Source organism: Microbacterium sp. CIAB417, assembly GCF_022788845.1.
This window is the reverse complement of record NZ_JAHZUT010000012.1, coordinates 1-54,349: the sequence shown is the minus strand read 5'-3', so window position 1 is coordinate 54,349 and position 54,349 is coordinate 1. Positions and strand designations below refer to the sequence as shown.

The 54,349-nt window shown below is 69.5% G+C and carries 59 protein-coding genes (1 of these 59 cut by a window edge); 31 read left to right on the top strand and 28 right to left on the bottom strand.

Annotated elements, in window-relative coordinates:
• The 3 genes in view from KYX17_RS29100 to KYX17_RS29090 are tightly spaced (at most 46 nt apart) and all read left to right on the top strand, a layout consistent with a single transcriptional unit that may run on beyond the window.
• Window positions 1–486, top strand: the 3' portion of a protein-coding gene (locus KYX17_RS29100; protein WP_243232800.1) for a TetR family transcriptional regulator. The gene continues 111 nt to the left of window position 1, outside the view; the window shows 486 of its 597 coding nt (coding positions 112–597); its start codon lies off the left edge, out of view; its stop codon occupies window positions 484–486.
• Window positions 487–532: 46 nt separating this feature from the next.
• The gene (locus KYX17_RS29095; RefSeq protein WP_243232799.1) at window positions 533–1,306 is read left to right on the top strand and encodes an ABC transporter ATP-binding protein; all 774 of its coding nucleotides are present in this window, start codon (window positions 533–535) and stop codon (window positions 1,304–1,306) included.
• The gene (locus KYX17_RS29090; RefSeq protein WP_243232798.1) at window positions 1,303–2,037 is read left to right on the top strand and encodes an ABC transporter permease; all 735 of its coding nucleotides are present in this window, start codon (window positions 1,303–1,305) and stop codon (window positions 2,035–2,037) included. Before KYX17_RS29095 ends, KYX17_RS29090 begins: the two co-directional genes overlap by 4 nt.
• A 63-nt stretch (window positions 2,038–2,100) precedes the next feature.
• Here KYX17_RS29090 and KYX17_RS29085 read toward each other — a convergent pair whose 3' ends face one another.
• From KYX17_RS29085 to KYX17_RS29070, 4 genes are all read right to left on the bottom strand, one after another.
• On the bottom strand, window positions 2,101–3,705 hold the full coding sequence (locus KYX17_RS29085) for an SPFH domain-containing protein (RefSeq protein ID WP_243232796.1): 1,605 nt from the start codon (window positions 3,703–3,705) through the stop codon (window positions 2,101–2,103).
• Window positions 3,706–3,797: 92 nt separating this feature from the next.
• The gene (locus KYX17_RS29080) at window positions 3,798–5,147 is read right to left on the bottom strand and encodes an HNH endonuclease signature motif containing protein (protein WP_243232794.1); all 1,350 of its coding nucleotides are present in this window, start codon (window positions 5,145–5,147) and stop codon (window positions 3,798–3,800) included.
• Between the two features lie 63 nt (window positions 5,148–5,210).
• Window positions 5,211–5,639: a MarR family winged helix-turn-helix transcriptional regulator gene (locus KYX17_RS29075; protein ID WP_243232792.1), complete on the bottom strand. Its 429-nt coding sequence runs from the start codon at window positions 5,637–5,639 to the stop codon at window positions 5,211–5,213.
• A 268-nt stretch (window positions 5,640–5,907) separates the two neighbouring features.
• A complete protein-coding gene (locus KYX17_RS29070; RefSeq protein ID WP_243232791.1) occupies window positions 5,908–6,654 on the bottom strand; it encodes an SDR family oxidoreductase in 747 nt (248 codons plus the stop codon).
• Window positions 6,655–6,835: 181 nt separating this feature from the next.
• Between KYX17_RS29070 and KYX17_RS29065 the strand changes: the two genes are divergently transcribed.
• Window positions 6,836–7,414 carry a TetR/AcrR family transcriptional regulator gene (locus KYX17_RS29065; RefSeq protein WP_243232790.1) on the top strand — a complete coding sequence of 193 codons (579 nt, stop codon included), beginning with the start codon at window positions 6,836–6,838 and terminating at the stop codon, window positions 7,412–7,414.
• A gap of 379 nt (window positions 7,415–7,793) precedes the next feature.
• On the opposite strand, the gene KYX17_RS29060 is transcribed toward KYX17_RS29065, so the two are convergent.
• On the bottom strand, window positions 7,794–8,570 hold the full coding sequence (locus tag KYX17_RS29060) for a TetR/AcrR family transcriptional regulator (protein ID WP_243232789.1): 777 nt from the start codon (window positions 8,568–8,570) through the stop codon (window positions 7,794–7,796).
• Between the two features lie 86 nt (window positions 8,571–8,656).
• Between KYX17_RS29060 and KYX17_RS29055 the strand changes: the two genes are divergently transcribed.
• From KYX17_RS29055 to KYX17_RS29040, 4 genes are all read left to right on the top strand, one after another.
• Window positions 8,657–9,043, top strand: coding sequence for a VOC family protein (locus KYX17_RS29055; protein ID WP_243232788.1), 387 nt, complete (start codon window positions 8,657–8,659; stop codon window positions 9,041–9,043).
• A gap of 95 nt (window positions 9,044–9,138) precedes the next feature.
• The gene (locus tag KYX17_RS29050; protein WP_243232787.1) at window positions 9,139–9,606 is read left to right on the top strand and encodes a DoxX family membrane protein; all 468 of its coding nucleotides are present in this window, start codon (window positions 9,139–9,141) and stop codon (window positions 9,604–9,606) included.
• Window positions 9,606–10,247 (top strand): CatB-related O-acetyltransferase, encoded by a 642-nt coding sequence (locus KYX17_RS32155; RefSeq protein ID WP_283818255.1) that lies wholly within the window; start codon window positions 9,606–9,608, stop codon window positions 10,245–10,247. The genes KYX17_RS29050 and KYX17_RS32155 overlap by 1 nt, the downstream gene beginning before the upstream one ends.
• Before the next feature lie 491 nt (window positions 10,248–10,738).
• Window positions 10,739–11,347, top strand: a complete 609-nt coding sequence (locus KYX17_RS29040; RefSeq protein WP_243232786.1) for a nucleotidyltransferase domain-containing protein — start codon at window positions 10,739–10,741, stop codon at window positions 11,345–11,347.
• 236 nt (window positions 11,348–11,583) lie between these two features.
• Here KYX17_RS29040 and KYX17_RS29035 read toward each other — a convergent pair whose 3' ends face one another.
• Window positions 11,584–12,528, bottom strand: a complete 945-nt coding sequence (locus KYX17_RS29035; RefSeq protein WP_243232785.1) for an SDR family oxidoreductase — start codon at window positions 12,526–12,528, stop codon at window positions 11,584–11,586.
• Between the two features lie 117 nt (window positions 12,529–12,645).
• On the opposite strand from KYX17_RS29035, the gene KYX17_RS29030 reads away from it, so the two are divergent.
• From KYX17_RS29030 to KYX17_RS29015, 4 genes are all read left to right on the top strand, one after another.
• Window positions 12,646–13,488: a helix-turn-helix transcriptional regulator gene (locus KYX17_RS29030; protein ID WP_243232784.1), complete on the top strand. Its 843-nt coding sequence runs from the start codon at window positions 12,646–12,648 to the stop codon at window positions 13,486–13,488.
• 47 nt (window positions 13,489–13,535) lie between these two features.
• A complete protein-coding gene (locus KYX17_RS29025; RefSeq protein ID WP_243232783.1) occupies window positions 13,536–14,036 on the top strand; it encodes a methylated-DNA--[protein]-cysteine S-methyltransferase in 501 nt (166 codons plus the stop codon).
• A gap of 67 nt (window positions 14,037–14,103) precedes the next feature.
• Entirely contained in the window at window positions 14,104–15,507 is a 1,404-nt protein-coding gene (gene thrC / locus KYX17_RS29020; RefSeq protein ID WP_243232781.1) for a threonine synthase, read from the top strand.
• 76 nt (window positions 15,508–15,583) lie between these two features.
• Complete coding sequence (locus tag KYX17_RS29015; RefSeq protein WP_243232779.1) at window positions 15,584–15,967, top strand: VOC family protein; 384 nt, start codon at window positions 15,584–15,586, stop codon at window positions 15,965–15,967.
• A 16-nt stretch (window positions 15,968–15,983) separates the two neighbouring features.
• On the opposite strand, the gene KYX17_RS29010 is transcribed toward KYX17_RS29015, so the two are convergent.
• A complete protein-coding gene (locus tag KYX17_RS29010) occupies window positions 15,984–16,208 on the bottom strand; it encodes a hypothetical protein (RefSeq protein ID WP_243232777.1) in 225 nt (74 codons plus the stop codon).
• A gap of 33 nt (window positions 16,209–16,241) precedes the next feature.
• The gene (locus KYX17_RS29005; protein ID WP_243232774.1) at window positions 16,242–17,972 is read right to left on the bottom strand and encodes an L-aspartate oxidase; all 1,731 of its coding nucleotides are present in this window, start codon (window positions 17,970–17,972) and stop codon (window positions 16,242–16,244) included.
• A 71-nt stretch (window positions 17,973–18,043) separates the two neighbouring features.
• On the opposite strand from KYX17_RS29005, the gene KYX17_RS29000 reads away from it, so the two are divergent.
• A complete protein-coding gene (locus tag KYX17_RS29000) occupies window positions 18,044–18,973 on the top strand; it encodes a LysR family transcriptional regulator (protein WP_243232772.1) in 930 nt (309 codons plus the stop codon).
• Here KYX17_RS29000 and KYX17_RS28995 read toward each other — a convergent pair whose 3' ends face one another.
• From KYX17_RS28995 to KYX17_RS28975, 5 genes are all read right to left on the bottom strand, one after another.
• Complete coding sequence (locus KYX17_RS28995) at window positions 18,974–19,240, bottom strand: thioredoxin domain-containing protein (protein ID WP_243232770.1); 267 nt, start codon at window positions 19,238–19,240, stop codon at window positions 18,974–18,976.
• Between the two features lie 37 nt (window positions 19,241–19,277).
• Entirely contained in the window at window positions 19,278–20,276 is a 999-nt protein-coding gene (locus KYX17_RS28990; protein ID WP_243232767.1) for an FUSC family protein, read from the bottom strand.
• A gap of 4 nt (window positions 20,277–20,280) precedes the next feature.
• On the bottom strand, window positions 20,281–21,066 hold the full coding sequence (gene erm, locus KYX17_RS28985) for a 23S ribosomal RNA methyltransferase Erm (RefSeq protein WP_243232766.1): 786 nt from the start codon (window positions 21,064–21,066) through the stop codon (window positions 20,281–20,283).
• 206 nt (window positions 21,067–21,272) lie between these two features.
• A complete protein-coding gene (locus KYX17_RS28980; protein ID WP_243232764.1) occupies window positions 21,273–22,091 on the bottom strand; it encodes an alpha/beta fold hydrolase in 819 nt (272 codons plus the stop codon).
• Window positions 22,088–22,600, bottom strand: coding sequence for a MarR family winged helix-turn-helix transcriptional regulator (locus KYX17_RS28975; protein WP_243232761.1), 513 nt, complete (start codon window positions 22,598–22,600; stop codon window positions 22,088–22,090). The genes KYX17_RS28980 and KYX17_RS28975 overlap by 4 nt, the downstream gene beginning before the upstream one ends.
• A 52-nt stretch (window positions 22,601–22,652) precedes the next feature.
• On the opposite strand from KYX17_RS28975, the gene KYX17_RS28970 reads away from it, so the two are divergent.
• Window positions 22,653–23,021 carry a VOC family protein gene (locus tag KYX17_RS28970; RefSeq protein ID WP_243232759.1) on the top strand — a complete coding sequence of 123 codons (369 nt, stop codon included), beginning with the start codon at window positions 22,653–22,655 and terminating at the stop codon, window positions 23,019–23,021.
• A 55-nt stretch (window positions 23,022–23,076) separates the two neighbouring features.
• Here the strand turns inward: KYX17_RS28970 and KYX17_RS28965 are convergent, their stop codons facing one another.
• The 3 genes from KYX17_RS28965 to KYX17_RS28955 are packed head-to-tail and all read right to left on the bottom strand — an operon-like array spanning window position 23,077 to window position 25,056.
• Window positions 23,077–23,820: an SDR family oxidoreductase gene (locus tag KYX17_RS28965; RefSeq protein WP_243232757.1), complete on the bottom strand. Its 744-nt coding sequence runs from the start codon at window positions 23,818–23,820 to the stop codon at window positions 23,077–23,079.
• Between the two features lie 31 nt (window positions 23,821–23,851).
• Complete coding sequence (locus tag KYX17_RS28960) at window positions 23,852–24,256, bottom strand: VOC family protein (RefSeq protein ID WP_243232756.1); 405 nt, start codon at window positions 24,254–24,256, stop codon at window positions 23,852–23,854.
• 35 nt (window positions 24,257–24,291) lie between these two features.
• Window positions 24,292–25,056, bottom strand: a complete 765-nt coding sequence (locus tag KYX17_RS28955) for a siderophore-interacting protein (protein ID WP_243232749.1) — start codon at window positions 25,054–25,056, stop codon at window positions 24,292–24,294.
• An 83-nt stretch (window positions 25,057–25,139) separates the two neighbouring features.
• Between KYX17_RS28955 and KYX17_RS28950 the strand changes: the two genes are divergently transcribed.
• Genes KYX17_RS28950 through KYX17_RS28935 form a run of 4 tightly spaced genes read left to right on the top strand, consistent with a single transcriptional unit; the run spans window position 25,140 to window position 28,929 of the window.
• A complete protein-coding gene (locus KYX17_RS28950; RefSeq protein WP_243232748.1) occupies window positions 25,140–26,156 on the top strand; it encodes a siderophore ABC transporter substrate-binding protein in 1,017 nt (338 codons plus the stop codon).
• A 16-nt stretch (window positions 26,157–26,172) separates the two neighbouring features.
• Window positions 26,173–27,189 (top strand): ABC transporter permease, encoded by a 1,017-nt coding sequence (locus KYX17_RS28945; RefSeq protein ID WP_243232747.1) that lies wholly within the window; start codon window positions 26,173–26,175, stop codon window positions 27,187–27,189.
• Window positions 27,179–28,177 (top strand): iron chelate uptake ABC transporter family permease subunit, encoded by a 999-nt coding sequence (locus KYX17_RS28940; protein ID WP_243232746.1) that lies wholly within the window; start codon window positions 27,179–27,181, stop codon window positions 28,175–28,177. The genes KYX17_RS28945 and KYX17_RS28940 overlap by 11 nt, the downstream gene beginning before the upstream one ends.
• Window positions 28,174–28,929, top strand: a complete 756-nt coding sequence (locus tag KYX17_RS28935) for an ABC transporter ATP-binding protein (protein ID WP_243232745.1) — start codon at window positions 28,174–28,176, stop codon at window positions 28,927–28,929. The genes KYX17_RS28940 and KYX17_RS28935 overlap by 4 nt, the downstream gene beginning before the upstream one ends.
• 13 nt (window positions 28,930–28,942) lie before the next feature.
• Here KYX17_RS28935 and KYX17_RS28930 read toward each other — a convergent pair whose 3' ends face one another.
• The 3 genes from KYX17_RS28930 to KYX17_RS28920 are packed head-to-tail and all read right to left on the bottom strand — an operon-like array spanning window position 28,943 to window position 31,580.
• A complete protein-coding gene (locus tag KYX17_RS28930) occupies window positions 28,943–29,155 on the bottom strand; it encodes a hypothetical protein (RefSeq protein ID WP_243232743.1) in 213 nt (70 codons plus the stop codon).
• A gap of 9 nt (window positions 29,156–29,164) precedes the next feature.
• The gene (locus KYX17_RS28925) at window positions 29,165–30,730 is read right to left on the bottom strand and encodes an MFS transporter (protein WP_243232741.1); all 1,566 of its coding nucleotides are present in this window, start codon (window positions 30,728–30,730) and stop codon (window positions 29,165–29,167) included.
• Window positions 30,723–31,580, bottom strand: coding sequence for a trans-aconitate 2-methyltransferase (locus KYX17_RS28920; protein WP_243232739.1), 858 nt, complete (start codon window positions 31,578–31,580; stop codon window positions 30,723–30,725). Before KYX17_RS28920 ends, KYX17_RS28925 begins: the two co-directional genes overlap by 8 nt.
• A 47-nt stretch (window positions 31,581–31,627) precedes the next feature.
• Here KYX17_RS28920 and KYX17_RS28915 point away from each other — a divergent pair, with 47 nt between their 5' ends.
• Window positions 31,628–32,221 carry a helix-turn-helix domain-containing protein gene (locus tag KYX17_RS28915; protein WP_243232737.1) on the top strand — a complete coding sequence of 198 codons (594 nt, stop codon included), beginning with the start codon at window positions 31,628–31,630 and terminating at the stop codon, window positions 32,219–32,221.
• A gap of 3 nt (window positions 32,222–32,224) precedes the next feature.
• Here KYX17_RS28915 and KYX17_RS28910 read toward each other — a convergent pair whose 3' ends face one another.
• Both KYX17_RS28910 and KYX17_RS28905 read right to left on the bottom strand, forming a co-directional pair.
• Window positions 32,225–33,184 (bottom strand): DNA-3-methyladenine glycosylase, encoded by a 960-nt coding sequence (locus KYX17_RS28910; RefSeq protein ID WP_243232735.1) that lies wholly within the window; start codon window positions 33,182–33,184, stop codon window positions 32,225–32,227.
• 205 nt (window positions 33,185–33,389) lie between these two features.
• A complete protein-coding gene (locus KYX17_RS28905) occupies window positions 33,390–34,076 on the bottom strand; it encodes a winged helix-turn-helix domain-containing protein (RefSeq protein ID WP_243232733.1) in 687 nt (228 codons plus the stop codon).
• A 326-nt stretch (window positions 34,077–34,402) separates the two neighbouring features.
• On the opposite strand from KYX17_RS28905, the gene KYX17_RS28900 reads away from it, so the two are divergent.
• The 4 genes from KYX17_RS28900 (at window position 34,403) to KYX17_RS28885 (ending at window position 39,716) form a co-directional block, all read left to right on the top strand.
• Window positions 34,403–34,711, top strand: a complete 309-nt coding sequence (locus tag KYX17_RS28900; protein ID WP_243232731.1) for a GNAT family N-acetyltransferase — start codon at window positions 34,403–34,405, stop codon at window positions 34,709–34,711.
• Between the two features lie 78 nt (window positions 34,712–34,789).
• Complete coding sequence (locus tag KYX17_RS28895) at window positions 34,790–35,254, top strand: DIP1984 family protein (RefSeq protein WP_243232729.1); 465 nt, start codon at window positions 34,790–34,792, stop codon at window positions 35,252–35,254.
• Between the two features lie 284 nt (window positions 35,255–35,538).
• On the top strand, window positions 35,539–36,693 hold the full coding sequence (locus KYX17_RS28890; protein ID WP_243232727.1) for an exonuclease SbcCD subunit D: 1,155 nt from the start codon (window positions 35,539–35,541) through the stop codon (window positions 36,691–36,693).
• Complete coding sequence (locus KYX17_RS28885; protein ID WP_243232725.1) at window positions 36,693–39,716, top strand: AAA family ATPase; 3,024 nt, start codon at window positions 36,693–36,695, stop codon at window positions 39,714–39,716. The genes KYX17_RS28890 and KYX17_RS28885 overlap by 1 nt, the downstream gene beginning before the upstream one ends.
• A gap of 24 nt (window positions 39,717–39,740) precedes the next feature.
• Here the strand turns inward: KYX17_RS28885 and KYX17_RS28880 are convergent, their stop codons facing one another.
• Entirely contained in the window at window positions 39,741–40,694 is a 954-nt protein-coding gene (locus KYX17_RS28880) for an aldo/keto reductase (protein WP_243232723.1), read from the bottom strand.
• 123 nt (window positions 40,695–40,817) lie between these two features.
• On the opposite strand from KYX17_RS28880, the gene nadE reads away from it, so the two are divergent.
• Both nadE and KYX17_RS28870 read left to right on the top strand, forming a co-directional pair.
• Window positions 40,818–41,636, top strand: coding sequence for an ammonia-dependent NAD(+) synthetase (gene nadE / locus KYX17_RS28875; RefSeq protein WP_243232722.1), 819 nt, complete (start codon window positions 40,818–40,820; stop codon window positions 41,634–41,636).
• A 67-nt stretch (window positions 41,637–41,703) separates the two neighbouring features.
• Window positions 41,704–45,189 carry a bifunctional RecB family nuclease/DEAD/DEAH box helicase gene (locus KYX17_RS28870; RefSeq protein WP_243232717.1) on the top strand — a complete coding sequence of 1,162 codons (3,486 nt, stop codon included), beginning with the start codon at window positions 41,704–41,706 and terminating at the stop codon, window positions 45,187–45,189.
• Between the two features lie 30 nt (window positions 45,190–45,219).
• On the opposite strand, the gene upp is transcribed toward KYX17_RS28870, so the two are convergent.
• Window positions 45,220–45,852 (bottom strand): uracil phosphoribosyltransferase, encoded by a 633-nt coding sequence (upp, locus tag KYX17_RS28865; RefSeq protein ID WP_243232715.1) that lies wholly within the window; start codon window positions 45,850–45,852, stop codon window positions 45,220–45,222.
• A gap of 44 nt (window positions 45,853–45,896) precedes the next feature.
• On the opposite strand from upp, the gene tadA reads away from it, so the two are divergent.
• A complete protein-coding gene (tadA, locus tag KYX17_RS28860) occupies window positions 45,897–46,352 on the top strand; it encodes a tRNA adenosine(34) deaminase TadA (protein WP_283818253.1) in 456 nt (151 codons plus the stop codon).
• Between the two features lie 7 nt (window positions 46,353–46,359).
• Here the strand turns inward: tadA and KYX17_RS28855 are convergent, their stop codons facing one another.
• On the bottom strand, window positions 46,360–47,331 hold the full coding sequence (locus KYX17_RS28855) for a cation diffusion facilitator family transporter (RefSeq protein WP_243232713.1): 972 nt from the start codon (window positions 47,329–47,331) through the stop codon (window positions 46,360–46,362).
• Between the two features lie 70 nt (window positions 47,332–47,401).
• On the opposite strand from KYX17_RS28855, the gene proC reads away from it, so the two are divergent.
• Both proC and KYX17_RS28845 read left to right on the top strand, forming a co-directional pair.
• Window positions 47,402–48,241 (top strand): pyrroline-5-carboxylate reductase, encoded by an 840-nt coding sequence (gene proC, locus KYX17_RS28850; protein ID WP_243232711.1) that lies wholly within the window; start codon window positions 47,402–47,404, stop codon window positions 48,239–48,241.
• A gap of 1 nt (window position 48,242) precedes the next feature.
• Complete coding sequence (locus tag KYX17_RS28845; RefSeq protein WP_243232709.1) at window positions 48,243–48,530, top strand: DUF1905 domain-containing protein; 288 nt, start codon at window positions 48,243–48,245, stop codon at window positions 48,528–48,530.
• A gap of 20 nt (window positions 48,531–48,550) precedes the next feature.
• On the opposite strand, the gene KYX17_RS28840 is transcribed toward KYX17_RS28845, so the two are convergent.
• Together KYX17_RS28840 and KYX17_RS28835 are read right to left on the bottom strand one after the other, a co-directional pair.
• A complete protein-coding gene (locus KYX17_RS28840; RefSeq protein WP_243232707.1) occupies window positions 48,551–49,222 on the bottom strand; it encodes a TrkA family potassium uptake protein in 672 nt (223 codons plus the stop codon).
• Window positions 49,215–50,645, bottom strand: coding sequence for a TrkH family potassium uptake protein (locus tag KYX17_RS28835; protein ID WP_243232705.1), 1,431 nt, complete (start codon window positions 50,643–50,645; stop codon window positions 49,215–49,217). Before KYX17_RS28835 ends, KYX17_RS28840 begins: the two co-directional genes overlap by 8 nt.
• An 88-nt stretch (window positions 50,646–50,733) precedes the next feature.
• Here KYX17_RS28835 and KYX17_RS28830 point away from each other — a divergent pair, with 88 nt between their 5' ends.
• Window positions 50,734–51,141 (top strand): helix-turn-helix transcriptional regulator, encoded by a 408-nt coding sequence (locus KYX17_RS28830; RefSeq protein WP_243232703.1) that lies wholly within the window; start codon window positions 50,734–50,736, stop codon window positions 51,139–51,141.
• Between the two features lie 48 nt (window positions 51,142–51,189).
• On the opposite strand, the gene KYX17_RS28825 is transcribed toward KYX17_RS28830, so the two are convergent.
• Complete coding sequence (locus KYX17_RS28825) at window positions 51,190–52,005, bottom strand: ABC transporter permease (RefSeq protein ID WP_243232696.1); 816 nt, start codon at window positions 52,003–52,005, stop codon at window positions 51,190–51,192.
• On the bottom strand, window positions 52,002–52,919 hold the full coding sequence (locus tag KYX17_RS28820) for an ATP-binding cassette domain-containing protein (RefSeq protein WP_243232694.1): 918 nt from the start codon (window positions 52,917–52,919) through the stop codon (window positions 52,002–52,004). The genes KYX17_RS28825 and KYX17_RS28820 overlap by 4 nt, the downstream gene beginning before the upstream one ends.
• A 104-nt stretch (window positions 52,920–53,023) precedes the next feature.
• On the opposite strand from KYX17_RS28820, the gene KYX17_RS28815 reads away from it, so the two are divergent.
• Both KYX17_RS28815 and KYX17_RS28810 read left to right on the top strand, forming a co-directional pair.
• A complete protein-coding gene (locus KYX17_RS28815) occupies window positions 53,024–53,944 on the top strand; it encodes a TetR/AcrR family transcriptional regulator (RefSeq protein WP_243232684.1) in 921 nt (306 codons plus the stop codon).
• Window positions 53,945–54,041: 97 nt separating this feature from the next.
• Window positions 54,042–54,233, top strand: a complete 192-nt coding sequence (locus KYX17_RS28810; protein WP_243232682.1) for a helix-turn-helix domain-containing protein — start codon at window positions 54,042–54,044, stop codon at window positions 54,231–54,233.
• The last annotated feature ends 116 nt before the right edge of the window (window positions 54,234–54,349 follow it).

Here is a 54,349-nt window from a genome sequence, read left to right as displayed (position 1 = left end):
GGCGCCACGATCCGGTCGATCGCCGGTCGCGCCGGTGTGGATTCCGCGCTGGTACACCACTACTTCGGCACCAAGGCGGATCTGTTCGCCGAGGCCGTCGGGATCCCGCTGCGCCCCGACGTCGACGTCCCCGCGATCATCGCCGGACCCCGGGAGGAGGTCGGCGAGCGCCTGGTGCGCTACGTGCTCGAAGCCTTCGAGAAGCCGGAGGTGCAGCGCCGGGGCGTGATGCTCATGCGGACGGCGATCAGCAGCCGGCTCACGACTCCGGTGCTGTCCGGGTTCCTGTCGCGGGAGCTGATCGGGCGGATCGCGCGGACCCTCGGCGTTCCGGACGCCGACCTGCGCGCGAGCCTGGTCGCCTCGCAGATCGGCGGGATGCTGCTGACGCGGTATCTGCTGAGGATCCCGCCGATCGCCGCGGCATCCGTCGACGAGCTCGTCGCGCGGGTGGGGCCGACCGTGCAGCGCTACCTCTTCGACTGAGCGATCGCCCTTGACGGCGGAGCAGCCCAGGTGAAGAATTCATCACATGATGAATAAAGCGGCTGTCGAGGTCTCGCAGCTTCGCGTTCAGCGCGGACACGTGCGCATGTTCGACGGGCTGGACGTGTCGATCGCGCGGGGCCGGATCACAGGCCTGCTCGGTCCCTCGGGATGCGGCAAGACGACCCTCATGCGGTCGATCGTCGGGGTGCAGCGCGTCGCGTCCGGGACCGTGACCGTGTTGGGGGAGCCGGCCGGCACCCGCGCGCTGCGCACGCGCGTCGCGTACGGCACGCAGGGGGCGGCGGTGTACGGCGACCTCACCGTGCGGCAGAACCTGCGCTACGTCGCGGCGCTCCTGAAAGCGCCGCGCTCGGACGTCGACCGGGTGATCGACCTGGTCGGCCTGAGCGACCAGGCCGGCCAGACCGTGGACTCGCTCAGCGGCGGACAGGAGAGCCGCGTCTCCCTCGGGATGGCTCTGATCGGGTCGCCCGAGCTCATCGTGCTGGACGAGCCGACCGTGGGGCTGGATCCGGTGCTGCGCGCCGAGCTGTGGGAACTGTTCCGCTCCCTCGCGGACGACGGGGTGACGATGCTCATCTCCAGCCACGTCATGGACGAGGCGCTGCGATGCGACCGCCTGCTGCTGATGAGGGCGGGCCGGCTCATCGCCGACACGACCCCCAACGAGCTGCTGACCGAGACCGGCGCGGACGATCCGGATGCCGCGTTCCTCGCGCTCGTCGAACGCGACGTGCAGCAGCATCGGGCGACGCGACGGACGCGCCGGGCGGACCGGGCGGAGGACGAGGCATGAACGGGCTGAGGATGCTGGCGACGGCGGGACGAGTCCTCGGGCAGCTGCGGCACGATCCGCGATCGATCGCGCTGATGCTCGTCGCGCCGAGCCTGCTGGTGGGGCTGTTCGCGTGGCTGTTCAGCGATCAGGAGGGCGTCTTCGACCAGTTCGGCGGGGCGATCTTGGCGCTGTTCCCCTTCATCGTGATGTTCCTGATCACTTCGATCACGACGCTGCGCGAGCGGCGTTCGGGGACGCTGGAGCGGCTGATGACGACACCGCTCGGCAAGGCGGACTTCATCCTGGGATACGCGCTCGCGTTCGGCCTGATGGCACTGCTGCAGGCGGTGATCACGGTGTCGTTCGCGGTGTGGGTGTGCGGACTCGACGTCGACGGTCCGCTCTGGCAGCTGGGCCTCGTCGCGGTCGTGGACGCGCTGCTCGGCACGGCCCTGGGCCTGCTGGCCAGCGCGTTCGCGCAGACCGAGTTCCAAGCCGTGCAGTTCATGCCTCTGCTGGTGTTCCCGCAGATCATCCTGGGCGGCCTGTTCATGCCGCGCGATCAGATGCCGGACGTGCTGTACGCGATCTCGGACTGGCTGCCGCTGAGCTACGCGATCGACACGATCAACGCGGTCGCGGCGGGGGACGAGGGCTGGGACGTGTTCGGTCCGATGCTCATCGTCGTCGCGTTCGCGGTGGCCGCGCTGGGGCTGGCGTCGCTGACGCTGCGGCGCCGAACGCCGTAGAACTGTCTCCGCGGAAGACGCCGAGGGCGCCGATCGAGACCTCGACCGGCGCCCTCACGCGACTCACTCCACCGAGGCGGGCGGCGGCGGGGGAGCGGCGTCCGGCGTGCGCTTCGGCGGCGTCGTGGCGGTCGTGGCCGTCGTTGCGGCCTGGGCGACGCCCTCGCCGATGCCGCGGCCGACGGCCTGGCCCTGGATGATGGCGGCGAGATCCAGGCCGGTGGCCGAGCTCACGCTGTCGAAGACGGACTTCAGTGCCTTGGCGCTGTCGCCGCCGATGACGCCCGAGGCGCCGTCCTCTCCGGAGCCTCCGATGATCGACACGTTGCCGATCGCGGCGTAGCCCTTCGAGAACTCGCCCATGATCGTGGGGAGCACTTCGATGACGCGCTGCGACAGGAAGGCGTCCTGGTTGGAGGCGATGGCCTTCGCCTCGGCTTCGACGGCGGCGGCGCGCGCCTCACCCTCGGCGCGGATCGCGTCGGCCTCGGCGTTCGCACGCAGGCGGCGGGCTTCGGCCTCCGCCTCGGCCTGGGCACGCAGGGCGTCGGCCTCACCGGTCGCCTTGGCGACTGCGGCGGCGGCTTCACCATCGGCGCGGGCCTTGTCGGCCTGGGCCTGCTGCTCGGCGATGCGGGTGCGCGCCTCGGCTTGCTTGACCTGCTCGATCGCGGCCGCCTCGGCCGCCTTCTCGCGCGTGTAGAGCTCGGCCTGCGCGCGCGTCTCGGCCTCGTAGCGCTGGGCGTCGGCGACGCGCTTGACGTCGGCGTCCAGCTGGGCCTGCTTGTTCTCGGCCTGCTGCTGAAGGACGGCCTGCTCGGCCTGGGCGCGGGCGAGCTGCTCGGCCTGCTCGGCTTCGGCGCGGGCGCGGCCGACGCCCGCATCGGCGTTCGCCGTGTTCGTGTCGAGCGCGGTCTGCTCGATGAGGTTCGCTTCCTGGTTCGCGATGTTCTTCTGGTTGATCGCGCGGTCGGCGTTGGTCTGGGCGATCTCGGCGGCCTGTCGCTTCGCCTGGATCTCGGGGGCGCCGAGCGACTGGATGTAGCCGACCTTGTCGGTGATGCCCTTGATCTGGAAGGAGTCCAGGATCAGGCCCTGCTCGGCGAGCTCCTGTGAGACGTCGGCGGCGATCTGGTCGGAGAACTTCTTGCGCTCGCGCATGAGCTCGACGACCGACAGGGTGGCGACGATGCCGCGCAGGGCACCTTCGAGCTGTTCGGTGGTGAACTGCTCGATCGCCTTGTCCTGGGAGGCGAAGCGCTCGGCGGCGCGACGCACGTACAGCGGGTCGGAGCCGATCTTGACGATCGCGACGCCGTCGACGTTGAGGGTGACGTTGTCGAGCGACTGCGCCTCGGCGTTGAGCGAGACCTGGCGCGAGCGCAGCGAGATGATCTCGTGCCGCTGCGTGATCGGGTTCACGAGCGACTTGCCGTTCACGATGACGGTGACGGGCGATTCCGACATCTCCGAGCGGCTCGAGCCGTCCGCCGCGATGACGGCGCGCTGCACCTTCTGCTTGCGTCCCGAGATGACGAGCGCCTCGTCGGCGCGGGCGACCTTGATCCAGCTGCGCGCCAGCAGCAGGGCGATGAGCGCCACCACGATGACGATCACGACGCCGATGCCGACGAGAACGAGGATGCCGACCAGTCCGGCGAACTCCATGTTGTGTTTCCCTCCCCGTCTCCGCCCTGAGCGGAGACCAATGGCTTCGACTATGCCAGATGGGCCGCACGCGCGTGTGTGCGCCTGGGTTGTCAGGCGGCGAGGGTGTAGCGGGCGGTGCCGCCGAGGCGTGGGGTGCGGGTGGGGTCGATGTGGGGTGGGGGGATGAACCAGACGTGGGCGGTGGTGCTGGTGCCGTCGATGTGGATGGTCCAGTCGTTGTCGTGGATGCGGTGGTGGCAGTTGTCGCAGAGGAGGATGCCGTTGTTGAGGTCGGTGGTGCCGTGGTCGCGGTTCCACCAGTTGATGTGGTGGGCGCGGGTCATGGAGGGTGGGAGGGTGCACATGGCGCATCCGCCGTCTCGTTCGGTGAGGGCGAGGCGTTGGGTGCGGGTGAAGAGGCGTTTCTCGCGTCCCCAGTCGAGGATGTCGCTGTCGGTGTTGAGGACGGTGGGGATGATGCCGCCGTTTGCGGCCATGCGGCGGATGGCGCCGATGCTGATGGGTTGGTCGATGCCGTCGATGGTGCCGTATCCGGTGCCGGTGGTGAGGTCGTCCAGGTTGACGCGGACGATGACGGTGGCTCCGGCAAGGGCAGGGGCGTCATCGTCGCAACCGAGGGCGTGGGCACACAGGGAGGAGAGAGCGTCGGCCTGCAGCTGACGGATCGTCCGCCGATCGGCATCCGGCGCGTTCGGGTCGAGGGTCTTCGCGCGTGCGGCGAACACGGCCGTGACGTATCCCTCGAGCGCGGCTTTGATGGGTGCGCCGGATTCGATGTCGAAGTCGCCGTCCAGGCGCAGTCGTCCGTCCCGCTCGTAGAAGGTCAACGAGTTCTGCGCGCGGGCGGACTCCTCGCGCGGCGCGACACCGTCCGGATCCAGGAACGCCTCCGCCCGTGTGACGAGTCTGCGGACCTCGTCCAGCGACAGTCCTGGAGCCTTCTCCACCAGCAGAGCCTCGGCCTGCTGGACCCGGTCGCTGTCGATCTTCAGCCGGACCCGGTCGAGGAGGGCGATGATGAGCGCGGCCGCCGCGACGCTGACGGAGCCATCGGTGAGGGCGCGTTGCACAGCGGGGTACTTCGCCGGCAGGGGAGCACCGAGCAGGTCCGAACGCGGCGCTGTGGCCGCGCCGACCGCGACCAGCCGGGATGCGTCTCCCGCGCTGGCGCCGGTCACGGCGGCGACCAGACGCGCCGCGGTGCGGAACCCGTGCTGCTTCGCCAGGGACTCGGAGCCCAACTCGGCTCGAGATTCGTGCGCGATGCCGGCCGCGACCTCGGCCTGAAGTGCGGTCACCACGCGGTTGAGCGTGCCCAGCGTCTCGTTGGCGGCGATCAGAGCCGCCCGGTCGAGGCCCGCCGCGTCCTCAGCATCCGTCCACACCGCGTCGAGGCGGGAGACCGCCGCGTGCAGAGCTTCCAGATGCGTCGTCGTCATGAATCCAGACTACCGTCGGGGAGGCGAAAAGGGAAGAGATGTTCGAAAGAAATATTCGAATGTTCAGCGGTCGCGCAGGCGCTCCGTGAGGCTGAGGAGGGTTCGCAACTGCTCGTCGTCGAGGGCTGACATTCGTTCGGCGATCGAGCGGCCGTGCACCGTGGCGATGCGGCGGAAGGCGCGGGCTCCGGCATCCGTGGCGCGGATCAGTGCACCGCGCCCGTCCTCGGGGTCGGGCAGCTTCGTGACCAGTTCGCGCGCGACCATGCGATCGATGAGACGCGAGACGCTGGGCTGGCTGATGAGCAGGTTCTGGGTGATGTCCCGCAGTCGCGCCGTCATGTCCGGCGCTCGGGTGACGGTGAGCAGCACGTCGTACTCGCCCTGGGCGAGATCGGTCCCGTCGAAGTCCGCCGACATCGCGGTGAACAGCTCGTGCTGGGCGCGGAACAGGCTCTCCCAGGCGGCGATGGCGAGGTTCCGGTCGGTCACGATCTCAGCGTAGCGGGAACGGTGAAGGGCCGGTCGGAGAGGCTCCCGACCGGCCCTTGTCCCTTGCACCAAGAGTGTCCTGCAATCACATGCGGTGGATGCCACAGCAAACATTCACCGTGCGAACACTCTATAACGGCGTGGTAACGAATGCAACGGTTTGATCACGGAATTCCGTTCGCGAGTCGTCGAACGCGCGATACCGAGCGGCACCGGTGATGGGGATGACTGGCGTCTAAACCGATCATTGATTGCGGTTGCCCGGCAATCAGGCCGCTCCGCCGTTGGCATAGAGCACCTGGCCGTTGACCCAGCGGCCGGGGCCGGCGAGGAATGCGGTGACCTCTGCGATGTCCTCGGGCGTGCCGAGCCGCTCCATCGGGTTCAGCGACGCGATGTGGTCGATGACCTGCTGGGGCTTGCCCTCGAAGAACAGTGGGGTGGCGGTCGGGCCGGGAGCGACCGCGTTGACGGTGATGTCGCGTCCGCGGAGCTCGCGGGCGAGGATCAGAGTGAGGGCCTCGACCGCACCCTTCGACGCTGCGTACGCGCCGTAGTTCGGCATCTGCAGGCGCGTGATGCTGGTCGAGTAGTTGATGATGGCGCCACCGGAGCGAACGTGGCGAGCCGCTAGCTGGTCGATGACGAAGGTGCCGCGGACGTTGACGCGCTGGATGCGGTCGAACGTGTCGAGGTCCATCTCGGCGATCGGTGCGAGAGGCATGATCCCGGCCGTGTTGACCACCACGTCGACGCCACCGAAGCGGGTCATGGCGGTCTCGAACAAGGCGGACATCGCGACCTCGTCGGCGACGTCTCCGCCGACGGCGATAGCCTCGCCGCCGACCTGGGTGATCGCGTTGACGGCCTCGTCCGCCTTGGCTGCGTTACCGCTGTAGTGAGCGACGACCGCGAGGTCATCGGCTGCCAGGCGTGTCGCGACGGCGCGACCGATGCCTCCGGAGGCTCCGGTAACGATCGCGACGCGCGGGGTGGCCTGAGTGGTGTCGGACATCGGGACTCCTCCAATATGTGGACTTTCTGTTCACATAACACTACCCGCATGTGGACGACTTGTCCATTATGATGAGGGAACGAACGTGAAGGGGCTGAGCCGCAGAGTGACGAGCGAACGAGACGAACCAGCGACTCGGACGAGACGCGGCCGGCGTCCCGCCGCTGAGGTGCGCGCTGAAGTGCTCGAGGCAACGTCGGAGCTGCTCGCCACCGAGGGGCTGGGAGCGGTGACCTTCGAACGGGTCGCTGCAAGATCTGGGGCGAGCAAGACCACGATCTACAAGTGGTGGCCGTCGCCCGGCGCTCTTGCTGCGGAGTCGTACTTCGCCCGGAGTGAACCGGAACTCGTCTTCCATGACACCGGTGACCTCCTGGTCGACATCCGTGCACAGCTGCGCTCCTTCGTACGACTCCTGATCGATCAAGGAGCAGGTCGGGTGATTGCCGAGCTCATCGGTGCAGCGCAAGGTGACCCGAATCTCTCCGCAGCGGTGTCCGAGCGGTACACGATGCCTCGCCGGCTGCTGGCGATCGATTACTTCGAACGCGCGCGCGAGCGAGGACAGCTCCGCGCCGACGTCGATGCGAACCTTCTTGTCGACCAGCTCTGGGGAGCTTGTTACAACAGACTTCTCGTGCCCGACGCACCTCTGAACGAGGCGTTCGCCGACGCTCTCGTCGCGAACGCGCTTATGGGGGCCGCCGCCACCGAGTACCGCTCCAACTGGGAAGAGCAGCCCCTCCGGGCAAGCTCCTAGCCGCGCGTTCAGCGGGACCTCGTCCCCGAGGCTCGCCCCCAGTCGTGTTCCGGAGACGATGGTTTCCGCGAGCTTTCTTGAGATGTCGCGTTCTGCCGTGACGGCAGGTGAGCATGCCCCCTGGTGACGGCCAGTGATTGTGCGAGCCTCACTGACGCCGCCGGAAACGATCGGCATCGGTATCGGCAGCGGTCGGTTCGACCCGTCTACTCCGACGGGCTCTTCATGTCGGCAACGTTCTGGGTTGACGACATTGGAATCTCGATTGCCGCTGTCGAAGGCGGCTGGATGGGCGCCGGGACAACCTGCCCCGCGGTCATGGTGTGGTTTCGGTCGTATTGGTCGCGAAGAGCGACAACGCCATGGTCGAGCAAGTCGCTTAGGCGCAATTCACTGGTCCGATGAGCATCGCAAGCCCATCGAGAGTGCATGCGAGTCCGAAGGACCAGGAACGCTCGTCGTCCCACGCCGCGCCCTGCGATTCACCCGCGGCGACACCGATGCGCACGGCTCGCGGATAGGCAGCTGGGTCGAGCGCTTGCTCAAGTATCGGCTGGTTCGCGGCCCACCACTCGGCATCATTGATTGCCGAGTCCGTCGTGGCGCGACGCGCGTCGTGCGCGGTGCGGCAGTGCGACTGGACGAAGCCCAGCAAGAAGGTCAGTGCCGCGTCGACCTCGAGATCCGCGAGGCCCGTGTTGTCGAAGGCCGCGAGTTCGTTCTCATACTTTGCCATGAGGCCCGGACCGAGTGGTGGTCGGCTGATCGCGGCGACCTCCGTCATCCACGGATGCTCTGAGAGCAGTGCCCGGTTCGTCTCGGCAATGGCGATGAGCCGTTCACGCCACGGTTCTCTGTCCCAGTCGTGACGCTTCATCCGCGCGTAGAGCGTGTCGACCATAAGGTCGAGCAGCTCGGGCTTGCCGGGTACGTAGGTGTATACCGACATTGTCGAGATGCCGACCTTCTCTGCCACGGCCCGCATAGTGAGCGCCGCCAGCCCGTCGCCGTCGGCGAGGGCGAGCGCGGCGTCGACGATCTGCGGAACGGTGACTGAGCGCACCGGGCCCTTGCGGCGAACAGTCGTGTCGGGCGTGTTCCACAGCAACGCGAGGGTGGCGCTGGGTTCCCCACCGCCGGTGCGGTCCGCAGTCATGAAGATCTCCTTGCGCTTGTTCTCAATCCACACTACCTTATACGAGGTACGTTGTACGACGTACAGCTATAGTTAGGATTTCGCACATGAACATCACCGGATCCGCGATCTCGCTCAACGTCTCCGACGTGACGGCATCGGCCGCCTGGGTGCAGACGCACCTGGGCTTCCGCATCGAGATGGAAGCCGACGGCTTCTGCTCCCTGTCCCACGCCGAGGTCGGCTTCAACTTGATCTACTTGCGCACCGGCTTGTCGACCTTCAAGCCGGAGACCATGGCTGGCCGCGCCGCAGGCCTGCTCGTCGTATTCACCGTCTCTGATATCGACGCGGACTATGCGCGCCTCCAACAGCAGGGAGTGCAGATCGTGACGCCGCTCGAGACCGAACCGTGGGGAGAGCGCTATTTCCAAATGGCCGACCCGAACGGAGTCATCTATCAGTTGGTGCAGTGGATGACACCAGTCGAGTAGTCGCACGCTTGACCATCGTGGGCGGCGGATCCAGCCCGCCGCCCACACGACACACGGGAAGGGCGTTCATGGCTCCCCTCGTAATACTCACGCTCGTGACCGCAGCCGTCTGGGCTGCACGCCTGCGCTCCTCTAGCCCGCTCTCGTGGCCGGGTGCTGCGCGTCTCGGGCTAGCGGCGATGTTCGCCTTCACCGGCGCCTCGCACTTCATCGGCATGCGAGCGGAAATGGTCTCGATGGTTCCACCTGGTCTGGCGCACCCCGAAGCGCTCGTCTCTCTGACCGGGATTCTCGAACTCGCCGGCGCCGCAGGGCTCCTGTGGAGACGCACGACCAGTGGCGCCGCAGTCGGGCTGGCCGTGCTTCTCTGTGCGATGTACCCCGCGAATCTGCACGCGGCGCTGTCCGGACTGACCGAAACGTGGAGCAGTCAGCTCATCCCGCGAACGATCATCCAATTGATCTTCCTCGCTGTCACTGCAGCGGTCGCTGTTGATCACCGCCCAGCGAGCTTGCGCGCTCGCGAATCCATACTTACCAAAACCGCAGCAGAGGAGAACTGATGCATCGCATCCCCGACCCTAACCAGAAGACCCCGTCGACGCGCGCCGACCTCACGAACGTCGTCTTCCTCAAAAACGAGATCACCACCTCGCTGATCGAGGTGGGCGACTACACCTACTACGACAATGATGGCGCTCGTGCCCCTTTCGAACAGGCGAACGTGAAGTACCTCTACGGCCCGCAACGACTGGTGATCGGCCGCGTCACCGCGATCGCACCCGGAGTCACTTTTCTGATGCCGGGAGGAAATCACCCGATGGTTGGACCCTCGACCTACCCGTTCACGATGTTCGGCGGCGAATGGATGGACAAGACCCTCGATGCCTTCGTCGCGATCGAACAGCTCGGCGATACCGTGGTCGGCAATGACGTGTGGATCGGGCGCGATGCAACCATTCTCCCCGGCGTCCGCATCGGCGATGGTGCGGTCATCGGCGCGGGCAGTGTCGTCACGAAACACGTCCGGCCGTACGAGATCGTCGTCGGGAACCCGGCGCGGCCCGTGCGTATGCGGTTCGACGAGAACGATGTGAGGCGTCTGCTCGACCTGCGCTGGTGGAACTGGCCGGTCGAGAAGATCACCACGCACGCCGCCGTCATTATGTCGGGCACGCCGCGTGAGTTGGAAGAGTTAACCTGACGGAGCTAGCTGTCGATCGCCCGCAGCCGCGTGGGACCATGCATTGACATGCGGCACCTCCGCGGCACCCGCCGAAAGCCCTTGACGGTTCGTGGTTGCGACGAACGTTTGCGGCAGGCGTTCCGAGCCGCGCTCAGCGATCCGCCGCAAACGATCATTTTCGGCGGATGAACAGAGGACACCGGCAGGCGCGCGACACGCCGGTCGCGCGCCTGCCGAAACCCCTGCTGGAATCCAGGGCGCCGATACTGTCGGCCCGGCGTTTCAGGCAGTCGAGAGTGAGGCGCGATTACCGCCATGTTTGCGAGACAACCGTCAGCCTCGGCAACGCATGACGCCCCGGTTCCTGCAAGGGTGTTCTGTGCCACCAACCGAAACTTTCGTGAGATCGCAGGTCGATCTCTCGGAACACGTCGGGGTCTCGCCGGAAACGGCGGCTACAGGGCAGTCGCGCGACCGATACGCGAGCCGAAGATCCGTAGCATGACACTGTGGACCACAGCGACGTCGTGCGACTCTACGGACCGTGGCATTCACGCACGGTCCGCGATGTCGTTGAGCTCTTCGAGGGCTATACAGGTCCATGGTGGATTGCCGGCGGGTGGGCCATCGAGGCGTTCACGGGCGTCTCACGCTCGCACGGTGACATCGACCCGAGTGTCCCTCGCTCCGATGCGCACCTTTTGCGCGCGCATGTCCTCGGGCGCTTGGACGTATGGGCGGCGAACCGAGGCGACCTGCTTCCGCTCACAGATCCGGCCAGACCGGTTCCGGACACCTGCAGCAATCTGTGGCTCAGGGCCGACGGCGCCAGCCCCTGGGAGTACGACGTCATTCTGATGGACAGCACGCAGGAACGTTGGACGTATAAGAGAGACCCGAGGGTCACGCTCGCTTTCGACAAGATTCTCTGGACCAAGGAGGGCGTGAACTACCTGCGCCCAGAGATCCAGCTGCTCCACAAGGCCCCAGGACTTCGAGCGCAGGATCAGCTGGATTTCGATGCCGCTCGCTCGTCTTTGAGCGATGAAGCCTCGGCGTGGCTTCGAAGCGCACTGGAAACTGCTCACCCGCGTCACCCGTGGATCGAGCAACTCTGACGTGCATCCGCCCTCCCGCCGTCATCCGCGATGCTCTGGCGCACCGGACTGCGACCCTGGCCGGCGGCGCCGGTCAGGACGGTTCTTCGCGTGATCTCCATCGATCATCCTCCAGATGATTCTCTGTCGTGGACGGTTCCGCTCAGCGTACAAACCGATGAGTATCCTCGCTAGACCGAATGGATATGCATCAATGGCGCAGATCTTTCTGCCACCTGACCGTCGGGCGCCCGCGCTCAACGAACCGCGAGCGTGACGCCCGCCAGCTCCTGCGAGACGTTCCAGATGCGCGCGGCCTCCTCCTCGCTGCGCAGCCGGGAGTAGAGCCGCTGCTCGGCCGGCGCTCCGCCGAGATGCCCGATCCCCTTCGGGCCGTACAGGCGGCGGCCCGCGGCATGCGGCGACGTCGCGGCGTAGAGCGCGGGAAGGGATGCGGAATCGGGCGTCCCCACGACGAGTCCACGCGCGGACGCCCAGCGGATCAGCCGCACGCCGAGGGTGTCGTCCGCCCGGCCGAGCTCCGGGCGGGCGGCCAGCAGGCTGGTCGGCGCGACGCCGGGGTGCGAGAGGTTGCTCGTGATGCCCCATCCCTCGGCCGCGCTGCGCCGATCCAGCTCGAGGCCGAACAGGCCGAACGCGATCTTCGACTGGCTGTACGCGTGCATCCCGTTGTACGAGCGCTCCCAGTTCAGATCGTCCCAGTTGATCGAGCGCTCGTTCGCGGCGACGCTGATCTGGGATGTCACGCGCGCGCTGCCGGCCTGGAGGAGCGGCAGCAGGTGCGCGACCAGGGCGACGTGGCCGAGGTGGTTCGTGCCGAACTGCAGTTCGAAGCCGTCAGCCGTCGACTGCCGCTCCGGCGGCGTCATGACTCCGGCGTTGTTGATCAGCAGATGGATCGGCCTGCCATCCCGACGCAGGTCCTCTCCCAGCGAGGACACGGATTCGAGCGAGGACAGATCCAGGCTCATCAGCGTCACCGACGCCTCCGGGACCTGCTGCCGGATGCCGTCCGCCGCCGCCTCTCCCTTGCGCAGGTTGCGCACCGGAAGCACGAGCTCGGCGCCCGCGCGAGCGAGACGAGTCGCGATCCTCAGCCCGATGCCGTCGCTGCCGCCGGTGACGAGCGCGCGACGTCCGTGCTGAGAGGGGACGGGGATGTCGATGGTCCGTGGTGCCATGATTGCTCCTTCGATTCCTTCCACCCTGCGACGGGACGCCGTCGCGTAACCAGGACCCGTCGATCAGTGGATAACCGCCGGGACCGATGTCAGGATCGACAGCGGAGAGGGAGGCGCATGACGATCGATCGGGACGGACTGGCGGACTTCCTCCGACGGCGGCGCAGCGTGCTCCAACCGGAGGACGTCGGCCTGCCACGCGGCTCCCGGCGCCGCACCGAGGGGCTGCGACGCGAGGAGGTCGCCGCCCTGTGTCACATGTCGGCGGACTACTACGCGCGTCTCGAGCGCTCCAGCGGACCGCTGCCCTCGGAGCAAATGATCGCGGCGATCGCCCAGGGCCTGCACCTCTCGGTCGACGAGCGCGATCATGTGTTCCGGCTCGCCGGACACCGCCCGCCCGCGCGCGGGGCGAGCGGAGACCACATCACGCCCGGCATGCTGCGGATCTTCGACCGCCTGCAGGACACCCCGGCTGAGATCGTGACGGAGCTCGGCGAGACGCTGCGTCAGACACCGCTCGGCGTCGCGCTCACGGGGGACACGATGAGTCGCTCTGGGCCCGAGCGCAGCATCGGCTTCCGCTGGTTCGTCGACCCGACCGTGCGCGATCTGTACGCCGCCGAGGACCACGAGTTCCTCTCCCGGCTGTGGGTCTCGGGGCTGCGCGAGGTGATGGCGGTGCGCGGACGCGACTCCCGCGCCGGTCACTACGCCGGCCTCCTTCTCGAGCGCAGCGACGAGTTCCGAGCGATCTGGGAGCGGCAGGAGGTCGGACTGCGCCCGCGGGAGACCAAGCACTTCGTGCACCCCGAACTCGGGGACCTCGAGCTGTCCTGCCAGACGCTGATCGACCCCGTGCAGTCCCACTCGCTGCTCGTCTACACCGCGGTGCCCGGCTCCGAGAGCCACGAGAAGCTACAGCTGCTCTCGATGCTGAGTCCGCGCGTGATGCGCTGACGGACCGCCTCGGCGCCGATGTCCGGACGGCACGCTAGCCTCGCCCCATGACCGCGTTCGGAACCCTGTCGACACCGGTGGGCGTGATCGGTGTGAGCAGCGACGGAGCGGCGATCACCCGGGTCGCGTGGTGCCGCCCGTCCACCGGGGACATCTCAGCCGAGGGAACCGCCGACGCGCTCGTCGACGAGGCTCTCGCTCAGCTCGCTGCCTACTTCGGCGGCGGCCTGACGCGGTTCGACCTGCCCATCGACCTCGGCAGGCAGACCGAGACGACGCGAGCGGTGCGGACGGCGCTGCACGAGACCGTCGGCCACGGCACGACGATCACCTACGGCGGACTCGCAGCCCGCAGCGGCACGGATGTCCCGGCGCGCGGGATCGGCGCCATCATGGGAGCGAATCCTCTGCCGATCATCGTCCCCTGCCACCGCGTGGTCGCCGGCGACGGCCTCGGCGGATACTCCGGTGGGGAGCCGGGCCAGGGCCTGCAGACGAAGCGCCGGCTGCTGGAGCACGAGGGCGCCCTCCCGGCAGGTTTGTTCTGAGCCGCGCGTCATCCGCCTCCGCGCACCTGCGAGAATGGAAGCCCGCGCCATGAGAAGAGGAGCCGACGTGCAGTACATCTCCACCCGAGGGGGCATGCAGCCACTGCCGTACTGCGCGACGCTTCTCGAAGGACTCGCCCCGGACGGCGGACTCGCCGTCCCCGAGACGATGCCGACGGTCGACGGCGAGACGCTGGAGCGCTGGCGCGCCCTGACCTACCCGCAGCTCGCGACCGAGGTGCTCGCGCTGTTCGCCACCGACATCCCCCGGGAGGACCTCGCCGCGATGACCGCGGCCGCGTACGCGGACTTCCCCGAGGAGGTCGTGCCGCTGCGTCCGATCGGCGACGGGATCACGCTGGTCGGTCTCTCCGAGGGGCCGACGCTCGCGTTCAAGGACATGGCGATGCAGTTCCTCGGCCAGGTCGTCGAGTACGCCCTGGAGCGCAAGGGCTCGGTGCTGAACATCCTCGGCGCGACCTCGGGCGACACCGGATCGGCCGCGGAGCACGCCCTGCGCGGCAAGGAGCGGATCTCGGTCTTCATGCTGTCTCCGCAGGGGCGCATGAGCGCGTTCCAGCGCGCGCAGATGTTCTCGCTCGACGACGCGAACATCCACAACATCGCGGTGGACGGCGTCTTCGACGACTGCCAGAACCTCGTGAAGGCGCTCGCCGGAGACCTCGACTTCAAACGCGTCCAGCACCTCGGCGCTGTGAACTCGATCAACCTCGCCCGCATCACAGCGCAGGTCGTCTACTACTTCTGGGCCTGGCTGCGCGCGACGGATGCCGGGGGCTGGACCGAGCTCAGCTTCACGGTGCCGACGGGCAACTTCGGCAACATCCTCTCCGGCTTCTTCGCCCAGCAGATGGGCCTGCCGATCCGCCGCCTCGTGCTCGCCACGAACGAGAACAACGTACTGGATGAGTTCTTCCGCACCGGCGTCTACCGCCCCCGCAACGCCGCGCAGACGCTCGCCACGTCGAGTCCCTCGATGGACATCTCGAAGGCGTCCAACCTCGAGCGGTTCATCTTCGAGCTCGTCGGCCGCGACGCCTCGCGGGTGACGGCGGTCTGGAGAGACCTCGACGAGCAGGGCTTCTTCGACTTCAGCGCCGACCAGCCCCGCTTCGAGAGCGAGTTCGGGATCGTCAGCGGGACGTCGACGCATGCTGACCGCCTCGCCACGATCCGCTCGGTGCACGAGGCGTCGGGCGACATCATCGACCCGCACACCGCGGACGGCGTGAAGGTCGCACGCGAGTACGTCGAGTCCGGCGTGCCGATGCTCGTGCTCGAGACCGCCAAGCCGCAGAAGTTCGCCGAGACGATCCGAGAGGCCATCGGCATCGAGCTCGAGTACTCGCCCGAGCTGCAGGCGATGCTGGATGCTCCGCAGCACGTGACCGAGCTCGCCGACGACGAGCAGGCGCTCCGCGCCTTCATCGAACAGCACGCGCTGCGCTGAGCCTTGATCCGCGCCTCGCGCGGTGCAAGGGTGGTTCGTACGCGGGCCGCAGGGGCCGGCGGCCGAGGGAGCAGCGATGTTCGAGAACTCCGACGCGTTCAGCGGCATGTCGTCCGACGACATCGAGGCGTCCCGTGCCTTCTACGAGGGGGTGCTCGGTCTCGTCGTGCAGGACGCCGGCGGCGGACTGCTCTCGGTCCAGCTGCCCAAGGGCGGTGCCGTGCTGATCTACCCGAAGGAAGACCACGCGCCCGCGACCTTCACGATCCTCAACTTCCCGGTGGAGGACATCGACGCCGCCGTGGACGAGCTCATCGCGAAGGGGGTCGCGATGCAGCGCTACGACGGGATGCCGCAGGACGACAAGGGCATCGTGCGGGGCAAGGCCGCGGGTGAGGGGCCGGACATCGCCTGGTTCACGGACCCGGCGGGCAACATCCTCTCCGTGCTGTCGACCTGAACCGCCGCGCGCGCCCTCAGAACCCGGTGTTGATCGCGTCGCCGAACGGCACGCGGCTGACCCGGATCAGACCCCAGCCGAGCAGGCCGATGACCACCGTGACGGCGAGCAGCCACCACGCCGGCTGCGTCCCCTGGAACAGCAGCCAGATCGCCGCCGCGGCGAACAGCAGCGTCAGTGCCGCGCCCGCCCAGAAGACGAGGCCCCCGATGAGGGCGAGGACAGGGCGTTGCTTCGACACGCATCCACGCTACGCGATGTTCGCTCGCCGCAATCACTCCACGAGCTTGCCCGCCGTGTCGACGTCGCGCATGAGCGCGGCGATCTCGGAGGGGACCGTGGCGATCTGCTCGCGGGTGACGCCGGTCGACGGAGACCAGACGAGGTTCACCTGCAGGGTCGGATCCGTGTCCGGGAAGTCGCTGCGGTTGTGGCATCCCCGCGTCTCACGACGCTCGCGCGCGGCCTCCAGCGTCGCGCGCGCCGCGAGCGCCGAGGCCTTCAGATCGAACGCGTGCGCGAGGTCCTGGAAGCCGGCGATGTCGGGGTGGATGCCGATGTCCGCCATGCGTCCCTCGATCAGGTCGAGCTCGGCGAGGCCGGCACGCAGACCGTCCTCCGAGCGGACGACGCCGGCGTGCTCGGTCATCGTGTTGCGGATCGCGCGCTGCAGAGCCCGCACGTTCTCGCGACCGTCGGCGGCGAGCAGCTCGTCGATCTCCTGACGCGCGTGCGCCACGGCATCCGATGACCGGCGCTGAGCAGGAAGAGCGGACGCGTAATCGACCGCGGCCCGACCGGCGATCCGACCGTACACGAGCAGTTCGATCAGCGAGTTGCCGCCGAGCCGGTTCGCACCGTGCAGCCCGCTGGAGGCCTCGCCGATCGCGTACAGTCCGTCGACGTCGGTGCTGTGGTCCTCCGGACGGACCCAGACACCGCCCATCGAGTAGTGCGCGGTCGGGGCGATCTCGATCGGGTCCGTCGTGATGTCGAGCATCTGCAGCTCGAGCATCGTCTGGTACACCCGGGGGAGCCGGGTCATGATCGTCTCGCGAGGCAGATGCGACACGTCCAGCCAGACACCGCCGTTCTCGGTCCCGCGGCCCTCCTTGATCTCGGTGTAGGCGGCCAGCGCGACCCGGTCGCGCGTCGACAGCTCCATGCGCTGCGGGTCGTAGTTCTTCATGAAGCGCTCGCCCAGGGCGTTGCGCAGGATCCCGCCTTCGCCGCGCGCCGCCTCGGAGATGAGGGTCCCCGCGGCGTTCTCGGGTTCGATGATCCCGGACGGGTGGAACTGCACGAGTTCGGGATCGCGCAGGCGCGCCCCGGCGTCGACGGCCAGGCGGAACGAATCGCCGGTGTTCTCGTCCCGGCGCGACGACGTGCGCCGCCAGATCCGGTTATGACCGCCGGCGGCGAGGATGACGGCATCCGCGTGAATGAGGTACCGCGTGCCGTCGGACTGGTCGAAGCCGTACGCGCCGAAGACCGCGCCGTCGTCGACGAGGATGCGGGTGATGTACACGCCGTCCAGGATCGGGACGCCCAGCTGCTCGGCGCGGCGGACCAGGGTCCGCTGGATCTCCAGGCCGGTGTAGTCCCCGGCGAACGCCGTCCGCCGGTACGTGTGCGCACCGAAGAAGCGCTGCGAGATGCGCCCGTCGTCCTCGCGCGCGAAGCCCATGCCCCAGCGCTCGAGATCCCGGATGCCCTGCTCGGCGCCGCGCGTGACGATCTCGACCGTGCGCGGATCGGCCAGCCCGTAGCTCTCGGTGATCGTGTCGGCCGCGTGCTGCTGCCAGCTGTCCTCGGCATCCATCGTCCCGAGCGCGGCGTTGATCCCACCGGCGGCGAGCGATGTGTGGGCGTCGTCGCGGGGGCGCTTGCCCACGGCGAGCACGTCCACGCCCTGCTCGGCCACGTCGATCGCGGCCCGCAGGCCGGAGCCGCCGGTGCCGATGACGAGGACGGTGGTGGAGATCTGGCGTTCGGGGATGCTCATGCGTTCCACGCTAGGAACATCACGACGATTACTCCAATGAATTGTTCTCATAGTCACGATAGTCTGTGGCTATGAACTTGGAGCAGCTGCGCGGCTTCGTCGCGGTCGCGGAGAAGGGGCACTTCACGCGGGCGGCCGAGGCGCTCCACATCGCGCAGCCGTCCCTCAGCCGTCAGATCGCGACGCTCGAGAACGAGGTGGGCGGCGACCTGTTCCATCGGGCTCGCGGCAACATCACCCTGACGTCGGCGGGGGAGACCCTGCTGCCGCGCGCTCGCCGCATGCTTGCGGATGCCGAGGCCATCCGGGTCGAGATGGCCGAGCTCGCCGGCCTCCAGCGCGGACGCGTGCGGCTGGGGGCCACTCCCACCCTGTGCGTGAGCCTGGTCGCGGAGGCCATGACGGCGTTCCATCCGGCGCACCCGGGCATCGAACTGCAGCTGACAGAGGGCGGATCGCGCCTGCTCATCGAGCGCCTCGCGGGCGGCGAGCTCGACATGGCGCTCATCACGCTGTCGGAAGGACTCGCCGTCTCCGAGGCGGCGATCGTGCGGACGCCCCTGCTCACCGAAGAGCTCGTCGTGATCTCGACGGCTTCGGCTCCGCCGATCGCGGACGGCCCGATCGACCTGCGGCGGTTGTCCGCCCTGCCGTCGATCGCCTTCGCGGAGAGCTACGATCTGCGCGCCGCCACGGACGCCGCCTTCCGCTCCGCGGGCGTCGCACCCTCGACGGTCATCGAGGGGGCGGAGATGGACGCCGTGCTGCGATTCGTCGAGCGCGGGCTCGGTGTCGCGGTGGTCCCGGCGACTGTGCTCGTGGACCGGCCGAGCCTGCGCGCCGCGCGCCTGGTCGACCCTCAGCTCACGCGCACGATCAGTCTCGCCCATCGGTCGGACGTCACGCCCACACGCGCAGCGGCCGCCATGCGCGACGTCCTGGTCGACACGGCGGCTGCGCTCGCCGCAGCCGAACCCGAGACCCTGCGCATCGTGCGCTGATCAACCGGGCAGAGCCGTCGCGGCCGCGGCCAGCATCTGCGGGACGGTCGGGACGCCTTCGGCCCGGAAGGTCTGCCGTCCATCCGCTCCACGGATGATCACGGTCGGGGTGAACCGGATATCGAGGGCCTCTGCGGCATCCGGGTCCGTGGCGACGTCGATCTCGGTGACCGTCGCGTCCGGAAGCCAGCGCACCGCGTCTGCGATCACCGCCCTGGTGCGCGCGCACGCGCCGCAGAAGGCGGACGTGACGAGCGTGATCTCCATGCGTGGGGAAACCGTGAGACGTGCCGTGGTGTTCCCGTCAGTCGCGACGCGGATGCAGGAAACCGGATGCCGCGCCCAGCGCCGCTCCCACGACGGTGTCCACGATCCGCTCGAGGGCGATCGACATGTCGCCGATCTCGCCGGTCGCCGCTCCGGTCAGCAGCAGGACGAGCGGCGTGATGAACACCAGCGCCAGCGCGTAGTGGCGCACGACGACGAGCTCGATGACGAACTGGAGGACGCCGAGCAGCAGCGCGAGCCAGAGGCCGGCCGGATGCAGCAGCGCCAGCAGCGCGTACAGGCCCGCACCGACCAGCGTGCCGAGCATCCGGTGCACCCCGCGCTGGAGCGCCGCGGTCCGGTCCGCCGCGACTCCGATCACGGCGACCGCGGCGCCGACGATCCAGTAGCTGCGCCCGGGATCGACCGCGAGTGCCAGAAGCACGCCCACGATCGAGACGATGACCACGCGGACGAGCAGCATCCGTCCGTCCGCGTCCAGTGCGGGCCCGGGGAGCAGCTCGCGCACCGGCCGCGCGGTCACCGCTCGAGGCGCGGGCAGCAGCAGCGGCGACACGGCGACGAGATAGGAGAACGCGCAGCCCGCGGTGAAGGCCGCGAGGTAGATGTGCGCCGAGACGGGAGCCGACGAGACGACATGCGCCGAGAGGCCGAACACGAGCACGAAGAACAGCGGTCCCGGCGGGCCGAGGCGGAAGCCGAACGCCAGGGCCGCGCTGGCGACGGCCACGAGCACAACTCCGACCAGGACGAGCCAGGGGACCGGCGCGGCGAGCACGCCCGCGGCGGCGCTGACGACGAGCCCGGCCGCCACGAACGGCAGCACTCTGGCGCGCTCGACGACCGGGGAGGATCCGGCGAACAGGACGGTGAACGCCCCCGACGCGGCGATGTAGCCGAGAGCGGGCTGCCCGAGCAGCGTCATGACCGCGATCGGCGCGGCGAGGCCGACCGCGGCCTGCAGTCCGATCGGCCAGCGCGGACCTCGCGACGGACCGAAGGCGAACAGGCTCACCTCTCTATTGTCTCGCGGGGCGCGGTCCGCTCGTGACGAGCCGGTTCCACAGCGTCGCCCACTGTTCGCCGCCGACGTCGCGCGGCAGTGCGGTGCGGGCGACGCCGGCATCGCTCAGGGCGCGCTGGACCGATGACGGCGGATGCCCGGTGCCGCGCAGGATCTGCTGCATGCCGCTGCCTCGGCCGCGGAAGACCGCGGCGATGAAGGCCTCGTAGCGACGTCGATCCCGTGGTGCGACCAGAGGCCTCGGACGGCGCGACACGACCAGGACGCCGCCGTCGACGGCGGGCATCGGACGGAAGTGCCGGGCCGCCACCCGGTCGTGCAGCCCGAACGTGAACCACGGCGCGGCCTGAGCGGTCATCATCGTGGCACCGCCGACGCCGGCGCGCTTGCGCGCCACCTCCCACTGGGTCAGCAGCACGGCCTCGCTCCATGTGCCGTGGCTCAGCATCCGCCGCAGGATGGGCGTCGTGAGATGGAACGGGATGTTCCCGACGACGACGGGGCGGTCCAGGGGCTCGTGCAATGCGTCCGCGACGTGCACGGATGCCGAGGGCAGCCGTGATCGGAGCCGTGACACCCGGCGGGCGTCGATGTCGATGGCCCGCACATCGCGGCCCAGCCGCACGAGATGATCCGTGAGCGCGCCGTCGCCGGCGCCGAGCTCGAGGATCGGCCCCTCGGTCCGGGCGACGAGGACCGCGATGCGCTGGAGGGTGGGGCGATGGATGAGGAAGTTCTGGCCGAGTTCGTGACGGCCACCGGTGTGGGAATGAGGTCGCATGAGTGCGCTCCGTTCGAAGGAAGGGAGCACCCGTGAGCGGGCGTGCGAGAGCACGGCGGACGCGCTTCCGGGTGCAGGACATCCGGGAACGACGCGCAGAGGCGTTCAGGTGACCGTCGACGCGCCGTCAGGCGCGGCGGTCACGGAAGGTGAAGCAGGGCGCGTCGAACGTCGCGCCGGAAATGATCAAACCCATGCCGGACAGTCTAGCCGGGCGTGTCGCGCAGGGCGAGCCGGCGGCGCAGAGCCTCCCACGCGGCCACGCCGAGCTCGGCATCGGCTGCCGGCGTCCCGCCCCTGGCCATCCGCTGCCCTCCGGACGCCGGGGTCTCGCCGGGCAGGACGACCCGGTGGCCGGCCCGCGGATGCCGCAGCACCGTCGTCTCCCTTCCCGCCGCGCTCCGGCGTGCGGCGATCTCGTCCGAGGCACGCGTGCTCGGCCAGACGCGATCATCCGCGCCCGCGACGAGCACGACGTCGCCGGTGATCCTCTCCACCGGGATGGCGGCGGCGTTCGCCGCGTCCGGATCCCGGTCGAGGCTCTCCTCGTACAGGCCGCGGAACTCGGGCGGATCCGTGTCGGCCGTCCAGTCCTCGGCGAACGGCACCCACGGCAGCGGGGTGCCGTTCTCGGTCCAGTGCGACGACCAGGTCCCCTCGTGGATGCCCGGCCACACCACGCTGGTCGGCGCGATGGCGATCACGACGTCGACGGCTGTCCGCGTCGCGGTCAGCAGCGCCGCCTCGGCACCGAACGAGGTGCCGATCACGGCCACGCGGTCGCAGGATGCGCGCAGCAGCGCGACCTCGTCGAGGAACAGCTCCAGCGGCACCTCGTGCGGCACCGGTCGCTGGTCCACGCCCCCGAACCAGCGGATCGCGTGCGCGAGCGCGCCGTGCCGCGCGAACAGGTCGGCCCGCTCGACCTCCAGGCGTCCGCTGGATCCGGCGAGCACGAGGACTCCGGTCCGCGCGGGGTGCGCGAGCGCGGCAACATGTCTGTCCTGCGTGCTCACTCCGGTCATGAGTCCGGTCCTTCCGCGACGGGCGCGATCTTCCGGGGTCGCCCCGGTTCGCGGTCCCTTCCTGTGTCCGTGTCGTCGCTCAGCGAGGCGATCATGCTTTTCAGTGCCGAGTACGCCGCAGTCTGCTCTGTTGCCGTCATCCCGCCCAGCATTTTGACCTCGACGGCGCGGACGGCGGTGCTCACCTCCTTCAGCCGTTGCCTGCCGAGAGTCGTGAGTTCCGCAGGCAGCACCCTCCCCATTCTCGACTCGGCGGGTCGCGTGACGGACCCGTCCTGTTCGAGCGACTGCAGCAGAACGTTCATCGACTGGCGCGTCACGAACGCTCCTCTGGCGAGCTCGGAGTTCGAGGAGCCCGGTCGCTGTGCCAGGAGCTCGAGGCAGGCATAGTGGGTCACAGACATTCCGAACGGCCGCAGCGCGGCATCCATAGCCGAGCGGAGGGCGCTGGATGCCTCTTTCAGCAGGTAGGCGAGGGATGTCTCGAGTTCGATGACGTCTTGACTCATGTCAGAATTCTGACATACAGTTAATGTCAGTTGTTTGACATTAAGGAGAGGCATGTCCGTCACAGGTCCCGATTTCATCTCCCTCCAGGTGCGTGATCTCGTCGCGTCGAAGGCGTTCTACGAGCAGTACCTCGGACTTGTGCCCGCGGAGGCCGGGCCGCCGCGGGCTGTCGTCTTCGACACTGCCCCGATCGCCTTCGCACTGCGAGAGCTCACGCCGGAAACCGACCTCGCGACGGCTGCCCGTCCGGGCATCGGGGCAGCGATCTGGCTCCACGCCGATGACGCTCAATCGATCCACGACGCTCTCGCCGACGCTGGCCACGCGATCGTGTCGGGGCCGGTCGACGGTCCGTTCGGGCGCACCTTCACGTTCGCTGATCTTGACGGCTATCACCTCACGATCCACGACCGGGCTTAGGAGTGATCGGATCGATGCTCAGTTCCTGAAGCGTCGAAGGGTTGGCAGGGATCCATCAGTCACGCGCGGCGAGCCATTCAGCGAAGGTCTGCTCGCCTCGTAGAGCGTCCGGCCCCGGCAGTGCCAGCCCTGCACGCATCCCTGCCATCTGCTTGGTCGGTACGGACAGCGAGGGGATCCACCCGCGGTGGCCGGACGCTCGTCCATACGCGCGGATCATGTCGCTCAGGGACTCCTCCCGTGGGCCAGCCAGGTCGCGCGCGCGGGCCTGTGCCGTACCCGATGCGAGCGCTGCGAGGCGCGTGCCGACCTCGGCGGCGGCGATCGGCTGTGTGCGGGCGCGCGGGGCGATATGCAGCGGTCCGATCCTCGCGCTTTCGAACATCTGCGCGGCGAACTCGTGGAACTGGGTTGCCCGCTGGATCGTCCAGGGCGTGCGGGATCGCTCCACGACTTTCTCCTGGGCGAGCTTGCCGGCGTAGTAGTCGTAGGGGATGCGGTCGACCCCGACGATCGAGAGGAGCACGACGTGGGCGACCTCGGCGGCGGCCGCCCCAGCCAGGAGGTTGCCCGTCGCGGTCGTGAAGAACTCGATGGCCTCGTTTGCCTTCAAGGTGGCCACGTTCGCCACGTCGATGACGGCATGGACGCCCTCCAGCGCCGCATCAAGGCCTTCTCCGGTAAGCAGGTCTACGCCGCGCGACCGGCTCAGCACCACCGCCTGATGTCCTTCGGCGCGAACGGCGTCAGCCGCGTGGCGGCCGACGATCCCTGTTCCTCCGGCGATTGCGATCCTCATGCGCCCATGGTGGCACATGCCGGAAGCGGACTCAGTTCCAGCCGTCCGGGTTGTGCAGGACCTCGATCCGGATGCCGTTGTCCTCCTCGAGGAACGACGCGTAGTAGCTCTTCGTGAAGCGGGGATACTCCTTGGGCTCGCGAACCGCGGTCCATCCCGCGTCGAGGGCGAGGGCATGCAGGCGGTCGACCTCATCCCGTGAGTCCACCGCGAACGCCAGGTGCTGCCAGCCGACACGGCCGTGCTCGTGCGGACCCGTTCCGGCGGCGCGCGCAGGGTCGAGCAGGATCTCGGGCTGCCCAGGGCAGCACCAGTAGGCGAGATCCTCCTCGTCGTGGGCTCGCGTGTAGCCCAGCGCGTGCAGCACCGGGTGGAACTGCGCCGACGCCGCCGGGACGTCGTCGACGGTGATGCCGAGATGATCGAGTTTCGCCATGCGCCCCAGTGTGCCAGGGTGCTCGGACGAGTCGTTCAGTGCGGGGCGTGGTACTCGGCTTCGCCGCGCTTCCAGTAGCCCTTCACGACGGCGTGCGCCGTGTCGACGCCCCACCGCTCCAGCAGGGCGCGACCCGGCTTGACGATGGACTGCTCGGCGGCGATGAAGACGAAGGGATGCTCGCCCACGGCATCCGCCGTCCCCAGCGACTCGACGAAGGCGATCAGCGCGGAGCCCGACGGCGCATCGCCTCGGTGCAACCACTCGACCGGGACAGGGGCGTCGATCGGGATCTCGCCCTCGGCGCCGCGGACCTCGATCACGATGCGCGCCGGCGCGTCGCCGATCTGCGCGGCGAAGCGCCGGATCGCGGGGATCGCGGTCTCGTCCCCGACGAGCAGCCAGCTGCCCGGTGTCCCGGTCAGCACCGCGGATCCGCGCGGTCCGCCGATGCCGATCCGCGCGCCGAGGGGTGCGTTCGCCGCCCACGGCGCGGCCACTCCCTCGTCCCCGTGCACGGCGAACTCGACCTCGAGCCAGTCCTCTCCCCACGACAGCGGCGTGTATTCGCGACTCGGCGATGCGCGCAGCTCTTCGACGGTGTCCGGGATCTCGGCGGGGAAGAACAGCCGCATGTGATCGTCCGCGCCGGGGGAGTCGAAGCCGGCGAGGTCCTCGCCCTCGAGCCGCACGCGCACGTAATCCGGAGCGAGCTGCTCACGGCCGGCCAGTGTGACGGTGCGGAAGCGCAACTCGTTCATGCGGCGCTCGATCGTGAAGGGGGAGTTCGACGAGGTCATGAAGTTAGGTTAGCCTACCTCTGAGCAGGTGAGGTTTGCCTTACCTTGTTTTGACCCCTTGTATCCGATCCCCAGGGAGAACCATGTCATCGCGACGCTCGATCGCCGCAGCATCCTTCGTCCTCGTCTCCGCGCTCGCCCTCGCCGGCTGCGCGGGAGCCGACCCCGCTCCTGCCGCCGACGAGGAATCCGCCGAGACGGCGACCGTCTCGTACTCCTGGGAGCGCAACACGGCCGGCGAGGACGAGGAGCCGGAGTTCGTGACGGAGACCGTGGAGGTCCCGAAGAACCCGGAGAAGATCGTGGCGTTCGAGATGGCCACCGTCGACACGGTCGGCGCGCTCGGCGGCGAGATCGCGGGTGCGCCGCTGGACTCCGTCCCCGAGTACCTGCAGGACAGCCTGGCCGAGGACGCTTTCAACGCCGGCACGCTGTTCGAGGCCGATCTCATCGAGATCGAGGCGCAGCAGCCCGACCTCATCATCATCGGCGGCCGCTCCTCCGGACTCTACGAGGACCTCAGCCAGATCGCTCCGACGATCGATCTCGGGATCAACGGCAGCTACCTCGACACGCTCGAGCGCAACGTGACCTTCCTCGGCGAGGTGCTCGGCGCCGAGGACGAGGCCGAGGCCGCACTGGCCGACCTCGAGACGGGCATCGACGAGGCCAAGAAGGCCACCGCGGCGGCGGGCGACGGACTCGCCGTGATGGTCTCCGGCGGTGAGCTCAACGCCATGGCGCCGGCCGGCACCGAAGCGGGCAGCTCCAACGTGCGCGGCGGGCTCGTCTACGACGTGTTCGGCGTCGAGCCGGTCGTCGACGACATCGCCTCCGCGACACACGGCGAGCCGGTCTCGTTCGAGTTCCTCCTCGAGATCGACCCCGCGACGCTCTGGGTCGTCGACCGGGATGCCGCGACCGGCGAGGCCGAGGCGGGGGCCGCGGCGCAGGTCCTGGACAACGACATCGTGAAGCAGACCACGGCGTACCAGAACGACGCGATCGTGTACCTCGACCCGGTGCCGTGGTACATCGTCTACGGGGGCATCGAGACCACGCAGCTGCTCATCGACGACGTCCTGCAGATCGCGGAGTGAACGCCGCAGCACTCGCGTGACCGTCGCAGCCACCGCTTCGACGAGCACTCCCGCCCCCGCGCGCCGGCGCCGCTGGGCGGGGGTGCTCATCGGCGTGCTCCTCGTCCTCCTCGCCGTCGCGAGTCTGTTGATCGGCGTGTCCGACGTCTCACCCGTCACGCTCTTCGGCGAGGCGACGGACGGCACGGCATCCTTCCTGCTGCTCGTCAGCCGCATCCCGCGCACCGTGGCCGCGATCCTCGTCGGCGCGTCCCTCGGCATCGCCGGGCTCATCATGCAGATGATCGTGCGCAACCGGTTCGTCGAACCCGGCACGACCGGGGTGAGCGAGTTCGCCACGCTCGGGATGCTCGTGACGATCGTGTTCTTCCCGACGATGGCGGTCGTCGGGAAGATGGGCGTCGCCGCCGTGTTCGGCCTCGCCGGCACCTGGGTGTTCCTCCGTGTCGTGCGTGCGATCCCGGTGCGACAGCTCGTGCTCGTGCCGCTGGTGGGCATCATGCTCGGCGGCGTCGTCGCCTCGGTGACGACGTTCTTCGCCTACCGCCTGGACCTCCTGCAGTCGCTCGGCCAGTGGTCCCAGGGGAGCTTCGCGACGATCATGCAGGGCCGCTACGAGTTCCTCTGGATCGCGGCGGTCATGGTCGGGATCGCGTGGGTCGCCGCCGACCGCTTCAGCGTGATCGGCCTCGGTGAGGAGTTCGCCACGAACCTCGGGCTGGACTATCGCCGCGTCGTGGCGGTCGGCATGGTGATCATCGCGGTCATCACGGCCGCCGTCCTCGTCACCGCCGGGATGATCCCGTTCCTCGGCCTCGTCGTCCCCAACATCGTCAGCCTCATCATCGGAGACAACGTGCGCCGCTCGATCCCGTGGGTCGCCGGTCTCGGAGCGGTGTTCGTCCTGGCGTGCGACATCATCGCCCGCGTCGTGCGCTTCCCGTATGAGATCCCTCTGTCGGTGATCGTCGGGATGATCGGCGCTGCGCTGTTCCTCTGGCTGCTGCTGCGAAGGAGGAGCCGTGCGCACTGAGACCCTCGCGCCGCGGAGGACGGCATCGGCATCCGCGTTGACCCGGCCGGCCGTGCGCCTGTGCATCCTCGCGGTCGTCGTCCTGATCCTGCTCGCGGTGTATCTGCTGACGGACGTCCCCGGCTCGCTCGGGTTCGCCCTGCGCATCCGCGGGCTGAGCGTCCTCGCGATGCTCGTCGTCGCCGTCGCCGTGGGTGTCTCGACGGTGGTCTTCCACACGATCACGCAGAACCGCATCCTGACGCCGTCGATCATGGGCTTCGACGCGTTCTACGTGCTGATCGCGACCACCATCGTGTTCTTCTTCGGGTCGGCGTCCTTCCTGCGCGCGAACGAGCTGCTGCTGTGGACCGTCCAGGTCGTCGTCATGGTCGCGTTCAGCGTCTTCCTGTTCACCTGGATGTTCGGCGGCAGGCGCCGCTCGCTGCACCTGATGCTGCTCGTGGGCATCGTGCTGGGGACGTTCTTCCGCAGCCTGTCGGAGTGGATGCAGCGGATGCTGGATCCCCTGGACTTCCAGGTGCTGTCGGACGCCATGTTCGCGTCGCTGACACGGCCGGATCCGATGCTGCTGCTGTTCACCGGGCTGCTGGTGGCCGGATCCTGCGCCGCGATGATCCCGCTCGTGCGTCGGCTGGACGTCCTGACGCTGGGCGAACCGGCCGCGATCGGACTCGGCATCGATCACCGGCGGCTCGTCATGCTGCTGTTCACCCTGGTGTCCGTCATGATCGCGGCATCCACCGCCCTGGTCGGCCCGATCCTCTTCTTCGGCCTCATCGTGGCGAACCTCGCGTATTCGTGGGCGGGCACGTTCCGTCATGCGTGGACGCTGCCGACCGCGGCGCTGCTCGGGATGCTGTGCCTGCTCGGCGGCCAGGTGGTCCTGGAGCGGGTCTTCGGCTTCGGCGGCAGCCTCTCGATGATCATCGAGTTCGCCGGCGGACTCTTCTTCCTCTTCCTCGTCCTCAGAAAGGGGGCGCGATGATCGCGCTCGAGAATGTCACCAAGCGGTACGGACGAAGCGTCGTGCTCGACGACGTCTCCGTCGAGTTCGGCGCCGAGGGCGTCACGGCGCTGATCGGACCCAACGGTGCAGGCAAGTCCACGCTGTTCGGACTCATCGGCCGTCTGATCGCTCCCGACGCGGGCCGGATCTCGGTCGACGGGGCGGACGTCGCGACCGCTCCGTCGAGCGAGCTCGCGAAGGTGCTCGCCGTGCTCCGCCAGGACAACCACATCGCCGCGCGTCTCACGGTGCACGACCTCGTGGAGTTCGGCCGATTCCCGCATTCGAAGGGACGCTTCACCGTCGAGGACCGCGACCACATCGATCGCGCGATCGACTACCTCGATCTCGGGGCGTTCCGCGAGCGGTTCCTGGACGAGCTGTCCGGCGGCCAGCGCCAGCGCGCGTTCATCGCGATGGTGCTGGCGCAGGACACCCGCTACGTGCTGCTCGACGAGCCGCTCAACAACCTCGATCTCCGTCATGCCGCGGAGATCATGCAGCTGATCCGGCGGATGGCCGACGAACTCGGCAAGAGGGTGATCGTCGTGCTGCACGACATCAACGTCGCCGGGCATCACGCCGACCGGATCGTGGCGATGCGGGGAGGGCGCATCGTCGCCGACGCGGCACCCGGGGACATCGTGCGCCCCGACGTGCTGCAGGCGATCTACGAGCACCCGGTCGATGTCCGGATGATCGACGGCCGCCCGATCGCGTTGACGTTCTGAACCGCCAGGCCGCTCAGACCTCGATGCCGTGGGTCTCGTCGCCCACGCCGGTGTTGTTGTCGCCCTTGCGCGACTCCACCAGCAGGAGCCATCCGATCGACACGATCGCCGCCAGGAGGATGCCGAGCCACACGTTCTGCAGCACCAGACCCACCACGATGCCGATCACGAGCAGCAGGGTCGTGCCGCCCAGCCAGGTCCATCGCTGCTTCTTCGACGCCGCCATGCCCCCAGCCTAGAGCGCGCTCGTCGGTCTGTCAGCGGGCGCCGCGGCGCTCCTGCGCGGAGAGGCGCGGCGGCCGGATGCGGTGACGAAGGCGAACAGGACCACCATGACGGCGACCCCGACCCACATCGACTGCTGCCAGCCCGCGATGAAGGCCTCCTGGGCAGCGCGGATGAGACCCTGCGCGTCCGCGTCCGCACCCGCGGCGGCGATCACGTTCGCGACGCCTTCGCGTGCGGCCTCGGCGGTGCCCGCGGGCACATCCGCGAGCTGCGGTTCGATCGCGCTGCGATAGCCCGACGCGAGTGAGGCGCCCAGCACCGCGATGCCCAGAGCCGCTCCGAGTTCGCGGGTGACATCGTTCAGCGCCGAGGCGAGGCCCTGATGCTCGCGTGGGAGCGCCCCGGTGATGGCCTCTGTGGCCGGGGTCATGGCGATGCCCATGCCCACGCCCATGACGAGCAGTCCGGGCAGAACGGGGAGGTATCCTCCGTCGACCGACACCAGAGCGGCCAGCAGCAGCAGTCCGCCCGCGAACAGGGCGATGCCGATGAGCAGCGTGCTCCTGATTCCCAACGGGGCCGACACTCTCGGCGCGAGTCCGGCGGCCAGCATCATCACCATCGCCATCGGCATCATCCCCAGCGTCGCGCCCAACCCGGACCAGCCGAGCACGGTCTGGAAGTACGGCAGGAGGACGATGAGGACGCCGCCCTGCACCGCGAACGCCGCCAGCAGCGAGACGGATCCGGTCGACAGTCGCGGCGAGCGGAACAGGCGCAGGTCCAGCAGCGGGCCTCGAGAACGCAGTTGCCACGGTATGAAGATCATCAGCGCGATTCCCGCGCTGATGATCGCGGTGAGGCTGAGGGGCGTCGTCCACCCGTGGACCGGACCCTCATGCAGGGCCGTGATCACCCCGACGACACCGACCGCCGACGTGATCGAGCCGACGACGTCGAACCCGTGCGCGGGAACATCGCGCGTGTTCGGCACGGACAGGAGAGCGATCACGAAGGCCACCGCGGCCAGTGTCACGGGCAGGACGAACAGCCAGCGCCAGCTTCCGAGATCGACGAGCACGGCGGAGAGGAACATCCCCAGCATCCCGCCTCCTCCTCCCACGGCTGACCAGACGCCGATGCCTTTCGCGCGTTCGGCTTCCGGGAAGGTCGAGGTGATCACGGCGAGCGTGATCGGCATGATGATGGCCGCGCCGATGCCGCTCACCACGCGTGCGGCCAGGAGCACCTCGGCCGACGGGGCCAGCGCGCCGAGCACGTTCGCCGCGGCGAAGGCCGCGAGACCGACGAGCAGCATGGGCTTGCGCCCCCACCGGTCGCCCGCGGCACCGAGTGGCAGCAGAAGAGCGGCGAGCGTCAGCGTGTACGCATTGATGATCCACAGGACCGTGGTCTGCGAGGCGTCGAGCTCCACCGCGACCTGCGGCTGGGCGACGTTGAGTCCGGACACGGAGGCGACCACAGCCATGAGAGCGGCGCACACGGCGAGCAGGATGCGCTGCCGGCGGCCCGAGTCCTCGACGGTCTCTGCCGCGGCGCGCCCGTCAGCCACGGCGGCCCACCCAGATGGTGCGGGCGCTCGTGACGACGAGGTCGTCGCGCCTCGCCAGCGAGCCGGCGTCGTCGTCATCGAGGAGGCGGTCGATGCTCTCCGCATCGGCCGACCCGATCATCGCGCCGAGGTGTGCGCGCACAGTGGCGAAGATCCGGCGCGCGTAGCCGCGCGCCTCCGCGGAGACGGCTTCGCGCCGGTAGGTGAACGTGCGCCGCTCCACGTCGACGAATCCCGCCTCCTCGAGAGCCGAGGTCCAATCGGGATGCGCGTTCCATCCGCGCTCGCGCATGGCGTCATGGCACCTCTGCTCGAGGCCGGGACGGCCGAAACCCAGGTCCGAGGGCAGGAAGCGCGGGAGCCCGTCCATCTCGGTCACGGCCAGCACTCCGTCGACCGCGAGAGCCGCGTGCGCCCGGCGCAGGACGAGTCCGGGATTGCTCATGTGGTGAAGCGAGGATGCCGCCCAGACGAGATCGAAGGAGCCCATCTCGGGCCACTCCGTGTCGGCGTCGGCGTGCACGGTGGCGACCCGGCGATCGAGACCGGCGCGAGCGACAGCATCCTGCAGATGCGACAGCATGTCCGTCGAGCGGTCCAGGGCGATCACGGAGGCCTCGGGGAAGAAGCGTGCCAGCGCTATTGCTCCCGTGCCGCTGCCCGCACCGAGGTCCAGTGCGCGTGCCGGCGCGGTGGTGAGGCGATCGTCGATCCAGCTCAACAGCTCGTCGAGGTGGCCGACGACGAGCGCGTCGAGGTCGAGGACGTCGGCGTGACCGGCGCCGTGGCCGTGGTCCCGTGCGGAAGCGGCGTGGTCATGGTGGTGACCGTGCGTGTGTGTCTCAGGCATGGAAGAACGGTAGCGCGCAGATGCGTTAAGCGCATACCATATTGCCTATGGAGCAAAAGTTGGATCTGGATCGCGTCGTCCGACAGCGCATCCGCGCGTTGCGGCTGGGCAAGGGATGGACATTGGACGCTTTGGCGCGACAATGTCACCTGAGCCCGTCGAACCTCAGCCGGATCGAGACCGGCGAGCGTCGCATCGCGCTCGACCAGCTCGTCCCGATCGCGCGAGCGCTGGGGACGACGCTGGACGAGCTGATCGAGACGGAGGACGCCGAGGACGTCGTGATCCGGCCGCATCCTTGCACGGTCGATCACGCCACCATCTGGCTGTTGTCCAACGAGCGCGCGGTGAACGGCGTGACGGTCGCGAAGATGCGCATCTCGCCGGAGCGTCCGACCGGCCAGGAGGACATGGCCGTGCACCCGGGCCGCGACTGGTTCACCGTGATCTCCGGCACCGCGCGACTCCATCTCGGCGACCGCGTCATCCTCGTGCAGGAGGGCGAGTCCGCCGAGTTCTCCACGACCACTCCGCACGTCATCGGCGCGCAGTCCGGGCCGGTGGAGATCCTGACCATCGTCACGAACGACGGAGAGCGCAGTCACCTGCCGGCCGGCACCGTGCCGCGCGCCGCGGACTGACCGTCAGTGTCGGCGGTGGTCCTGCGGGGCCAGTCGCGGTCCGCGGCGCGGTTCGCGCGGGCCGCCAGCGAGGATCAGGCGGATGACCCGGTGACGATGACCGGCCCAGGGCTCCAGCAGTTCCAGCATCCCGTCGTCGTCCACGCGGGACCCGGTCAGCGCGTAGCCGACCTGATGAGCGAGGTGGTAGTCCCCGACGCTGACGGCGTCGGGGTCCCCGAGAGCGCGGATGCGCGTCTCGGAGGCCGTCCAGGCGCCGATGCCCGGAAGGCTCGTGAGGATGCGGTCGCGGTCGGCACCCGTCGCGGCGTCGAGGACGGCCGCGGCGATGCGTCCGCCGCGCGACGCGGCCGAGGCGACGGCGCGCGACTGCGGCGGTTCGACGCCGGCGCGGTGCCACGCCCAGGAGGGGATCGCACGCCACCCGTCGATCGACGGCGGCGCGGACATCGGGCGCGGGGTGGGGCCGGGGGCGCGGTCGCCGAAGCGCGTGACGAGGACCCGCCAGGCGCCGAAGGCCTGGAAGGAGGTGACCTTCTGCTCGATGACGGCGCTGGTCAGCGCGTCGAAGACGAGATCGGTGCGGGTGAGCCGGACGGCGGCCGTGCGCCGGGCGATCTCGGCGAGCATCGGGTGCCGTGAGACGTCGAATCCGGTCGGGTCGTCCTGCGCGCCGCACAGGGCGGGCAGCTGGTCCAGGGCCCAAGCGGCACCAGGGCCCCACGCCGTCGCCCTGACCTCGCCGGACACCGAGCGCACCGCGAGCGTGGCGACTCCGTCCGGAGTGCGGCTCGCGCGCCACACGGTCGCTCCGTCGACGAGCATCGTCGGATCCTTCGGGCCGCGCATCAGCACACCGACGGTGCGGACGAGATCGAGCGGTTCCGCGGGGCGGTACGTCGCCCGCAGCGGCTCGGCCGAGAGGTGCGAGCCGGTGGCCGCGGCATCCGCTGTCAAGGTCATGCGGTCACCTTACGCGGCGTCCCTGACACCGCGCTGGCGCGCTGCCCCACGTGCATCCCGTGCATCCCGCGGGTTCTGCGCCACTTCTCGGCATATGCGCCGGAAAGTTCCTGTGGCAGACGTCGAAAGGTGTCGCAGATCCGTGGACCACAGGACCGTCGTGGGGTGCGCGGACTTCGGAGGCAGACGCCGGGCGCGACGGGGATCAGAAACGGTCGGGCGAGGGGGTGCCGTGGCCGTAGCGGATCACGACGTCGGCGTGGCGGTCGAAGCGGTAGCCCACACCGCGCACGGTGCGCACGATGTCCTCGTAACGTCCCAGCTTGGCCCGCAGACGCCGCACGTGCACGTCGATCGTGCGCTCGCCAGGGGTCTCGTCCTCGGGGGACTGCCACAGCGCGCCGACCAGCTCGGTGCGCTCGATCGTGCGTCCCTCGCGCAGCACGAGGTACTGCAGCAGCTCGAACTCCTTGTAGGTGAACGCGGCGGACTCGCCGTCGATGAGGACCCGCTTGCGGGAGATGTCGACGACGACGCCTTCGTTCTCCTCGGTGACCTCGTCCTCGGCGGCCTTGGTGCGGGCGATGGCTCCGGGCTCCTGCAGCGCGAGACGGACGACGTCCAGGTCGCGACCACCGGCCCCGTGCGGCGCGAGGGCGACGGTCGCGTGCGTCTCGGCGCCGGGGGCGAGCTCGGCGAGCGTGCGGCGCAGCGCGTCCACCAGAAGCGGGAGGCTGACACCCGCCTCGGCGGCCTTGATCTCGTCCAGCCCGACGTACAGCGCGAAGCCGCGGGGCGAACGGGTGGCGGGGAGGTCGGCGGCGACGGCGGGCGCGTCGGCCGGGCGGAGACGGGCGGTGGCGGGACGCTCGAGGGTAGCGGTGTTCGACATGATGATGAAGTCCTTGGGAGGGTGAGCCGATGCGGCTCGGATGCGTTGCGAGAATGACCTTGAGGGCCGGTGGCGAGCACGCAGGTGGATGCTCGGGGCTCAGGCGTCGCAGATCGCGAAGGCCGAGCGGGGCGCGGTGTGCTGAGGTGTCAGCTGCACATTCGGCAACACATGCCAACGCGACCGGGCATCATCATCCCGGCAGTCCCGTTCGCCTCCTGGGCGGACAAAGGGCGTGCGTTGGTGGTCATGGGGGGATTATGTCGGATCGTGTCCTCCCGTGTCAAAACGCCCCCCGCGTCCGAAGGCGGGCGTAACGTGGTGGCGTGACCGATTCGACCCTCGCAGACGGCTTCGTCCTGACCGATGAGAAGGATGCGTCGCGGTACGCCCTCCTGCGCGACGGACAGCTCGTGAGCGTGCTCGACTACCGCGACGACGGGTCGACGATCGCGCTCACACGGGCTTTCACGGTCCCGACTTTCCGCGGTCAGGGGCATGCGGCGCGGATCGTCGAGGGCGCGGTCGCCGACATCGCTTCGCGCGGTGATCGCACGGTCGACGCGGTGTGCTGGTACGTCGCCGACTGGTTCGAGGCGCATCCCGAGCACCGGGGACTGCTGCGTCGCCGGTGAGCTGCGGGCGCCTCTAGCAGGCTTCGGCCGACTGTGACGCTCTGTTACGCCGATCGCAGGATCTGAGAGGATGCCGACATGAAACTCGCCGAGGCCCTCACCGCCCGCGCCGACCTGCAGAGACGCATCGAACAGCTTCGCGACCGCATCACGGCGAACGCCCGCTATCAGGAGGGCGAGGAACCGGCCGAGGACGCCGCTGCACTCCTCGTCGAGGCCGAGGCCGCCCTGGGACAGCTGCGCGACCTCATCCGCCGCATCAACGCGACCAACGCCCGCCTCGACCTCGGGGACGGCACGATGACGGACGCCCTCGCGCGGCGGGACGTGCTGCGGCTGCAGCATTCCCTGCTGGCGGATGCCGCGGCCGCCGCATCCGGGGCGCATCAGGTCGGGCTCCGGCAGATGCGCTCCGAACTGCGCCAGATCGCGGCGCTCCCGGTGGCGCCCCTGCGGTCCGCGGCCGACGACATCGCGCAGGAGCTGCGCGAGCTCGACAACCGGATCCAGCAGGCGAACTGGACCCACGATCTGGAGGGATGACGCGGAAGTCGGTAGTCACGACGAGGCGGGCACAACCCCTGCCGGAGGGGAACATCCGGCCCATGTTCGGGTGGAGGGCAGCCCAGATCCCGCATCGCGCAGCCCCGCACGCCGCACAGGTGAACGCGCATCGCGCAGAGTGCACCACCGCGTGCCGATCGTCGTGACGAGGGTGGGTCAGGGGACCTTCCGCGAGGGGGACGGTTCGTTCCCGGGTGTACGGTTCCCGGGTGCGCGCGGCACGCCTCGTCGGCGATGTCGGTGCCCCCTCGTACCGTGAGTACATGCGAATCCTGCACACCTCCGACTGGCACATCGGCCGCACGTTCCATGGGCACTCGACCATGGACGCACTGGCCGAGGTGCTCGCCGCGCTGGTGGCGCAGGTGCGCGATCACGACGTCGACGTCGTGATCGTCGCGGGGGACGTGTTCGACTCCGCGACCCCGGCAGCTCCCGCTTACACGCTGCTCGGTGACACGCTGGTCGCGCTGAACGACCTCGGCGCCGCCGTGATCGTCACGAGCGGCAACCATGATTCCGCGGCCCGTCTCGGCTTCCAGGCCCGGCTGCTGCGCGACGGCATCCACGTCCTCACCGATCCGACCGCGATCGGGGATCCCGTCACGATCGAGGATGCCGCGGGGCCGGTGCGCTTCTTCGGCATCCCGTACCTCGAGCCCGCGATCGTCCGTCAGCACTGGCCCGACTTGCCGCTGCGTTCGCAGGCGCAGACGATGGCCCACGCGATGGACCTCGTCCGCGCGGGCATGGCGGCGCACCCGGGCCGCTCGGTCGCGATCGCGCACTGCTTCGCCGCAGGCGTCGAAGCGACCACCGGCCTGGAGCGCGAGGTGCGTCAGGGCGGGCTGGACGTCGTGCCCCTCGAGGTCCTCGACGGGCCCGACTACTTGGCTCTGGGGCACATCCACGGCCGCCAGCAGCTCAGCGATCGCGTCCGCTACGCCGGGGCTCCGCTGCACTACAGCTTCGGCGAGCAGCACAAGCCGCGCGGATCTTGGCTCGTCGACCTCGACGTCGACGGTCTGGCCGCCGTCGAGTGGCTGGAGCTGCCGGTGCCGCGGCGCCTGGTGACCCTCACCGGAGCCCTCGACGAGATCCTGTCCGACGCGAATGCCGCAGCCCACGCCGACGACTGGGTGTGCGCCGTCTACACGGATCCCCTCCCGCAGGCCGAGCCGATGCGCCGGCTCAAGGAGCGGTTCCCGTTCTGCGCCATGGTCCAGCACGACCCGGTCGACGCCCCCGCGAGCCTCGAGCAGTCGTACGCGGCTCGGCTGCGATCGGCCGTCACGGATGCCGAGCGCGTCGAGGCATTCCTCGCGCACGTCCGCGCCGGCCACGGCCCGACCGAGCGCGAGGCGGAGCTCATCCGCGAGGTGCTCGATGAGCGGGTGGCCGCAGAGGCCCTGGTCTAGTGCGCCTGCATCGCCTCGAGGTCGAGGGGTTCGGCCCGTTCCGCGAGCGGCAGACGGTCGACTTCGACGCCTTCGCCCAGGACGGGATCTTCCTCATCGCCGGACGCACCGGCGCGGGCAAGTCCAGCATCCTGGACGCGATCTGCTTCGGTCTGTACGGTGCGGTTCCCCGCTACGACGGCGGCGAGAAGCGGCTGCGCAGCGATCACTGCGAACCCGACGACCCGAGCGAGGTGGTCGTCGAGTTCAGTACGACCGCCGGGCGGTTCCGGGTGACGCGGTCGCCCGAATACCAGCGCCCGGCGAAGCGCGGCGGAGGCATGACCAAGCAGGCCTCCGCGGTGGCGCTGGACGAGTGGACCGGTGACGGGTGGGTGGGCCGCGCCGCGCGCGCGGTGGACGTCGCTCACGAGCTCGATGAGATCCTCCAGCTCAGCCAGAGCCAGTTCCTGCAGGTGATCCTGCTGGCGCAGAACCGCTTCGCCCGGTTCCTGCTCGCCGACAGCAGGGAACGTCAGGCGCTGCTGCGGCGCCTGTTCGGCACGGAGCGCTTCGAGGACATCCAGGCGCGCTTCGAGGAGCGGCGGCGGCGATCCGAGAACGATCTGAGCGCGCGGTTCGCGGCGGTCGGAGCGCGGCTCGAGCAGGCAGAGGACCTCGTGACGACCGCCGGCCTCTGGGGTTCGTCCGAGGGACGGGATGCCGAGGACGCCGACGCGGACCCCTCGTCCGGTGCCGCCGGAACCGGAACGACCGAGCAGCGGATCGACGCCCTGCGTCGCGCACTCGCGCGTGCCGGCTACCGGGCGGAGCGGGCCTCCGCGGCGCGAGACGACGCCGAACGGGCGGCGCTGGCTGCGGATGCCGCACTGACCGTCCTGCGCGAGGAGCGGACGGCGCAGCAGGAGCGGGACCGTGCCCGCGCCGCTCTCGCCCTGCTCGACGACGAGCAGCCGCAGATCGCACGCGCGAAGGAGGAGCTGGATCGGGCGCGACGCGCCGAATCGCTGCGTCCGACGATCACGGCGCTGCGCCGCGCCGACGAGGCCCGCGCTGCGGCTGCCGAGGCCGAGGTCGAGTCCAGGGCGTCCTGGGATGCACTGGGGATGCCGTGCGATCCCGTCACGGCGGAGAGCCTGGAGGAGTGGGCCGCTGAGCGCATGCGGCTGAGCGGAACGTGGGAGCGGGCGGCCGAGTACGAGCGGCAGGCCACCGCGCGGCGTGCGGAGCTCGAGGCGGCGCGGGAGCGGGTCGCGGCGGCGACGACGCGGATCGAGGCGGACGACGCCGAGCGTGCCGAGCTTCCCGCGCGACGCGTCGGTCTCATCGCCGATCGCGACGCCGCACGGCGACTCGCCGACCGCGCGGACGACCTGGCGCGCGACCGGGACCAGGCGGCGGATCGACAGGCGGCCGCCGCGGAGGCGGAGCGGCTCGCGGCCTCGCTCGCCGCCGCCGAACGTGCGTACGCCGATGCCGGAGCCGCGTTCGCCACCGCGCAGACGACTCTCGCGCAACTGCTGCAACGGCGCCTGGACGGCATGTCCGGCGAACTCGCCCAGGCGCTCGTGCCGGGGGAGGCCTGCCCGGTCTGCGGGGCGACGGAGCACCCGGCACCGGCGGCGCACACCGACCCGGTCACGGCGGAGGCGGTGGAGGCCGCCCAGCAGGAACGCGACGCTGCGGCGGCCGTCGAACGCGAGGCGGCGGAGCTCAGCGCGGCGCTCCGGGCGGAGCGCTCCGCCGCCGAGGCACGAGCGGACGGTCGCACGCCCGCTCAGGCCGAGCAGGAGCTCGCCACCGCGATCGCCGCCCATGATGCCGCCGTCGCCGCGGCCGCTCGGGCGGCCGACCTCGACGAGCGACTGGCCGCGCTCGATGCGGCCTCCGAGCAGTTGGAGCGCCGGCGCGAGGACGCCGCGACCGCGCTGGCGGTGGCCCGCGAGGAACTCGCGGTCGTCGAGGAGCGCGAGCGCGAAGCGGAGGCGCTGATCGCCGAGGCGCGCGGTGCCTTCGACTCGGTCGCGGAGCGGATGACCGAGGCGGCTGAGCAGATCAGGGCGGCACGCGCGTTCGCCGACGCGCTCGGCGAGCTCGCGCGGCGCACGGCTGCGGCCGACGCCGCGCGAGCCGAGTCCGACGCCGCCGTCGCGGACTCGGACTTCGACGATGAGACCGCGGTCGAGGCCGCCCTGCGATCCGATGCGGAGTGCGAAGCGCTCGAGGCCCGCATCAGCGCCCATGCCGTGCAGCGCGAATCGGAGAAGCGGATCCTGCTGCCTCTCGAGCTGCGAGCCCTCCCCGATCAGCCGATCGACGTCGCGCCGGCCGAGGAGGCGGCCGCAGCCGCCAGGACGGCGTGGACCGAGGCCATGGGCGCCGCGTCGGCCGCGCAGGCGACGGCGGAGCAGCTGTCCGGGCTGATCGACGCCGCGGTCGCCGAGCACGAACGCAGCGCGGCGCTGACCGAGGAGCACGAGGTGCTGCGTGGTCTTGCGGACACGATCGCCGGCCGTGCCGGCAACACGCACCGCATGACCCTGGAGACGTTCGTGCTCGCCGCCGAGCTCGAGGAGATCGTCGCGGCGGCGAACCGCCGGCTCAGCGAGATGTCGACCGGGCGGTATCAGCTGCACCACTCCGACGCGCTGGCCGCGCGAGGGGCGGCCAGCGGACTCGGCATCGTCGTGTTCGACGCGTTCACCGGGCGCACGCGACCGGCGCAGTCGCTGTCCGGAGGCGAGACCTTCCTCTCGTCGCTCGCTCTCGCGCTCGGCCTCGCCGAGGTCGTGACGGGTCGCGCCGGGGGCATCACGCTCGACACCCTCTTCATCGACGAGGGATTCGGCTCCCTTGACGCCGACACCCTCGAGGTCGCGATGAGGACCCTCGACGAACTGCGCTCCGGCGGGCGCACCGTCGGGGTCATCAGCCACGTCGAGGCGATGCAGGAGCAGATCCCCGCCCAGCTGCGTGTGGAGCAGACCGACACCGGACCGAGCCGGATCGTCCAGCCGCGCTGACGCGACCCCCGCGGGCCCGTTCGGTCAGGCGTTGGCCGGTGTCCAGGCGGACACGGCGCTCAGCGACGCGACCTCCTCGGCGCTGAGCTGGATCCGCACGCTCTGCAGCAGATCCTCCACCTGCTCCACCCGGGAGGCGCTCGCTATCGGCGCGACGACGGTGGGCTGCGCGCGCAGCCACGCGAGTGCCACGGATGCCACCGAGGCGCCGTGGGCCCGGCCGATGCGCTCGAGCTCGTCGATGATCCGCAGGCCGTGCGCGGTGGCGTACTTCGCGGCGCCGCCGGCGCGCGCGGACGCCACGGCTCCGGCATCCTCCGAACGGTACTTCCCGGTGAGGAAGCCGCTGGCCAGGGCGTAATAGGGCACCAGTCCGAGCCCGAACTCCTCCGCCACGGGGATGATGCTCTCCTCGACGTCGTTGCGGTGCACGAGGTTGTAGTGGGGCTGCACGACGACGGGCACGGCGGTGCCGGCATCCTGTGCGATGCGGATCCAGGTGCGGATACGGTCGGCCGAGTAGTTCGACACCGCCGTGTGGCGGACCAGCCCGTCCGCGACGAGCTGACCGAAGGCCGCCACCGTCTCCTCGAGCGGTGTGTTCTCGTCGTCGAAGTGCGCGTAGTAGAGGTCGATCGTGTCCACGCCCAGCCGCTTCAGGGATGCCTCCGCTGCCGCTCGGACGTTCTTCGCGGACAGTCCGCGGAACTCGGGGTGCTGGCTGACCTTGGTGGCGATCACGACGTCGCGGGGCCGACGTGCGGCCAGCCATTCGCCGAGGATGGTCTCGCTCTCTCCTCCGGAATTGCCCGGCACCCAGGCGCTGTACACGTCGGCGGTGTCGATGAAGTCGCCTCCGCCCTCCGTGAAGGCGTCGAGGATGCGGAAGGAGGCGTCGCGGTCGGCGGTCCAGCCGAACACGTTGCCGCCGAGGGCGAGGGGGAACACATCGAGGTCGCTGCGGCCGAGGAGGGTCATGGATGCTCGCTTTCGTCGTCTTCTGAGGACAAGTCGTATGCCGCACCGGCTATTCCGCGTCGACGTCACACGACTGTCATCCGCACGCGCGATACTGGACGCGGACAGAGAGTGGAGGATACCGTGTCGCTTCAGCAGGAGATCGCAGACGCCCTGGGCGTCCACCCCGACATCGACGCCAGGACCGAGGTCGATCGACGAGTGCAGTTCCTCGCCGACTACCTCATGACGACCGGTGCTCACGGATACGTCCTCGGGATCTCCGGAGGGCAGGACTCGACGCTCGCGGGGCGGCTCGCGCAGCTCGCCGTCGAGAAGGTGCGCGAGGCCGGGACCCCGGCGACCTTCATCGCGGTCCGTCTGCCGTACCGGATCCAGCAGGATGCCGACGACGCCGTCGCGGCGCTGGAGTTCATCGCCGCCGATCGTGTGGTGGAGGTCAACATCCAGGGCGGCGTCGACGGTGTCGAGAAGGACATCGAGCAGGCGGCCGGCGCCGAGGTCTCGGACTTCAACCGGGGGAACATCAAGGCCCGTATCCGCATGGTGACGCAGTACGCGCTCGCGGGGCACGACAGGATGCTGGTGATCGGGACCGATCACGCGGCCGAGGCCGTGACGGGCTTCTACACGAAGTTCGGAGACGGAGCCGCGGACATCCTCCCGCTGTCCGGACTCACCAAGCGCCAGGGCAAGGCGCTGCTGCGGGAGCTCAGCGCCCCCGAACGGCTGTGGCAGAAGGTGCCGACCGCCGACCTCCTCGACGGGCAGCCCGGTCGCGCCGACGAGGACGAACTCGGCCTCACCTACGAGCAGATCGACGACTACCTGGAAGGACGTCCGGTCGACGCCGACGCGGCCGCCCGCATCGAGGACAAGTACCGGGCGACCGAGCACAAGCGACGTCTTCCCGTCACGCCGTCCGACACCTGGTGGCGCTGAGCACCGTCGGTCGTCGCGCCTCGCGCGGGCCCGCGGCCGTGTCGGAGCCCGCAACTAGTCTCGAACCATGAGGATCGACACCGCGGCGCAGCGCATCGTCTGGAGTGCCAGCGACCTGAAGCTCGCCGCGGAATGCGAGTTCGCCTGGTGTCGCACGATCGATGCGAAGCTCGGCCGGGTCCCGGCCGTGGAGGAACCCGAGGACGCCACCCTGCTGCGCGCGGCGGAGCTCGGCGACGTGCACGAGCAGAACGTCCTGCAGGCCTACCGCGACCGCTTCGGCACGGCGGTGCACGAGGTGTCCAAGGTCTCCTCGGCCGATTCCGCCTCGCTCGCGGCGGTCGTAGCCGAGACGCGCGACGCGCTGCGATCGGACGCGAAGGTGCTCTTCCAGGCGGCCTTCTCGACCGACGAGTTCGTCGGCTTCGCCGACTTCCTCCTGCGTGACGAGGACGATCGCTGGCGTGTCCAGGACTCCAAGCTCGCGCGCACGGCCCGCGTCACCGCTCTCATGCAGCTGGCGGCATACGTCGATCAGCTCGATAGGCTCGGCGTCCCGCGCTCGGACGAGGTCGACCTGATCCTCGGCGACGGCACGCTCAGCACGCACGCCGTCGACGATCTGCTCCCGCTTTTCCGTGTCCGCAGAGCCCGCCTGCGCGCGCTCATCGCGGATCGTGCGGTCGGTGACGGGGCGGCCGGTGCGCCGCTCGCCTGGGGGGATGAACGCGGTGATCTGCGGATCGCCGCCTGCGGCCGGTGCGCCGCCTGCGAGGAGCAGGTGCTCGCCCATCGCGACCTGCTGATGGTCGCGCGGATGCGACCGGTGCAACGTCAGCGACTGCGCGCCGCCGGCATCCGCACGATCGACGATCTCGTCGACGCACCTGAGCCGCCGGACGGCATGAACGCCGACACCTTCGCGGCGCTGCGAGCCCAGGCGCGGCTCCAGGTCGGCGCCCACCCCGACGAGGGCGACCCGCCGCCCTTCGAGCTGATCTCGCCGAACGCGATCGGACTCATGCCGCGGCCCAGCCACGGCGACATCTTCTTCGACTTCGAGGGCGATCCGCTCTACACGGAACCGGCCGCCGACCCCGATCGCGGAGACCGGCCGCACTGGGGCATCGACTACTTGTTCGGCTGGATCGACAACGTCGAGCAGTACACCGCGCTGTGGGCGCACAGCTTCGCCGAGGAGAAGCGGGCGCTGCTCGACTTCCTCGCGTTCGTGAAGCTGCGGCGGCAGGCGCATCCCGACATGCACATCTACCACTACGCGCCGTACGAGACCTCGCACCTGTCGGCGATGGCGGCGCGTCACGGCGTGGGGGAGGCGGACGTCGACCGACTGCTGCGCGAGGGCGTGTTCGTCGATCTCTACCCCCTCGTGCTGCGCTCGGTGCGGGTCGGGTCGCGCTCGTACTCGATCAAGAAGCTCGAGCCGCTCTACATGGGAGCGGAGGTGCGCACCAGCGACGTGCAGAAGGGGGACGACTCGATCGTCCGGTACGTCGAGGCGCGCCAACTGCGGGCGGCAGGGCAGGAGGCCGAGGCCGCCGGTATCCTCGCCGACCTCGCGGACTACAACCGCTACGACTGCGTGTCCACCCGCCGGCTGCGGGACTGGCTGATCGGGCTCGCGAAGCAGGAGGGGGTGCTGCCCGCTCCTCCCGACGAGCCCGAGACGAGGGCGTACGAGCCGTCGCCGCTTTCGGTCGCGCTGCTCGCGGACGGCGAGGACCTCGAACGGTCCGGCGGCGACGGCGAGGTCCACCGCGTGGCCGCTGCTGCGATCGACTACTACCCGCGCGAGATGAAGAGCTTCTGGCAGGGGCACTTCCAGCGGCTGCGCGAACCCGTCTCGGTGTGGGAGCAGACGCGGGACGTGCTGCGCGTGGACGCCTCCCGCAGCCGAACGGTCGAGGACTGGGCGGTGGGCGAGGGCAATCGCACCCTGACGCGGCTCGTCGAACTGCGGGGGGAGGTCGCTCCCGGCAGCACGCTCGGCGTGGGCGGACGCCCGTTCGCGCTCTACGAGACTCCGGCGCCGTTCATCGCCGACCTGCCGTCGCGGGTGATCCACGCTCCGCATGAGGTGGAGATCGTCGAGGTCCTCGACGACGGATACGTCGTGCGCGAGCGCGCGGTGCAGGGGGAGACGTGGGACGAGGTGCCGCTGGCGCTGACCCCGGCCGCGCCGCCGAACGTCGCCTCGCAGCAGAAGGCGATCGAGGAGTGGGCGCAGGCCGTCCACGAGGCGGCGCCGCACTTCCCGAAGGACGCGGCGACCGACATCCTGCGCCGAGCGGTGCCGCGCACGGTGTCCGGCGGGCCGCTGCCGGCGGCGAACGGCGACGCGATCGATGCGATCGTCCGCGGCATCCTCGACCTGGATCGCAGCTACCTCGCCGTCCAAGGGCCTCCGGGGACGGGGAAGACCTACACCGGTTCGCAGGTCATCGCTCGGCTCGTGCGCGACCACGGGTTCCGCATCGGGGTCGTCGCCCAGTCGCACGCGATCGTCGAGACGCTGCTGGGCCGGGTCATCGCCGACGGGGTCCCCGCGGCGCAGGTGGCGAAGCACCCCAAGGACGCCGACGTCGAACCGCCCTTCACGGTGATCCCGAAGGACGGCATGGCGGCGTTCATCGGCGAACACCCCGAGGGCTTCGTCGTGGGCGGCACCGCGTGGGACTTCAGCAACACGCGACGCGTGGATCGCGCAGGACTCGACCTGCTCGTGATCGATGAGGCGGGCCAGTTCTCGCTCGCCTCGACCATCGCCGTGGCGGCGGGCGCGAAGAACCTGCTGCTGCTGGGCGACCCGCAGCAGCTGCCTCAGGTGAGTCAGGGCACGCACCCGGAACCCGTGGACACGTCGGCTCTGGGGTGGGTGATGTCGGGTCAGCAGGTGCTCGACCCCGCCTACGGGCACTTCCTGGCGAAGTCCTGGCGGATGCACCCGGCCGTGGCGGCCCCTGTCTCCCGCCTGGCCTACGCCGGACGACTCGCGTCGGCGCCCGGAACCGAGCGCCGCACGGTCGACGGCATCCGACCGGGACTGCACGTGGTCCCGGTGCGCCATCGCGGCAATGCCACGCAGTCCGTCGAGGAGAGCGCCGAGGTCGTGCGGATCGTGCACGACCTGATCGGGCGGAGTTTCGTCGACGGCATGACCGGATCGCCTCCGCGTCCGCTGGAGCAGGAGGACATCATCGTCGTCGCTCCGTACAACGCGCAGAAGCAGCTGATCCATCAGGCGCTGTCGGATGCCGGGTTCGGGCGGGTTCCCGTCGGCACGGTCGACAACTTTCAGGGCAAGGAGGCCGTGGTCTCGATCACGTCGCTCGCGGCCTCGAGCGGGCGAGACGCCCCGAGGGGACCGGAGTTCCTGCTGCTGCAGAACAGGCTGAACGTCGCGATCTCCCGCGCGAAGAGCGTCGCGTACCTCGTGCATTCTCCGGCGCTGCTGGACGACCTGCCGTGGACGACCGAGGGCGTCGTGCGCCTCAGCGCCTTCGCACGTCTCGTCGGTGCGGACGAGGAGTGATCGGGGTCGAGCGACGCGGAGGCGCGGGGCTCAGACCGTGCCGTACAGGCGGTCGCCCGCGTCACCGAGACCGGGCACGATGTAGCCCTTCTCGTTGAGGCGCTCGTCCAGAGCACCCAGCACGAGCGTCACGTCCCGGTCGCCGACCAGCTTCTCGATCGCCGCGACGCCCTCGGGCGTGCCCAGCAGGCAGATGGCCGTGACGTCCTTGGCTCCGCGGTCGAACAGGAACTGGATCGCCGCGCCCAGCGAGCCGCCGGTGGCGAGCATGGGGTCGATCGCGAAGCACTGCCGGTCGCTGAGATCGTCCGGGAGGCGTTCGGCGTACGTGGTGGGCTCGAAGGTCTCCTCGTCGCGCACCATGCCGAGGAATCCGACCTCGGCCGTGGGAAGGAGCTTCACCATCCCCTCCAGCATTCCGAGTCCGGCGCGCAGGATCGGCACGACGATCGGTCGCGGCTCGGAGATCTTGACGCCCATCGTCGTCGTCACGGGGGTGGTGATCTCGACGGGGGAGACCCGCACGTTGCGCGTCGCCTCGTAGGCGAGAAGCGTCACAAGCTCCTCGGTGAGCTGGCGGAACACCGGCGACGGCGTGCGCTGGTCGCGCAGCACCGAGAGCTTGTGGGTGATGAGGGGGTGGTCGGCGACGTGAACACGCATGGATCCAGGGTACTGCCCGCAGCGGCGCGCAATAGGGTCGACGTATGGCCGGATCGGACGCACAGGGCATGCAGCGCGCGCTCGCGCTCGCCGCGGAGGCCGGCGACGCGGGCGACGTCCCCGTCGGGGCGGTCGTCCTCGACGCCGCCGGGCGGATCGTCGCCGAGGGGCGCAACACCCGTGAGGAGACGCACGACCCGACGGGACACGCCGAGATCGTGGCGCTGCGGCGCGCCGCGGCCTCTCTCGGCTCGTGGAACCTCGAGGGCCACACCCTGGTTGTGACGCTCGAACCGTGCGTCATGTGCGCGGGGGCGGTCCTGCAGGCGCGCATCGGCCGCGTGGTCTTCGGGGCCTGGGACGACAAGGCGGGGGCCGCGGGCTCGATGTACGACGTACTGCGCGATCGGCGCCTGCCCTATCGCGCCGAGGTCGTCGGCGGAGTCGACGAGGACGACGCGACGTCGCTGCTGCGCGCCTTCTTCGAGGCCCGCCGCTGACGGCGGCTCAGTCGGCGGACTTCAGGACGAACACGTCGGTGGAGGGCTCGGGATCGAGCGACGGGCGGTAGATGTCCGGCTCGATGTACACCGCCCGCGCGACGGGAACGGCATCCCGGATCCTCTTCTCGATGTCGTTGATGTCGTCGGCCGCCTCGCGCACCGTCTTGTCACCGGACAAGGCGATCTTCGCGGCCACGAGCAGCTCGTCCGGCCCGAGGTACAGGGTCTTCAGGTGGATGAGCTTCTCCACCTCTTCACCGGAGACGATCGCGTCGACGATCAGATCGTGGTCGCCTTGGTTCGCGCCCTCGCCGACCAGGAGGCTCTTCGTCTCGACACCCAGCACGATCGCGATCAGCACGAGCAGGGTTCCGATCATCAGCGTGCCGAGCGCGTCGAACAGCGGGTTGCCGGTGATCACCGTGAGCCCGACACCGAGCAGGGCGAACGTGAGACCGGTCAGCGCCCCGACGTCCTCCAGCAGCACGACCGGCAGCTCCGGCGCCTTGGAGCGGCGGACGAAAGACACCCACGACTGACCCTTCGCGCGCACGAGGTTGCTCTCGCGCACCGCGGTGCGCAGCGAGAAGGACTCGAGTCCGATGGCGACCACGAGCACGACCAGCGGCAGCCACCACCAGACCGGGTCCAGGGCGTGCGGATGCGTGAGCTTGTCGATGCCCTCGTAGATCGCGAACACGCCGCCGACCGAGAAGAGGATGATCGACACGACGAAGGCGTACACGTACCGTTCGCGGCCGTAGCCGAACGGATGCTCCCGGTCCGCCGTGCGCTTCGCCTTGCGCCCGCCGAGCATGAGCAGCAGCTGGTTTCCGGAGTCGGCGACGGAGTGGATGGCCTCGGCGAGCATCGACGCGGAACCCGACAGCGCCCAGGCGATGAACTTCGCGAGGGCGATCCCCATGTTCGCCAGGAACGCCGCGATGATGGCCTTGCCGCCGCCCGATGCACTCATGACACGAGTCTAGTTCCGGCATCCGGGCATCGCAGGAGAGCCCGCGGGGCGTCCGCCATAGGATGACGGTATGGCCGACTCCCTCCCCTCCCTCGCATTCCTCGGCGCCGGTTCCATGGGCGGCGCGATCCTCCGTGGGGTCGTCGCGTCCGGCATCCCGGTCCAGGGCGGGATCATCGCGACGAACCGCACGACCGAGAAGGCGCAGGCGCTGGCGGACCTCTCCGGCGTCAGCGCGATCGCGCTGGACGAGCGTCCGGAGGGCAACACGGAGGCAGCCGCTGCAGCGCGCGTCGTGCTCGTCGGCGTCAAGCCGGCGATGGTGCCCGACCTGCTCCGCGAGATCGCGCCCGTCCTGCAGCCGGACGCGATCGTCGTGAGCCTCGCGGCCGGGGTGACTCTCGCCACGTTCGCCGAGCACCTGGGGGACGGAGTGAGTGTGATCCGTTCGATGCCGAACACTCCGGCGACCGTCGGCAAGGCCGTCACGGGACTGGCAGCCGGATCCAGCGCCGGTGCCGACGACGTCGCCCTGGTGCGGAGACTGTTCGAACTCGTCGGGGCGGTCGTCGAGGTTCCCGAGCCGCAGATCGACGCGCTGTCGACGATCTCGGGCTCCGGCCCAGCGTACGTGTACCTGCTCATCGAGGAGCTCACCAGGGCGGCCGTCGGCAAGGGGTTCGACGAGGCGGATGCGCGTCTCATGGCCGAGCAGACCTTCATCGGCGCGGCCGCGCTGCTCGACGCGACCGGCGAGGAGCCGGCCGAGCTGCGCCGGCGCGTCACGAGCCCCAAGGGCACGACCGAGCGCGCCATCGCCGTGCTGCAGGACGCGCACCTCGACGTCGTCTTCGCGGAGGCGACGGACGCGGCTCTGGCCAGGGCCCGAGAGCTCGCGGCGGGAGCCTGACGTGCGACTGCGCTTCGCCGGCCCCGTCTGGTACTGGCGCGGTCCCGCGCCGTTCCATTTCGTGACCGTGCCGCTGGCGGAGAGCGAGATGATCCATGACGTCTCCGGCATCGTGACGTACGGCTGGGGGATGATCCCTGTGCGGGTCACGGTCGGCGACACGACGCTGACGACGTCGCTCTGGCCCAAGGACGGCGGTTACATCGTCCCGGTCAAGAAGGCGCTGCAGGAAGCCGAGCGGATCGCGGTCGACGACGTGATCGACGTCACGCTCGACATCGACGCCTGAGAGGCGGCGCGGAACAGCTCTCAGCGGTCGAGGCTGGCGAACCGCTCGATGTCGACATTCGTTCCGGAGACGATGATGAGGTCGTGGTTCGTCACGACCGTGTCCGCCTCGGCATAGCGGAACGGCTTGCCGGGACTCTTCACGCCCACGACCGTGACGTTGTACTTCGTGCGCACGCCGGACTGGTTCAGTCCCACGCCGCGGATGAACTTCGGCGGGTACATCTTCGCCAGCACGAAGTCGTCGTCGAAGCGGATGAAGTCCAGCATCCGGCCGCTGACGAGGTGGGCGACGCGCTCGCCGGCCTCGCGCTCGGGGTAGATGACGTGGTTGGCGCCGACGCGGGCGAGGATCTTGCCGTGCGACTGCGAGACGGCCTTGGCCCAGATCTGGGGGACCTTGAGGTCGACGAGGTTCGCCGTGATGAGCACGGATGCCTCGATGAGCGACCCGACGGCGACGACGGCCACCTGGAAGTCCTGGGCGCCGATCTGGCGCAGCGCGTCGATGTTGCGCGCATCCGCCTGCACCGTGTGGGTGACTCGATCCGACCACTTCTGCACGAGTTCGAGGCTCTCGTCGATCGCGAGCACCTCGCGGTCCAGTCGATCCAGCTCGCCGGCGCACGCGGCGCCGAAGCGGCCGAGTCCGATCACGAGGACGGGGGCGTCGCCCCGGATGACGTCAACCAACGATCGGCCTTTCCACGGGCAGCGAGTAGAGCTGCGTTCGCGACGTCGCGGCGACCGCCGCGGCGAGAGTCACTGTACCAACGCGCCCCATGAAGATGGTCGCCGCCATCACGTACGACGCGGAATCGGGGAGCTCGCCGGTGAGCCCGGTCGACAGTCCGACCGTGCCGAATGCCGAGATGACGTCGAAGAGCACATGACTGATGTCCGCCTTCGTGATCTGCGCGATCACGATGGTCGACAGCGCCACGATGGTCGCGCCCCATGCGACGACCGAGAGCGCGACGCGCTGGACGTCGCTGGGGATGCGGCGGCCGAAGGCCTCGACGGACTGGCGCCCCTTCGCCTCCGACCACACGGCGATGGCGAGGACGGCGAGCGTGGTCACCTTGATCCCGCCGGCGGTGGACGCCGAGCCGCCGCCCACGAACATGAGCATGGAGCCGGCCACCAGCGAGGAGCCGTTCAGTTCGCCGATGTCCACGACGCTGAAGCCGCCCGACCGCGTCATGGCGGACAGGAAGAAGGCCTGGAACGTCGTGTCCACGGCATCCATCGATCCGAACGTGCCCGGGTTGTCGTACTCGAGGATGAGGAAGACGACTGCGCCGGCGAAGAAGAGAAGGACCGTGGTGATCAGCGTGAGCTTGGTGTGCAGCGACCAGCGGTTGATGTGCCAGTGGTGCTTGGCGAGCGTGTAGATGACGGGGAATCCGATGCTGCCCAGGAACACGCTCACCATGAGCACGCTCAGGACGAAGTAGTCGTCCGCGAACACCCCGACCCCGCCCGCGTTCGGCGAGAACCCGGTGTTCGTGAAGGACATGGCCGCGTAATAGGGGGCTTCCCACAGGGCGACCAGCGGGTCGATCCCGGCCATGACGAGTCCGGGATACAGCAGGATCGCGACGACGGCCTCGATGAGCAGCGTGGACAGCGCGACCGTCGTCAGCAGCTGACCGACTTCGCCGAGGCGGACGGTCTGGCCTTCGTTCACCGGTCCGCCGTGGGCCCGCAGCGGATTGGTGTCGCCGGCGGCGATGAGCTTGGCCCGCAGTCCCAGGCGCTTGGAGATCACCAGGCCCATGACCGAGGCGAGCGTCAGCACGCCCATGCCGCCGATGTTGACGCCGATGAAGATGACGACGTGGCCGAAGGGAGACCAGTGCGTCGCCATGTCGACGGTCGCGAGACCCGTGACGCAGATGGTCGACACGGCGGTGAACAGCGCGTCCGCGAGCGGCGTGACGGTGCGGCTGGCCGACGCGATCGGCAGCGCCAGCAGGGCGGTGAAGACGAGGATCAGCGACGCGAAGATCACGATCGCGAATCGGGACGGCGACGACGTGACGAGGTGCTTGCCGAACTGCCAGAGGCCGCGGAACCCGCGCCGAGGGGCGACGGCAGACGAGATGCCCGACATCGTTCCCCTTTCCGGTCGTCGCCCGGCGGTCTCTGCGTGCCGAGCCTTCGTCATGGTACTCCGCGCGTGGGACGACTACCCTGATCACATGACCGACATCTTCGACGTGATCGCGGACGGCACGAGGCGAGACATCCTCCAGCTCCTGCTGCGACGGTCGTCGGAGGGGGATGCCGGCACCAGCGTCACCCAGATCGTGAGCGAGCTCGGCATCAGCCAGCCGACGGTCTCGAAGCACCTCAAGGTGCTGCGCGAGGCCGAGCTCGTCACCGTGCGCGAGGACGGTCAGCGCCGGTTCTACAGCCTCGCGGTCGAGCCTCTGGAGGTCGTCGACGACTGGCTCATGCCGTTCCTCGTGGACGCGTTCGCGGACGACTCGGGCTACGACCTCGTCCCGCTTCCGGACGGTGCGGCGCATGCCGCCGAGGCGGTCGGCCGTGCCGCGGCATCCGCGAAGCACGTCGTGCAGTCCGCGCTCAAGCGTCTTGGAGCCTGACGCGCGAGGACCCGCCCGGCGAACCGGACGGGTCCTGTGCGGCTGCGGTCAGCGGCGGCCGGCCTTGCGGCGGAACAGCCAGCTGCCCCAGACCGCCGCGACGGCGAGGATCGCGACGCACCACACGATCGCCCACAGCGGCTCGGTGTCGACCGATGTGCCCATCAGGAGGGCCCGGATCGTCTCGACGATCGGGGTGATGGGCTGGTACTCGGCGATCGGCTGCAGCCAATCCGGCATGCTCGCAACCGGCACGAAGGCGCTCGACAGGTAGGGAAGGAACAGCAGCACGAAGCCGTAGCCGTTCGCCCCCTCGGGCGAGCCCGCCGCCAGACCGATCGCGGCGAACAGGTAGGTGATCGCGAGGATGTACAGCGCGATGAGCGCGCCCATGGCGACCCATTCCCCGAAGTCCGCCGTCGGGCGGAAGCCGACGAGGACGCCGACGCCGATCACGATCGACGTGGCGACGAGGTTGCGGATCAGGCTCGCGACGACGTGCCCGGTGAGCACGGCTCCGGCGCGCAACGGCATGGTCCGGAATCGGTCGATGATGCCGGTGCGCATGTCGTTGGCGACGTACACCGCCGTCGATGACGCGCCGAAGCCGGCGCAGGTGAGGATGATGCCCGGCACGACGTAGTCCACATAGGCGCCGGACGGGTCGATCGCGCCCCCGAACACCCAGGTGAACATCAGCATGAGCATCACGGGGAGCATGATCGCCATGAGCAGCGATTCGCCGTCGCGGAGCGAGTGGCGCATGCTGCGCCCCACGAACACGGCTTCGGCGGTGGCCCCGCGCAGGCGAGGGCGGACAGCGGGCGCCGAGGGGGCCGTCGGCGCGGCAGTCAGGGTGGTCATGCGGACTCCTTCGTGGACGTGGCGCCGACGAACGCGTCGGTGCGGGGGCGGTCGGATGAGGTGAGGGCGAGGAACACGTCGTCCAGCGACGGGCGCCGCAGCGACACGCTGCCTTCCGTGCCCTGCTCGTCCAGCTGGTCGAGCGCGCGGCGCAGCCCCGGAAGGGTGCCGTCCGTCGGCACCTCGCGCAGAAGCTCGCCGTGCTCGTCGTGCACCTCGACGGTGTCTCCGCCGACGCGGGACTTCAGCTCCGCCGCGGTTCCGAGAGCGGCGATGCGCCCGTCATGGAGGACGGCGATGCGGTCCGCGAGCTGGTCGGCCTCCTCGAGGTATTGCGTGGTGAGGAAGACGGTGGTCCCGGCATCCGCCATCGAGCGGATGATGTCCCACAGGTCCCGGCGACTGCGGGTGTCCAGTCCCGTGGTGGGCTCGTCGAGGAAGAGGATCTCCGGGGTGATCACGAAGCTCAGCGCCAGGTCGAGCCGGCGGCGCATGCCCCCGGAGTACGTGCGCACCGGGCGCGAGGCGGCGTCGGTCAGTCCGAACCGTTCGAGCAGGTCGGCCGATCGACGACGAGCCTGTTTCCGGCCGAGGCCGGAGAGCCGGCCGAACATGACCACGTTCTCCGTCGCGGTGAGAGCGTCGTCGACGGCCGCGGACTGGCCCGTGAGGCTGATCCGCTGCTGCACCGCGACCGGCTGGCTGCGGACGTCGAATCCGCCGACCTTCACGGTGCCGGCGTCGGGCCGGGTGAGGGTGGTGAGGATGTTGATGGTCGTGGTCTTGCCGGCCCCGTTCGGGCCGAGCAGGGCGAACACCTCGCCGCGCGAGACGGAGAGATCGATCCCGTCGATGACGGTGTGATCGCCGAAGCGCTTGCGAAGACCCGTAACCTCGATCGCGAGTGCGGTCATGAGCGTCGTTCCTTTCTGTGCAGGGCATAAACTGTGTACGTCGGATACAACTGTGTATGACCATAACACACTGTTTAGGAAATAAACAGAAGTAGGATGGTCGCATGACGGACGAGGAACTCCCGGAGCTCCCGAGGGGCATCGCGCTGGCGTGGGGTGTCGCGGCGAACCCGCAGCGCGGACCGAAGCGCGAGATGAGCGTCGAGCGGATCGTCGATGCGGCCGTGGAGCTGGCCGACGCCGAGGGGATCGGCGCGGTCTCGATGGCGGCGGTCGCCGCGAAGCTCGGGTTCACGCCGATGTCGCTCTACCGGTACGTCAGCGCCAAGGACGACCTCCTGCTGCTCATGCAGGAGCAGGCGACCGGCCTTCCTCCCGAGGACCATCGTGAGCACGAGGGTTGGCGGAACAGGCTGCGCGCGCTCTCCGAGGCGCAGGTGCTCATCTACCTCCGGCACCCGTGGATCCTGTCGCTGCCGATCACGGGGTCGCCCATCACCCCGAACAGCTCGGCGTGGATCGACGCGGGGCTCGAAGCGCTCGCCGAGACTCCGCTGAGTGAGACCGAGCGGCTCGCCGTCGCGCTGGCGATGACCGGTCACGCGCGCTGGTACGGCATGGTGCTCGCCGGGTACTCCGAGGAGTCCCGCCGGACCGGGCTCACAGCGGAGGAGGTGTCCATGCAGGAGGCCGAGCTCTTCGACCGCGTCATCGCGGCGGAGGAGTTCCCGCACCTTCGTCGTGCGATCGATGCCGGCGTCTTCACGACATCTGACGATCCCTTTCGCTTCGCGATGGAGCGCGTGCTGGACGGAGTGGGCATGTACATCGACAGCCTCGACCGCGGCGAGCGGCATGCGGCCGCGCACGAGTTCCTCGGCCTGGAGCGGGCGGAGCTCGCGGGCGACAAGAAGTACCGCGAGGCGCAGAAGGCCGTGCGGGAGGCCGAGAAGATGCTGCGGGCGGCCCGCAAGGTCGAGCGCCAGGCGCTCCGCGACGCCACCGAGCGCCTGACCAGGAGCTGACGCGTCACACGGGTCTCACGCATCACATCCGTCACGCGGGTTTACATGCGTGACACCGACGGCCTAGAGTGTGCTTCAGCAGAAAGGGGTACAGGGGATGCCCGAAGTTCCAGACGTTCGCTTCCTGACGGTCGCCGAGGTCGCCGAGATCATGCGCGTGTCGAAGATGACGGTGTACCGTCTCGTGCACGCCGGCGACCTGCCGGCGATCCGGTTCGGCCGCAGTTACCGCGTTCCGGAGTCGGCGGTCGCCGACGCGCTGCGCCGTCCCATCGCGGATGCGGGCTGACCGATCGGCGCGTGCTCGGGGCGCTTTCGGCTTTGCTAGACTGATCCGAGGCATTTTTCCGTGCCCGTACCCGGGTGTCCGATTCCGTGCGGCATCCAGCCCCTGACGTAGTGAGG

Coding starts and splice junctions, on each gene's coding strand:
- KYX17_RS28975 (WP_243232761.1), bottom strand. CDS start 22,600: ATGAGTCAAGACGTCATCGAACTCGAGACATCCCTCGCCTACCTGCTG.
- KYX17_RS29015 (WP_243232779.1), top strand. CDS start 15,584: ATGTTCGAGAACTCCGACGCGTTCAGCGGCATGTCGTCCGACGACATC.
- KYX17_RS29005 (WP_243232774.1), bottom strand. CDS start 17,972: ATGAGCATCCCCGAACGCCAGATCTCCACCACCGTCCTCGTCATCGGC.
- KYX17_RS28930 (WP_243232743.1), bottom strand. CDS start 29,155: ATGGCGGCGTCGAAGAAGCAGCGATGGACCTGGCTGGGCGGCACGACC.
- KYX17_RS28820 (WP_243232694.1), bottom strand. CDS start 52,919: ATGACCGCACTCGCGATCGAGGTTACGGGTCTTCGCAAGCGCTTCGGC.
- KYX17_RS32155 (WP_283818255.1), top strand. CDS start 9,606: ATGCATCGCATCCCCGACCCTAACCAGAAGACCCCGTCGACGCGCGCC.
- KYX17_RS28855 (WP_243232713.1), bottom strand. CDS start 47,331: ATGAGTGCATCGGGCGGCGGCAAGGCCATCATCGCGGCGTTCCTGGCG.
- KYX17_RS29060 (WP_243232789.1), bottom strand. CDS start 8,570: ATGACTGCGGACCGCACCGGCGGTGGGGAACCCAGCGCCACCCTCGCG.
- upp (WP_243232715.1), bottom strand. CDS start 45,852: ATGCGTGTTCACGTCGCCGACCACCCCCTCATCACCCACAAGCTCTCG.
- KYX17_RS28830 (WP_243232703.1), top strand. CDS start 50,734: ATGACCGACATCTTCGACGTGATCGCGGACGGCACGAGGCGAGACATC.
- KYX17_RS29000 (WP_243232772.1), top strand. CDS start 18,044: ATGAACTTGGAGCAGCTGCGCGGCTTCGTCGCGGTCGCGGAGAAGGGG.
- KYX17_RS28895 (WP_243232729.1), top strand. CDS start 34,790: ATGAAACTCGCCGAGGCCCTCACCGCCCGCGCCGACCTGCAGAGACGC.
- KYX17_RS28980 (WP_243232764.1), bottom strand. CDS start 22,091: ATGACCGGAGTGAGCACGCAGGACAGACATGTTGCCGCGCTCGCGCAC.
- proC (WP_243232711.1), top strand. CDS start 47,402: ATGGCCGACTCCCTCCCCTCCCTCGCATTCCTCGGCGCCGGTTCCATG.
- KYX17_RS28810 (WP_243232682.1), top strand. CDS start 54,042: ATGCCCGAAGTTCCAGACGTTCGCTTCCTGACGGTCGCCGAGGTCGCC.
- KYX17_RS28910 (WP_243232735.1), bottom strand. CDS start 33,184: ATGACCTTGACAGCGGATGCCGCGGCCACCGGCTCGCACCTCTCGGCC.
- KYX17_RS29095 (WP_243232799.1), top strand. CDS start 533: ATGATGAATAAAGCGGCTGTCGAGGTCTCGCAGCTTCGCGTTCAGCGC.
- KYX17_RS28915 (WP_243232737.1), top strand. CDS start 31,628: ATGGAGCAAAAGTTGGATCTGGATCGCGTCGTCCGACAGCGCATCCGC.
- KYX17_RS28890 (WP_243232727.1), top strand. CDS start 35,539: ATGCGAATCCTGCACACCTCCGACTGGCACATCGGCCGCACGTTCCAT.
- KYX17_RS29080 (WP_243232794.1), bottom strand. CDS start 5,147: ATGACGACGACGCATCTGGAAGCTCTGCACGCGGCGGTCTCCCGCCTC.
- KYX17_RS29070 (WP_243232791.1), bottom strand. CDS start 6,654: ATGTCCGACACCACTCAGGCCACCCCGCGCGTCGCGATCGTTACCGGA.
- KYX17_RS28920 (WP_243232739.1), bottom strand. CDS start 31,580: ATGCCTGAGACACACACGCACGGTCACCACCATGACCACGCCGCTTCC.
- tadA (WP_283818253.1), top strand. CDS start 45,897: ATGGCCGGATCGGACGCACAGGGCATGCAGCGCGCGCTCGCGCTCGCC.
- KYX17_RS28955 (WP_243232749.1), bottom strand. CDS start 25,056: ATGACCTCGTCGAACTCCCCCTTCACGATCGAGCGCCGCATGAACGAG.
- KYX17_RS29055 (WP_243232788.1), top strand. CDS start 8,657: ATGAACATCACCGGATCCGCGATCTCGCTCAACGTCTCCGACGTGACG.
- KYX17_RS28970 (WP_243232759.1), top strand. CDS start 22,653: ATGTCCGTCACAGGTCCCGATTTCATCTCCCTCCAGGTGCGTGATCTC.
- KYX17_RS28995 (WP_243232770.1), bottom strand. CDS start 19,240: ATGGAGATCACGCTCGTCACGTCCGCCTTCTGCGGCGCGTGCGCGCGC.
- KYX17_RS28935 (WP_243232745.1), top strand. CDS start 28,174: ATGATCGCGCTCGAGAATGTCACCAAGCGGTACGGACGAAGCGTCGTG.
- KYX17_RS29030 (WP_243232784.1), top strand. CDS start 12,646: ATGACGATCGATCGGGACGGACTGGCGGACTTCCTCCGACGGCGGCGC.
- KYX17_RS28815 (WP_243232684.1), top strand. CDS start 53,024: ATGACGGACGAGGAACTCCCGGAGCTCCCGAGGGGCATCGCGCTGGCG.
- KYX17_RS28870 (WP_243232717.1), top strand. CDS start 41,704: ATGAGGATCGACACCGCGGCGCAGCGCATCGTCTGGAGTGCCAGCGAC.
- KYX17_RS29085 (WP_243232796.1), bottom strand. CDS start 3,705: ATGGAGTTCGCCGGACTGGTCGGCATCCTCGTTCTCGTCGGCATCGGC.
- KYX17_RS28835 (WP_243232705.1), bottom strand. CDS start 50,645: ATGTCGGGCATCTCGTCTGCCGTCGCCCCTCGGCGCGGGTTCCGCGGC.
- KYX17_RS29035 (WP_243232785.1), bottom strand. CDS start 12,528: ATGGCACCACGGACCATCGACATCCCCGTCCCCTCTCAGCACGGACGT.
- KYX17_RS28950 (WP_243232748.1), top strand. CDS start 25,140: ATGTCATCGCGACGCTCGATCGCCGCAGCATCCTTCGTCCTCGTCTCC.
- KYX17_RS28825 (WP_243232696.1), bottom strand. CDS start 52,005: ATGACCACCCTGACTGCCGCGCCGACGGCCCCCTCGGCGCCCGCTGTC.
- KYX17_RS29025 (WP_243232783.1), top strand. CDS start 13,536: ATGACCGCGTTCGGAACCCTGTCGACACCGGTGGGCGTGATCGGTGTG.
- erm (WP_243232766.1), bottom strand. CDS start 21,066: ATGCGACCTCATTCCCACACCGGTGGCCGTCACGAACTCGGCCAGAAC.
- KYX17_RS28965 (WP_243232757.1), bottom strand. CDS start 23,820: ATGAGGATCGCAATCGCCGGAGGAACAGGGATCGTCGGCCGCCACGCG.
- KYX17_RS28880 (WP_243232723.1), bottom strand. CDS start 40,694: ATGACCCTCCTCGGCCGCAGCGACCTCGATGTGTTCCCCCTCGCCCTC.
- KYX17_RS28905 (WP_243232733.1), bottom strand. CDS start 34,076: ATGTCGAACACCGCTACCCTCGAGCGTCCCGCCACCGCCCGTCTCCGC.
- KYX17_RS29090 (WP_243232798.1), top strand. CDS start 1,303: ATGAACGGGCTGAGGATGCTGGCGACGGCGGGACGAGTCCTCGGGCAG.
- KYX17_RS28960 (WP_243232756.1), bottom strand. CDS start 24,256: ATGGCGAAACTCGATCATCTCGGCATCACCGTCGACGACGTCCCGGCG.